Source organism: Vibrio sp., assembly GCF_047973365.1.
GTDB lineage: Bacteria > Pseudomonadota > Gammaproteobacteria > Enterobacterales > Vibrionaceae > Vibrio.
Map to the genome: position 1 here is coordinate 1 of NZ_JBKEBW010000060.1, position 41,147 is coordinate 41,147.

38 protein-coding genes, 1 tRNA gene and 1 pseudogene are annotated in these 41,147 nt (G+C 42.1%); 17 read left to right on the top strand and 23 right to left on the bottom strand.

Translation table 11 applies throughout. The annotated features are described in order from the left end of the window. Nucleotides 1-170 precede the first annotated feature (170 nt). The 4 genes from ACK5MF_RS08600 to ACK5MF_RS08615 form a co-directional block, all read right to left on the bottom strand. Nucleotides 171-1,796 (bottom strand): LamG-like jellyroll fold domain-containing protein, encoded by a 1,626-nt coding sequence (locus tag ACK5MF_RS08600; RefSeq protein ID WP_416921283.1) that lies wholly within the window; start codon nt 1,794-1,796, stop codon nt 171-173. A gap of 278 nt (nt 1,797-2,074) precedes the next feature. Then, nucleotides 2,075-2,446: a DUF3950 domain-containing protein gene (locus ACK5MF_RS08605; protein ID WP_416921285.1), complete on the bottom strand. Its 372-nt coding sequence runs from the start codon at nt 2,444-2,446 to the stop codon at nt 2,075-2,077. Between the two features lie 64 nt (nt 2,447-2,510). After that, nucleotides 2,511-3,689 (bottom strand): Arm DNA-binding domain-containing protein, encoded by a 1,179-nt coding sequence (locus ACK5MF_RS08610; RefSeq protein WP_416921286.1) that lies wholly within the window; start codon nt 3,687-3,689, stop codon nt 2,511-2,513. Nucleotides 3,690-3,698: 9 nt separating this feature from the next. Beyond that, complete coding sequence (locus ACK5MF_RS08615; protein ID WP_102941335.1) at nt 3,699-3,911, bottom strand: hypothetical protein; 213 nt, start codon at nt 3,909-3,911, stop codon at nt 3,699-3,701. Nucleotides 3,912-4,044: 133 nt separating this feature from the next. On the opposite strand from ACK5MF_RS08615, the gene ACK5MF_RS08620 reads away from it, so the two are divergent. Further along, nucleotides 4,045-4,269, top strand: coding sequence for a helix-turn-helix domain-containing protein (locus tag ACK5MF_RS08620; RefSeq protein ID WP_416921289.1), 225 nt, complete (start codon nt 4,045-4,047; stop codon nt 4,267-4,269). Between the two features lie 183 nt (nt 4,270-4,452). On the opposite strand, the gene ACK5MF_RS08625 is transcribed toward ACK5MF_RS08620, so the two are convergent. Further along, nucleotides 4,453-4,526, bottom strand: a tRNA-Gly gene (locus tag ACK5MF_RS08625). 195 nt (nt 4,527-4,721) lie between these two features. Next, a complete protein-coding gene (locus tag ACK5MF_RS08630; protein ID WP_416921291.1) occupies nt 4,722-5,261 on the bottom strand; it encodes a DUF3332 domain-containing protein in 540 nt (179 codons plus the stop codon). 283 nt (nt 5,262-5,544) lie between these two features. On the opposite strand from ACK5MF_RS08630, the gene ACK5MF_RS08635 reads away from it, so the two are divergent. Continuing rightward, nucleotides 5,545-5,733: a hypothetical protein gene (locus ACK5MF_RS08635; protein WP_416921293.1), complete on the top strand. Its 189-nt coding sequence runs from the start codon at nt 5,545-5,547 to the stop codon at nt 5,731-5,733. A 37-nt stretch (nt 5,734-5,770) separates the two neighbouring features. Here the strand turns inward: ACK5MF_RS08635 and ACK5MF_RS08640 are convergent, their stop codons facing one another. Then, nucleotides 5,771-6,247 (bottom strand): RNA-binding S4 domain-containing protein, encoded by a 477-nt coding sequence (locus tag ACK5MF_RS08640; RefSeq protein WP_416921294.1) that lies wholly within the window; start codon nt 6,245-6,247, stop codon nt 5,771-5,773. Nucleotides 6,248-6,415: 168 nt separating this feature from the next. On the opposite strand from ACK5MF_RS08640, the gene ACK5MF_RS08645 reads away from it, so the two are divergent. Together ACK5MF_RS08645 and ACK5MF_RS08650 are read left to right on the top strand one after the other, a co-directional pair. Further along, nucleotides 6,416-7,210 carry a substrate-binding periplasmic protein gene (locus tag ACK5MF_RS08645; RefSeq protein WP_416921296.1) on the top strand — a complete coding sequence of 265 codons (795 nt, stop codon included), beginning with the start codon at nt 6,416-6,418 and terminating at the stop codon, nt 7,208-7,210. A 116-nt stretch (nt 7,211-7,326) separates the two neighbouring features. Further along, nucleotides 7,327-7,920: a response regulator gene (locus ACK5MF_RS08650; protein ID WP_416921298.1), complete on the top strand. Its 594-nt coding sequence runs from the start codon at nt 7,327-7,329 to the stop codon at nt 7,918-7,920. On the opposite strand, the gene ACK5MF_RS08655 is transcribed toward ACK5MF_RS08650, so the two are convergent. The 12 genes from ACK5MF_RS08655 to ACK5MF_RS08710 form a co-directional block, all read right to left on the bottom strand. Beyond that, nucleotides 7,917-8,816, bottom strand: a complete 900-nt coding sequence (locus ACK5MF_RS08655) for a LysR family transcriptional regulator (RefSeq protein WP_416921300.1) — start codon at nt 8,814-8,816, stop codon at nt 7,917-7,919. The two genes, ACK5MF_RS08650 and ACK5MF_RS08655, sit on opposite strands and share 4 nt — an antisense overlap. Nucleotides 8,817-8,833: 17 nt before the next feature. Then, on the bottom strand, nt 8,834-10,480 hold the full coding sequence (locus ACK5MF_RS08660) for a response regulator (protein ID WP_416921302.1): 1,647 nt from the start codon (nt 10,478-10,480) through the stop codon (nt 8,834-8,836). Nucleotides 10,481-10,525: 45 nt separating this feature from the next. Continuing rightward, on the bottom strand, nt 10,526-11,875 hold the full coding sequence (locus ACK5MF_RS08665) for a diguanylate cyclase domain-containing protein (protein ID WP_416921304.1): 1,350 nt from the start codon (nt 11,873-11,875) through the stop codon (nt 10,526-10,528). Nucleotides 11,876-11,891: 16 nt separating this feature from the next. Then, a complete protein-coding gene (locus ACK5MF_RS08670; protein WP_416921306.1) occupies nt 11,892-12,500 on the bottom strand; it encodes a response regulator in 609 nt (202 codons plus the stop codon). 14 nt (nt 12,501-12,514) lie between these two features. Further along, nucleotides 12,515-13,672, bottom strand: a complete 1,158-nt coding sequence (locus tag ACK5MF_RS08675; RefSeq protein WP_416921308.1) for an EAL domain-containing protein — start codon at nt 13,670-13,672, stop codon at nt 12,515-12,517. Next, entirely contained in the window at nt 13,662-17,342 is a 3,681-nt protein-coding gene (locus ACK5MF_RS08680; RefSeq protein ID WP_416921311.1) for an ATP-binding protein, read from the bottom strand. Before ACK5MF_RS08680 ends, ACK5MF_RS08675 begins: the two co-directional genes overlap by 11 nt. Before the next feature lie 334 nt (nt 17,343-17,676). Continuing rightward, nucleotides 17,677-18,288: a glutathione S-transferase family protein gene (locus ACK5MF_RS08685; RefSeq protein WP_416921313.1), complete on the bottom strand. Its 612-nt coding sequence runs from the start codon at nt 18,286-18,288 to the stop codon at nt 17,677-17,679. 40 nt (nt 18,289-18,328) lie between these two features. After that, nucleotides 18,329-19,975: an ABC transporter ATP-binding protein gene (locus ACK5MF_RS08690; protein ID WP_416921315.1), complete on the bottom strand. Its 1,647-nt coding sequence runs from the start codon at nt 19,973-19,975 to the stop codon at nt 18,329-18,331. Beyond that, nucleotides 19,976-21,019, bottom strand: a complete 1,044-nt coding sequence (locus ACK5MF_RS08695; protein WP_416921317.1) for an ABC transporter permease — start codon at nt 21,017-21,019, stop codon at nt 19,976-19,978. After that, nucleotides 21,019-22,107, bottom strand: coding sequence for a microcin C ABC transporter permease YejB (locus ACK5MF_RS08700; protein WP_416921319.1), 1,089 nt, complete (start codon nt 22,105-22,107; stop codon nt 21,019-21,021). The genes ACK5MF_RS08695 and ACK5MF_RS08700 overlap by 1 nt, the downstream gene beginning before the upstream one ends. 9 nt (nt 22,108-22,116) lie before the next feature. Continuing rightward, nucleotides 22,117-23,934 (bottom strand): extracellular solute-binding protein, encoded by a 1,818-nt coding sequence (locus ACK5MF_RS08705; protein ID WP_416921321.1) that lies wholly within the window; start codon nt 23,932-23,934, stop codon nt 22,117-22,119. Nucleotides 23,935-24,115: 181 nt separating this feature from the next. Beyond that, complete coding sequence (locus ACK5MF_RS08710) at nt 24,116-25,048, bottom strand: exopolyphosphatase (protein WP_416921323.1); 933 nt, start codon at nt 25,046-25,048, stop codon at nt 24,116-24,118. A gap of 208 nt (nt 25,049-25,256) precedes the next feature. On the opposite strand from ACK5MF_RS08710, the gene ACK5MF_RS08715 reads away from it, so the two are divergent. Together ACK5MF_RS08715 and ACK5MF_RS08720 are read left to right on the top strand one after the other, a co-directional pair. After that, a complete protein-coding gene (locus tag ACK5MF_RS08715; RefSeq protein ID WP_416921325.1) occupies nt 25,257-25,517 on the top strand; it encodes a DUF333 domain-containing protein in 261 nt (86 codons plus the stop codon). A 420-nt stretch (nt 25,518-25,937) separates the two neighbouring features. Next, nucleotides 25,938-26,726 carry a siderophore-interacting protein gene (locus ACK5MF_RS08720; protein WP_416921327.1) on the top strand — a complete coding sequence of 263 codons (789 nt, stop codon included), beginning with the start codon at nt 25,938-25,940 and terminating at the stop codon, nt 26,724-26,726. 89 nt (nt 26,727-26,815) lie between these two features. Here ACK5MF_RS08720 and phnR read toward each other — a convergent pair whose 3' ends face one another. After that, nucleotides 26,816-27,520 (bottom strand): phosphonate utilization transcriptional regulator PhnR, encoded by a 705-nt coding sequence (gene phnR, locus ACK5MF_RS08725; protein WP_416921329.1) that lies wholly within the window; start codon nt 27,518-27,520, stop codon nt 26,816-26,818. Between the two features lie 52 nt (nt 27,521-27,572). After that, nucleotides 27,573-28,247 (bottom strand): pyrimidine 5'-nucleotidase, encoded by a 675-nt coding sequence (yjjG, locus tag ACK5MF_RS08730; protein WP_416921330.1) that lies wholly within the window; start codon nt 28,245-28,247, stop codon nt 27,573-27,575. A gap of 211 nt (nt 28,248-28,458) precedes the next feature. Between yjjG and ACK5MF_RS08735 the strand changes: the two genes are divergently transcribed. The 5 genes from ACK5MF_RS08735 (at nt 28,459) to eutC (ending at nt 33,997) form a co-directional block, all read left to right on the top strand. Continuing rightward, nucleotides 28,459-28,686, top strand: a complete 228-nt coding sequence (locus tag ACK5MF_RS08735; protein ID WP_416921332.1) for a hypothetical protein — start codon at nt 28,459-28,461, stop codon at nt 28,684-28,686. A gap of 4 nt (nt 28,687-28,690) precedes the next feature. After that, nucleotides 28,691-29,341: an isoprenoid biosynthesis glyoxalase ElbB gene (elbB, locus tag ACK5MF_RS08740; protein WP_416921334.1), complete on the top strand. Its 651-nt coding sequence runs from the start codon at nt 28,691-28,693 to the stop codon at nt 29,339-29,341. Nucleotides 29,342-29,670: 329 nt separating this feature from the next. Next, the gene (locus ACK5MF_RS08745; protein WP_416921336.1) at nt 29,671-31,419 is read left to right on the top strand and encodes a formate--tetrahydrofolate ligase; all 1,749 of its coding nucleotides are present in this window, start codon (nt 29,671-29,673) and stop codon (nt 31,417-31,419) included. A gap of 332 nt (nt 31,420-31,751) precedes the next feature. Further along, entirely contained in the window at nt 31,752-33,155 is a 1,404-nt protein-coding gene (locus tag ACK5MF_RS08750) for an ethanolamine ammonia-lyase subunit EutB (protein WP_416921338.1), read from the top strand. After that, on the top strand, nt 33,152-33,997 hold the full coding sequence (gene eutC / locus ACK5MF_RS08755) for an ethanolamine ammonia-lyase subunit EutC (protein ID WP_416921340.1): 846 nt from the start codon (nt 33,152-33,154) through the stop codon (nt 33,995-33,997). Before ACK5MF_RS08750 ends, eutC begins: the two co-directional genes overlap by 4 nt. Before the next feature lie 98 nt (nt 33,998-34,095). Here the strand turns inward: eutC and folE are convergent, their stop codons facing one another. Further along, nucleotides 34,096-34,752, bottom strand: coding sequence for a GTP cyclohydrolase I FolE (gene folE, locus ACK5MF_RS08760; protein WP_416921342.1), 657 nt, complete (start codon nt 34,750-34,752; stop codon nt 34,096-34,098). Between the two features lie 219 nt (nt 34,753-34,971). On the opposite strand from folE, the gene moeA reads away from it, so the two are divergent. From moeA to ACK5MF_RS08780, 4 genes are all read left to right on the top strand, one after another. Beyond that, nucleotides 34,972-36,207, top strand: coding sequence for a molybdopterin molybdotransferase MoeA (gene moeA / locus ACK5MF_RS08765; RefSeq protein ID WP_416921343.1), 1,236 nt, complete (start codon nt 34,972-34,974; stop codon nt 36,205-36,207). A gap of 8 nt (nt 36,208-36,215) precedes the next feature. Next, nucleotides 36,216-36,968 (top strand): molybdopterin-synthase adenylyltransferase MoeB, encoded by a 753-nt coding sequence (gene moeB / locus ACK5MF_RS08770; protein WP_416921345.1) that lies wholly within the window; start codon nt 36,216-36,218, stop codon nt 36,966-36,968. 35 nt (nt 36,969-37,003) lie between these two features. After that, nucleotides 37,004-37,849, top strand: a complete 846-nt coding sequence (locus ACK5MF_RS08775) for a sulfurtransferase (RefSeq protein ID WP_416921347.1) — start codon at nt 37,004-37,006, stop codon at nt 37,847-37,849. A 111-nt stretch (nt 37,850-37,960) separates the two neighbouring features. Further along, nucleotides 37,961-38,212: a DUF2999 family protein gene (locus tag ACK5MF_RS08780; RefSeq protein ID WP_416921349.1), complete on the top strand. Its 252-nt coding sequence runs from the start codon at nt 37,961-37,963 to the stop codon at nt 38,210-38,212. 56 nt (nt 38,213-38,268) lie between these two features. Here ACK5MF_RS08780 and ACK5MF_RS08785 read toward each other — a convergent pair whose 3' ends face one another. Further along, nucleotides 38,269-39,261: a sugar-binding transcriptional regulator gene (locus ACK5MF_RS08785; protein WP_416921351.1), complete on the bottom strand. Its 993-nt coding sequence runs from the start codon at nt 39,259-39,261 to the stop codon at nt 38,269-38,271. A 537-nt stretch (nt 39,262-39,798) separates the two neighbouring features. On the opposite strand from ACK5MF_RS08785, the gene tal reads away from it, so the two are divergent. After that, nucleotides 39,799-40,749, top strand: a complete 951-nt coding sequence (gene tal / locus ACK5MF_RS08790) for a transaldolase (RefSeq protein WP_416921353.1) — start codon at nt 39,799-39,801, stop codon at nt 40,747-40,749. 108 nt (nt 40,750-40,857) lie between these two features. After that, nucleotides 40,858-41,147: pseudogene (locus ACK5MF_RS08795) on the top strand (transketolase); the annotation flags it as partial.

The window sequence follows — 41,147 nt, forward strand, 5'->3', positions numbered from 1 at the left end:
CTGTACATATAACAGATGATGAACATGACATGCTTATCGGTACAGATAGGACACAAAAAGGCTGCTCTGTTCGTGTTGATGAAGATTTTACAGGTACAGTGGAGTACGACTCAAATAGCTGCAAGGTTTCTATTATCAAGTAAGCCACGTAAATACAGCCTACTCGCAAATTAAAATAACAAAAAGGAGCCTAACAGCTTCTTTTTTATTATTAGTTGCGTTGTTTTTTTTGATTTCCGCGCGCTACAGCATGGTGAGCTCAATATCACGCCGCTCTCAACGCCCATTTCCAAACCGTCATCCAGACCATCTCCGTCACTGTCGGCATTAAACGGATCGGTGCACATCGCCAGCTCCTGACGGTCGCTGAGTCCATCACCGTCACTGTCAACAAATGCATCTTCGACTGATAACAAACCTTCTGCCGAGAGTTTTGCATCAAACACACCAGTAGCGATATTCTCTACCCACAACCCTCGCGTTTTTGTAAAGTCATAATAAGCAATAAGGTCGTCTTGCCCTTTCAAGGGTGAACGAATGATATAAGACTGAATATCTTCTTGACTCAGCGCACGAGACCACAACTGCACATCATCCATTTCACCATCAATGAAATCCATCACTTCAGATTTCACTTTAATCGCACCGATTAAGAAGGCGTTTTTATTCACATTATTAAAGGTGACGCTTGACCGACTTTGAACGAAAACACCATTGACATAGGTATTGAATTTCTGCTGTTCGGCATCATAAACCAACGCCAGATTGACCCACTGCTGTACATTAATACCTGTATCTTGTGAGTTAATATAACGGTCCCCAACACCAGCATATATACGATTTCGCTCAGTTATACCTAAATATGCTCGGTGATTAATGCCATCATGGGCACCAAATCTCTGAGGCTCTCCGCTTACACGATCAAACTTGACCCATGTAGATAACGTAAAAGATTCATTGTTTCCTAAGCTAGGATGCAACTGAACAAATTCATCAATACCACTCAAATGCAATGTTCTTGCTAACGTGACTGTTTCAACATTAGCTTCGCTCTGCAATTGATGATTAAGATAAACATAGTTATCCCAAGCGGTTTTTCCATTCGCTAAAATCTGATAAGTGTCTTGTTTGTTAGGATTACTTCCAATTTGAACTTCTATACCATCCGGTATTCCATCACCATCCGTGTCAGGGTTGCAGGGGTCTAGTCCCATGGACAGTTCAACACCATCACTAAGACCATCGAAATCTGAGTCTTCTAATCCCTTGTCCAAACACGTATATTCAGCGAAATCATAGATGCCGTCGTCGTCAGTATCAGCAATAGAAAAAGAACGAGGTTCGGATTCAATCGGATTGGACGCACGATTATAGCCAACGATTTTCCAAGCCATTTGTTTTTGTAATAGATGAGAAATGTCGCCCAAATTAAGTTCCAATACAGAGCGGTTCATTCCGGAACGCAATTTGACCCATTCGCCATTCGTTAGAAGATAAAATTCAAAAAATGTGATCCCATCTGCACGCCAATGAAATGTGACATCACTTTGGTTAAGCGTCTGATTAATGTCTGGAGAAGTGAGTTCAATTGAAGCGTCGATAACTGACGAAAAGGAAGGTAACTTTGCGGCATGATTGCCTAACGAATCATACACAATACTGTAATAAGCATCATCTTGTGAGACCCGAATTAACTCGCCATTTTTATTATAATCGTAATTGATTGCAGGTTGTGCTACCACTTGAAAAGTAACCAACAATGAAACAACTATTGAAGTAAAGTATCGTCCTTTCACAGCATCACCTCGTCAATTGCAACGAGTTGAGTATTTCAGAAAAAAATACAAATGTGTAAGCACAACTCAGTTAATAACCGATAAACTGCTAAACGTTTACTTACAATCACTGAGTCTCACGTTGAGGACATTATTATTAGTCGCCACTCCCCGCTGTCATCAATCAATATTTTTTGACATTGGGGGAAGCAGTCATTATCATTTTTGGCGTAGCCAAATCAAGAGCATTGTTGACTGATCGACTTACTTTTATAATTCAAAACTCAACACGAATTAAATCACAAAACTTCTTTTATTACTTTGCTCACACTAGCCCTAGTCCACTTTTTCGCACCATTCAATGGTTCAACACCTTGCTCATTTAATCTTTTAGCAATTTGTTGATTAAACATCCCTTTCTCATGCATTTGAACAATCAAAACCTCCTTTGACTTTTTGTTCTCTGCATGAGTAATTTGACTATTTGAATCCTCTGCGGCAATTAACCTATCAACGTTCAACCTATTTCTACATGCACTCTTTACCCATGCAGAAAAGCTCTCTGTGCCCAACCTATGGTTATCGATTGCATTTAATAATTCACGCTCAAAGCGAATGTACTTCTTAATTGAGCAACGATTTCGATTAACTTGTTTCATAGACTTGGACATGTGCGCACACCTTATTATTTGTGCCAACTGTGCGCACAATTCAGTGTGCGCACAGTAAAAGAAATCATCGCTTTCCTTCATTCTGCAAAAACACTTCAAATGCACAACCATCTTTACGAGTCAAATTCGGAACAAACCGTGAATATATGCGAAACAACATTGTTGTCGTTGTATGCCCCATTTGATTTGCAATCCATTCAGGTGACTCACCCGATGCCAGTAGCAATGTGGCAAATGTATGTCGTGTCTGGTAAGGATTACGTTTCTTCAATCCCGATTTTGCCAACGTCGGATACCACATATTCCGTGACACTACTTGATAATTTAGTGGCAACCCTTTGCTATTCGTGAACACAAACGGGCTTTTGTAGCCTGATTTCAATTTATGCTCTCGTAGCGCATTGACAACCCGCTCAATGAGCGAAATCGTACGGTAAGAACCTTGAGTTTTCAGTCCTGACACTTCTCCACGATTTAAGCTTTGACTCACAGTGATGACCTTATTTGTTAAGTCGATATCTTTCCACATCAATCCATCAATCTCTCCCGTTCGCATTCCAGTAAAGAAACGAGTGATTAAGTAACACTGAAATTCATCCGGAGCACAGCTAATTACTTTTTCGATTTCCTGTATAGAAAACGGGGCAACATCCGTTCTGGGCACTTTTAAAGCTTTGATATTTTTCCATGGTGATTTAAACTCATACCGATCGGCGGTTTCATCAAGGATCATCCGGAGTGGTGTCATAATATGATTGATACGCGAAGGGCTTAGAAAACTTCCAGTTCGTCCCGGTACTTTGGCGAGGATGGTACGAAACTGTAAGATTTGTCCCTTATTGATGGCGCTGATCTTCTTACTCCCAAAAACTGGGTTCAGGTACTTATCGATTGTTCCTTCCACAACCATAAGATGCCCTTTTGACCACTCAATCTGCTTCTCCAATAACCAAGTTTTCGCGAATTCTTCGAATTTTGGTGAATTTGGCGAATCAAAATACTGCTTTGAAGCAAGCTCTCGCTGACTAATTTCAACAAAACGTTTGATGCTGCGACTATTAGGAAAATACTTCGAATAATCAAAGCTATCTAACAAGATTTCAGCTTCTATGTTCTTTAAAAGCCTCTCCAATCGATTTCGGTTAGGTTTGTTATCTAAAAGTTGAGTTTGTTCACGGCACCTAATGCCTTTATAGCGGAACTGTAAAACTAATTTCCCATTTCGACTATTTAAAACGCCCATATAATCTCCTTACAAACCAGCAATCAATGAGTGAGTAGAAATTCCTACGAGCATTTCCTCTTCAACACGTTCCCATATGAAAAGGATCTTACGCCCACCAAATGGTCGTATATAGTGAATCCCCTCAAACAGAACACTGTCTTTTAGTTGTTCTCGAATCACTCTAACATCGTACTTAATACGTTCTGCTAACTCCGCAGTTGTAAGATAGGTGTTATCCATCGTACAATCTCCTATTGATTAAATTTACCCACTAAGAAGCTTAATAATCTCCTACAGAACTAAATGTATCACAAAAATAACCTTTTGCAACCATTTTTAACCTACAGGAGAACATTTTAATCAGGAGAAGAACATGCTGAAGTGTCACCTATCAAAAATAATGGGCGAGAAGAGACTAAAAATTTCTGATGTATCGAGAGATACCGGAATAAATCGCGGAACGATAACTCGCATGTACAACGAAACAGCGACAAGAATTGAAATTGAGGTAATCGACGTATTGTGTGGGTATTTAAATGTTCAAGTTGGTGAGCTATTTGAGTATGTCGATAACACTGAAGACCAAATAGAAATTTAAGTGGGGATTATATAATCCCACTTAATCACATTTGTTATACACAACCACTTTGGGCACCGATTTGGACACCAAATGGGCACCGATGATTTAGATGACATAAATTCAAAAACGCTGGACGTGCAAAAAACGCAATAAAGCGTTTTAATTTCAATAGATTAGAACTTAATTGGGTGCTAGAAAACTTGGAGCGCGTAGCGAGAATCGAACTCGCAGCTTTAGCTTGGAAGGCTAAGGTATTACCATTATACGATACGCGCGCATCGATAGGACGTTGTTACTATGCCACAGAGTTGAAAAAAGAAAACCGTTTTTTTATAAAATCTCGTTCGTTTGCATAGTTAGTAAACAATTGAAGTTTAAGCGGTTAAATTTACATCTCTCATTTCCCCTTAAGTCACGTTGTAACACAAAAAAGCCCCCAAAAAGGAGGCTAAAATTCGAAATCTGTTTAATTAGATTCTTGAAGTTTGAACGTAATTCTTCAATTCTTCATTAGAAACAGTAGTAATGTACTCATCGTTTAAGTAAAACGCTACGCTGTCGTCCACTTTCTCACCACGTAAAACTTTATGAGAGCCGTCAAGATAAGAAATGTCCATTTGCATGGTATTCTCATCAATTTGCTGCATAGTAGTCGACTTAACATCGCTATTATTCGATAGTGGAACTGTAGTCATGGATGAATCTAAACTATCATTCACTTTTAAAATAGCGTCAGCTGGTGTATCAACCACTGCTGGAGACTTACCTGATAGAGGGTTTGTCCCTGTCCAGAATTCTACTGCGTTAAATATAAACAAGTCAGCAAAAGAAGCGATAGCGTAAACTGGCGAGAGAAGTAGGAACATACCTTCACGACCATAACGGTTATCAACGATTTCCAAGTTGAATTTACCAACCAAGCCTGTAGTTGCCATTTGTCCCATACAACCAGTTAAAGAACTCACACCTAATGCTGCTACCACTGCTACTTTAATTGCTTTACTTTTCATCAAGATCACCACTGAGTTGGATAAAACGTAAGTGTAGTCAATCATATGCACATTAGGAAATTTCTGAAGCAAGGATTGACAAAAACCTTACATAACTCAATGAATTCTATCTACATTTTCATTTATGAGAAAAATAATTCAGTTTTTGCAGCGTTATTAATTCATCTTCTTGATACTTAACCTACCAATTGCAAAGTCAGCATTATCCTTAATAACTATATGTGGTCTACAATTGTGGTGAGGAACGGTCTTATGTTCACTACCCCAATGCAGGAGGTGCTAAATGAACATTCGTGAAAGCATTGACGCACTAGAGCAACAGATCTATATCGCTTGCTCAGAAGGAGACTACGAAACGGTCAATATGCTTGAAGCCCAACTAGATAAATTGCGAGGCAAAGCAGAACACCCTTTCGATGAAGATCCCTACTCCTTAGAAGGTCGACCTTTTTTTGATGATGACTGGAGCTAACCATGGGGGAGCTTAGGCTCCCCCTAATCGATTCTCGTTAGAAGAATTTAATCGACCCCCTACCAGCAATTTTTTCTTCTGGCTGAACTTCTTCTTTCGTTTTACTCAGCTTGGGTTTTGTCTCTGACTTGGGTTTCTTAGCCTTTTCTGCTTCAGTTTTGTTCTTTTTCTGCTTGTTCTTTTGCGCTTCTTGAGGCTGTTGTTTTGCTGGTTTAGCTTTAACTTCTTCAACAACCTCTTCAGTAACTGGCGCATCACAAATCACCAGATAGAATTCCTGATTAAACTCGATCAGATCGCCATCGTATAGTTTTCTGCGTTTACGAATTTCCACTTCACCGTTAACAGCAACGTAGCCTTCAGTGATGGCGTATTTTGCTTCCCCACCACCACTTACAGCATCGGCAATTTTTAACACTTTGTAGAGTTCTATTGGCTGGCTAGCAACTTCGACACCAACTGCCTCAATTTCAATTTCTGCTTCGTTTTGCATATCGGAATCAAACTCGTTCATTACACATACCCAGTAAAATTTTGTGCAGTTTAACGTTTTACTTTTTTTTTATAAACCGAAAGTTGTTTACAAACTAAAAGCCCTTTATAAACTGAAAGTTGTTTATATGTCGAAACTGATTTATAAATCTAAAATGAAGGATGAATATATAGAAAAGGATGACTATAATTGCGAACCGTTGCAATAACAGTACTGACCACATTGGCAGCAATACCTTGCTGTTACGGAAATATCATTGCAGTTGAGATATTAACGGATGAATCCTATCCCCCCTATACTTATGCTGAAAATGATGAAGCTGTAGGCATTTATCCTGATATCGTTCATGCTATTGATCAAAAATTAGAAGATTTTGAGATATCAATTCGCCCGGTGCCTTGGAAACGCGGACTAAAACTCGTTGAATCAGGCCGCAGTTTTGCATTGATGCCTCCTTATTTTCATCCCGAAAGCAGAAATTTCATTTCCCCTTATTCGCATCCGATGCTGAATGAAGATGTGGTCGTATTTTGCGATAACGAAATCATAGATCAGAATCCAAGAACAATATGGCCAGAAGACTTTTATGGCTTAACTATTGGTATCAATTCCGGATTCAATATCGGCGGTAGCGATTTTTGGCAAGCTTCTGACGATGGCAAGCTTTTCATTTCTGAGGCCAAAGGTAATCAGTTGAATCTTATTAAACTACGTAGTCGAAGAATTGACTGCTACGTCAACGATAAGATCTCTATTCTTTGGCAAACAAAACGTCTACTCGACGAAGAAATTTTAGTGAAGCCTCTTACCTTCCGTTTAGCCACTCATATTAATACTGAATCAGGGTATATGGCTTATACCAACGTCAATGAAGCGAATTATCCGTATAAAGAAAAGTTTGTAAAACAGTTTGATGCTGCACTTATTGAACTTCAAGACTCAGGGCAAATAGAGAAAATTGTTCAGACTTACACTGGTGAATAGCCTCACAAATACCCTCTTTCCTACTTGGAAACGGCACTTTTCCACACCTTCTGTAAGAAAAGCCCTATAGTACTTCCATCTGCTAACGCAACTAGAATTGATCGGGGGTACACAACATGACAACCAATACTAAAACAGCTCTAATTATTGACAGTTTTCCAATGGTGCAGAAAGTAATACAGCACATGCTGGTTACAAACCATAATTTTGATAAGGTACTGCTAGCTAGCGATGCCTTTGCCGCGGCTTCGGCATTAAGACAAAATGATATCGACTTAATTATTCTAGATATCCAACTGGCTGGTTTTGATGGTTTAGATTTCCTACGTCGAATGAGAGCGAAACAATTCGCGGGTAAAATTCTGTTCGTATCGAGCAATGAGCACGGTATGTATTCAAATGCTGCCAAAAAAATGGGCGCGAACGGCTATGTATTAAAGACGGAAAGTACAGAGGTCGTTCAAGACGCTATCTCAAGTGTATTGCGTGGTTACAATGTATTTAAACACCATAGTGACAACGAATTTTCAGCATTATCTAAGCGAGAAACTATTGTATATAACTACTTAGTGAAAGGGTTTACTAACAAACGTATTTCAGAGCTGCTTTCAATTAGTACCAAAACCGTAAGTACTTATAAGAGCCGAATCTTGAACAAATGTAATGTTGATTCAATCATTGAGCTTGTACAACTAAAAGAGACGGCTTAAGAGACCGAGCACAGCTCAATTTTCTTTTTGATAATATCCGAAAGCAACATGTGCAAGGGATTGCTTTTATTACTCGATTTCATCACCGACACCAACGAATAGTTATCAACTTTTTGATATATCTCGGGAAGATCCCGAAAACAAAAACGCTCATTCGTGACATCAAAGAACTGACTAATAGAAAACCCATCAATTTTTTCAATTGAATTCAGCATGCAGACTAAGTTATCGACAAAAGCATAGATATTAAGATCATGTCCTGCTGATGTGGTAATTTCATGCAACAGAACTCGAACATCATTTCGTCCACGAGCTGCCATTCCAATAAATGGTAAATCTAACACTTCTTCATCGGTTAAGTTCGCCAATCGTGCAGGCAGAATCATGCCATGCTTTAATGTCTTAATACGTCGCTGGTAAATGGACTTACTCAAGATGGGATTAAAATAGTTTACACCGATATCAATAGTGCCATTGTCGATGTCTTGTGTGGTGTGATTATCGTATGTGAGTAGAGAAATGGTTGCTTGAGGAAAAGTCGCTTTCAACTCCATAAGAAGATCAGCTCCAAGCTGCATATGCATAACGGGAATAATGGCGATAGATATATCACCATCATAATTTGCACAATCAATCGTATTCTTTGCCAAGGCCGACTGGATAGTATTAATACCATCAATTAAGTTAGGGATAACGTCTTCAGTAAATGCGGTAGGTTCAAAGCCCTGGCTGTCTCTCACAAATAACGGGTCATCGAGCTGTTCGCGCAATTTGGAGAGATGTTTACTTACTGCACTTTCCGTTACCCCTAAAGAGCGGCCAACCAACTTCAAGTTTCGATGTTTGTATAACAAAACAAAGGTTTGCAGTAAATTGTAATCCAAATTGTTTGCCATAGCCTTTTTTTATTCCCCTACCTTACATTGGTAATACGGCGGTTAAATGCCTGTTTTGCAGCATCACTCTTTTTCTTGGCAACCAATTTATCACTCTTTTTAAGCATTGGCGAATTCATTAAAGTCTGCTCACATTCAAAGATTAAATCTCGTATTCTATTTGAATCAAGCTCTTTAGGGAAAGCGTGTTCCATTGCAGACAGTAATGCTAAGGTAGCATGATGACAATTTTCTCTTTGCTTAAAGTACTCAAATGCCACACTTGCACCTTCCAGGCTATTTTCATTACTCACCTGACTAATATGGGTCAACATTTTTTCAACTTCTTTGACCGCAAGCTGACATTCATGTTCTAACACGCGCCGTTGTGCCACCAACAACAAATTGTCCCAATCCATTGAATCCTCTTGCCACTTAGGTAAGCGATTTAGAATACGACTACATAAATCAGGCTGTTGGGCAAGTAATGTCAGTTTTGTATAATAGAGAACTGTAAGCTTCGAACTGGCTTCAACTTTATCTATACACATTGTCAGACGTGTTAAAAATTGTTTGTTATTGCCTGATAAATATTCAAGATGGATCTCGAATAGTTCATTAAACAACACGTATTCATTGTCATTTTCACCCTTGAGTTTATTCATTTCTTGTTTAACTGAGGTGATCACGCGAAGCACATCATCTTGCTTAGGGGTAATACTGAGCAATAGGTTCCGAACCACATTAATATGGTTAAGCGGAGACTCTTTGTGTGTTCGATATGCAGCGAGTCGATAAGAAGAAAACTGCTGGAACGCTTTCTTGTATTGGCGATGTATTTCGCTCAACTTGGCATAATAATACAGCCGTTCCATGCTGGTTGATTTCATGAGAGAGCGGTCAATTTCAATTAGAGCTTTACCGACTTCCCCTTTTATCAGGCAAAGTTTACTTTTGAGTTCATGTACCAAAGCACTTTTGTCTAATTGCTGTTTATCCCATTCATAATAAAGTTGGTCTGCCTCGTCATACTCTTTGTTTAAAATGCACGCATTTAATAGACCAGCCATCACCCAAGGTGATTTGCAGTGAGCGAACAAGTTAGCATAAGCCACTTTCCCCTGAGCAAAATAACCACAATTAATTAATGTCTCAGCATGCAAACGCTGAATGTAAGAGGCATATTTGGAATGCATTTTTTCCGCATCCGTGAAGGCACTGTGTATTTTATCTATTTCAGAGTCTTTAGGTAATTCATACAGCCCTTTCAGCGCACATTTGCGAACAAAAGCTCTAAGAATTCTGCTTTTAACCACCGTAGTGGTATAAGGCTTGATGATATATTCGTCTGGGTCAAGCTCGACTATCGCCTTTACTGTCTCTAACTGCTTCTCCCCAGTAAGCAAAATGAATGCACACCAAGGTGGTATGAGCCCTAAGTGACAAATTTCTTCATAAATTTGCTTACCATTTAAGTCATCACCAAAGTTGTAGTCACAAATGATCACATCCATCTGTTCTTCACTGAGCTTTTTGAACACAGCTTTGGAATCCTTGGCGGTAAAAACACGTAATAAAGAAAACCCCATGTCCCTGAGTAATCTTTTCATGTCAGTTAGAATGAGCGGTGAATCATCGGCAATCAATACCTTTGCATTAGCGATGACTTGAGTTCCAAATTGCATGCGTATGAAATTAACCCCCGACTATTTGTCCATTAAAGAACTGGTTTATTGTTGTTTATCTGTATACAGATTTTCATCAGCTCGACGAATAACAGATTCTATAGGTTCATTTTCCATCATTTCAGCCACACCAACCGAGACTCCAACATTTAATGCGTACGGAGAAAAAGTGGTTGCGCCAACAGTTTCTTTCAGACGAGCGGCTAAGCTTAATGCGTTTTCATTTTTACACCCTGGCAGAACAGCAAGAAATTCATCACCGCCAGAGCGGATTAAGTAATCGGTATCACGGAACACTTCTTTCATTGCGTTAGCAATCTGTTTAATAGCTTCATCACCCACATGATGACCATATGTATCGTTGATGGCTTTTAGTTTATTGCCATCAATCGCCAAGATACTTGCCCCTTTATCTTTAATCGCACTTTTAAAATCATTGCTTTCAAGTGCGTTGCGGTTTAATAACCCTGTCATTTGGTCTTGAACAATACTGCTTTGCGCTTCGCTAAGTTTAATTTTGTTCAGATTTAATTCTTTAAATCTGAACATAACAAAGCCACTCACTAACCAAATAACCAGAAAGAACATTACCGTACGGTAAACTATGGATTGTACCGGCACTTTGTATACGTATACGGTTGAGTTATCTGCCACAAAATTTATGGTATAAGCGAATCGACCACCCATAGTACTGTTGCCATAGATTAACTCGTAGAAAGCCACGCCATTGATCAGTTTCTTTTCCACATGCACATTGGAAGCACCATCAAAACGTGGCATAAAAATGTCGATGTTCACATCACCGACGATAACGTTCTGAAAATAGATCGGGCTTGATATGGTGATGAAAACGTCTCCGTCGCCATTACGGTAAGGATCTGAAATCAAAATTCGATCAGAAAGCCTTCTGTCTGGAGCTTCTAGAGCACAATTTCGACGACCTAAGCACTGCTCTATCTCAATATTGACACCTTTCTTGTCAACCGAGGTCAACGAGCTAGTGTAAGAGCGGTAATACATCACATCCCGCTCTGGTAGAATAGTCGGCATCTCATCGACTAACTGATGAAACTCGTTTTCGATAGCAATATCGATATTGGTCAGCTCATTGATATCATTGAAACGGTAGAAATCGCCGCTTTGATTGACCAATAGGTCTTTACTTCCCTCTTCAATGGCATCGAACTTACTCACTTCGCTCTCAAGGATCTTACCTGTGAAGAAAAGTACTTGGTTATATTGAGCCACTGTTTTAGTAAATTTTTCGAACTGCAATTCACGTTCATTGATATGTGAATCAATATAAAACAGCATAAATATCGTGTAAAAGATCAGGCTAACCATAAAACTGGTTAGCACGATTTCTTTGATATTTTTTCTCGTTTTTATCGTCATATGCTGTGACTTGGAATCAGATAATGTTCTTGTTGATGCTCATCAGTTCCACAATCGATTTCACATTGTATTTTTCTAAAATGCGAGATTTATACGTACTGATTGTCTTCGGACTCAGAGAGAGAATACTGGCGATTTCTTTGTTACATTTGCCATCCACCAAATAAGTGAACACCACTAACTCCTGCTTAGACAGTTGAACATTATTCGACCCGCTGTCTTTCATCAGTTTATAGAAACTATAACCATTTAAAATACACTCGACTGCGTCGTTGAGAATGTTTAAATCTTCCGATTTACACACATAGCCATCAGCACCCAGTTTATAAGCCGTCTCAGAATACAAACGACTATCGTTGGCTGAAATAAATAGTGATTTGCCGGTAAACCCGTGAGATTTGATACGACGAAGTAGTTCAAAACCATCCGATTTCACCAAATTAACATCTAGGATCAAGAAATCAATTTGCTCTTTTTGAATCAGTTTCTGCGCTTTAACTGGATCTTGTTCAACGATGACATTTTCGAATCGTTCGCCTTTTTCCAATAGTTGTTTGATTGCAGCACAAACTAGTGGGTGATCGTCGACAACAAGACAAGTTAGAGAAGTCTTTATATGAATCATTACAGTTAGCCTCGTTAAGCGATTAATTTATATTCAATTGGTTGGGGTCTTCCGGTGAAATAACCTTGACAAAGATCTATCCCCATACTCTGCAGATGCGTCCAAGTTTCATTGTCTTCGACTCCCTCTGCCACAAGACGCATATCTAGTTGTTTCGCCATCGAAACAACTAGAGAAAGAATCGCGTTTTTCCGTTTATCGCGATGACAAGACGTAATAAGCGCCCTGTCGATTTTCATTTCAGTAAAAGGCAAGTCCGCAAGTTTGACGAGCGAAGAATATCCTGCACCGAAATCGTCAATAGCCAACTCAACATCGTTAAGACGTAAGCGAGCAAAATTTTCAAACATAGTGGGATTGTGTTTGTACACTTCCATTTCTGTCATTTCGATAACCAAGTTTGCCGGTGAAAAATCGTAACGCTCACAACACTCCAATACCTGGAACGCAAAATTTGAGTCATCGAAATTGGCTAAAGCTGCATTTACTGAAATGGAGCCCGTAAGCTTTCCACTTCGGAAATCGTCCAGAGCCTGTTCCAATACGTAGAAAAACAAACGTACGTGCCATTGTTCTTTATCAATAATGGGTAAAAACGCTGATGGGCTAAGATATCCATACTGCGGATGATCCCATCGAATAAGGACTTCATTACCTCTTTGCGTATCGTTGGCAAATCGGTACTGTGGCTGATAGAAGTTAACTAAACGCTTAGCATTAAATGCCAAATCTAAATCTGAACGTAAGAACGCAATCACTTTATCGCTGACCTTAGGTGTTGGGCTCGCTAACCTCACCGCTTTAAGCACCGAAGCCAAATCTGTGTTCGAGATAGGTTTCGTCTGTGATGAAATCACACCCAATCCAAGCTGGCGACACATCATTTCTGCCAGTGAAATGATGCTTTTATCATGACCACTTAATAAGCACAGCTTACCTTCGTATCCTTGCTGGTTGAGTGCGTTTAAAAACGTTAAGCCATCTTCTTCCGGCATCGATAAATCACAGAACACAAGGTCGAAATCCTGTTGCTCACAGATCGCCAATCCATGCTTACTGCTCTGTGCTACACGAACTTCGGTAATACCGAATGTCTGTAGTTGAATTTTCAACGTAATACACTGGATTGGATCATCATCCACAATCAGGACACTATGAATTCTATGCGGCATGAGTTTCTATCCACGCTTTTGTTTGTTCAATACTGGTAGTGATATCCGTTATCAATTCTTCAAATAATTGTTCAACGTTGCTATCGACATTTTGCATGCCATTTTCTAGATCCAAAGCACGCTGATGGACCCTAGTTTCACCAACGGTCCCTGCACCACCTTTAATACGGTGAGCAATGTCTTTCATTTTCTTACGATCGCCTTTGCTACTCATTAGCAAAGCCAAATCGTTTGTCATTGTGTCGACATAGACTTGTGACAGAATTTGTGCATCAGCAGCATCATATTTGCTCAACCAGATCTCAGTTTCTAACTCACTTGATGATAAGTACTGAGCAAGCAGTTTATACAATCGATTAAGACCGTATGGCTTGTATAACATGGTGTCGAAACCGCTATTCATCGCCTTTTCATTAGCCACTCTTGAGTCTTCGGCAGTACAGCCAATCAAGGTGATATGACTCAACGTTGGTTGCATACCAATACGTTCTACCAACTCATAACCGTCCATTACCGGCATATGACAATCGGTGATGAGAACGTCATACTCCATCGGTTTTGCCTGCAGTAACTCAAGCGCAATAAGCCCGTTATCGACGATATCGACATCAATGCCTAGTTCTGAGAACTGTTGCTTAAACACCAGTTGGTTGATTGGATTATCTTCAGCAACCAGCACTTTACCTTTCAATGGCAAACTCATATCGTCTTCACCAGAAACCGGCATTTTTTCGTTATCGACAACGGCATCGAACAACAAATCAGGGAAGAAAGGCGTCGAGTTAATGTAAACGCAACAACCATTACGGGTTCTAAATACATCTAAGTTTTTCTTAATAATGATATTTTGTTGATATTCACATCTGCTGACGTCGAAATCTTGTTCGTCATAAATATCTATGTGTTCGTGAGTACATCTATCGTGAGCGTTATGAGTCCAAATACGTATCCAATCCGTAATCAAAGGGTCGTTGCCGTGATACGTCGCGCAAACCATTGTCTGCGAACTTTCATAGCTACCAACCAGCTCATGTGGGATAGTAAATGACACACAAGTGCCGAGGTTCGGTTCACTATCAATAGTAATTTCCCCGCCCATAACGGTGATGAGATTATGCACAATCGAAAGACCTAAACCTGTACCACCAAAACGACGAGCAATGGTAGAGTCCCCTTGAAAGAAAGGATTAAACACCCCTTTAATGACATCTTTACTCATACCTAAGCCAGTATCTCTGACAGCGACATGCACTTGCTTCTCGTCAAGCACGATATCAACTGCAATTTTTCCCGCATCGGTAAATTTAATAGCATTTGACAGTAAGTTATTGATAATTTGACTAAAACGTAGAACATCAATCTTGATAACTTTTACCGATGTCGGTTGCCAGTTCACTTCAAATTGAAGATCTTTTTTCTGGGCTGATGCACAGTGAACACGTAGTAGTTCACCTGCCTCACGTAGCAAGTGACAATCCGCCAAATCAAGTTCCAGCTGTTGAGCTTCAAGCTTAGAGAAATCCAGAATGTCGTTCACCAATAGGTGGAGATGGCGTGTTGAAGTAATGATATTGTTGATCATCATTAGCGTATCTTCGTCATCCGTACGGATTTTAAGCATTTCAAGTAAACCAGCCATGCCCGCAATGGGAGTACGGAGTTCATGACTCATGCTTGCCAAGAAACGTTCGCGGGCTTGTACCGCATGCTGCGCAGTTTCGTTAGCTGAACGCAAAGCCCTCTCTTGCTCTTTCTGAGCTGACACATCATTCACAACGGTTAATACATACTGTTCTGTTTCAATTGGACCACTAATACGTGTTCTGAAATAGTCTATGGTCTGTAGACCGATACTACAGGTCTGCACGTCGATCTCACGTTGAATGGTTTCACCCGCTTTAAGAACACATGACAGTTCTTCACCGTTTTCGATCACCATATGATCCGGGCGCGATTTTTGAGCCAGAGAGCAATTTTTACATCTTCCACTCTCAACACCACCGCAGTTGCTCAATAAAAGATTATGGCTCGCATCATGAATAAATATCTGATTTGGCAGACCGTTGATGATGTTCTGCAAAAAACGTAAATCATTTCGTGTTCTCTGTGCTTGTTTTTCATTTAGAGACACCTTTAACTGAATGTTTTTCTTCCAGAGATAAAAAATGAACACCAATAAAACAATAATGCTGGCAAGGATTGACAAGCCAAGCATGACGAGTTTTTTGTCGTAGCCGTAAACGATGTTGAACTGTGAATAACCATGTTGTAAGCGGCTAATTTCTTGAGGGTTGATAGTAGAAGCAACACCATTAATCAGATCACTGATCTGGCGTTCATCTTCTCTTACCGTGATAGCAATATCGATCTCTTTATAGGAGTGGCGTTTAATCACCAATTTATCGTCGTCATCATGTGCCATAAGATAATCAAGAATGTCTTCTCGCACATAGGCTTGGTGTAGCTTGCCGATTTTTAAATCTTCTAACAGCTGTTTAACACCAACATAAGTAATTGCATTTTCACCAAAAACACGATTCTTAATACTTTGATAAGCGTGCCTATCATCAAATAGAACCCCCTCTTTGGCATTCTTACTATTGTTAGCCCCTTTGTAAGCCACTGCGAAATATTTGATAGCGGTCAGTGGCTTCGATACGGTTGCCCAATCGTGATCATGTGAGTCCATTAACACGGTTGGAATAAAATCAATACTGCGGTTTTCAAGCATGCTTAAAGGTGTTTCGCCTTCCTTAAGAGCAACATATTGAAATCGGATTAAGGTACGAGTTTCAACCAATTTCAATAAATCAGGAAGAAAACCGGCGACTTCGCCACTGCTATCCCGATAAAACAGTGGGTATGAATCATCCCAAACAGTATAACGAATTGTTTGCTTTCCTCGTTCGGTTACCGCCTCTCGCGCAATATCGATTTGGTGATATAGATTGTCTGAATGAATATCCGTTAGCTTTTTATCTTGATTCAGCAGCAAATTAATATTTTGCAGTAACAACTGACTATCTTTTTTCACCGCGATACGAATATTTTCAGTACCAAACCAATCGGGAATTTCAATTCGTCCATTGGTTTGATTAGAAGAGTTTACGCAGGCTAGCAGTGAAACATAATTATCAAGAACCGCATCTGACTGGCCTAAATTCACTTGTTTGATAGCGTCAGCAAAGCTTTCTGCTTCATAAATATTAGGTAAGCCTCGTTGCGCGAGCTTTTTACAATAAATAGAACCTTTAACACATGTCCATTTCATTGACATAGGTGACACATGCATCAAGTTTTTATTTCGATACCAAATAGCAATTGAGCTTTTATATAAAGGGGAGCTATAGATATAATTCACATCGCTAATATCAGAAAGACCAATAGCTAAGTCCGCAGCGCCATTATCGATAGCATCGTGTAACAAAGAGATTGTTGGATACGCAACATATTCAACGGCGAGATCTAACCTCTTTGCCAAACTGTCAATATAGTCGGTTTCAATATCATAAGTAGGATCGTGATAGGTATAGTTATCAAGCGTGCGCGAAAGCAATGCCACTTTCACTTTATTTGGCATTGCCTTAAGACTGTCACTTTGTGCTGACATAGCATAGGAATTAAGCACCATGCTTATAACAGCAATAAACACGAAAAATAAACGGCTCACAATTTACTCTTACATAGAAATAGGTGGTAAGAATAAAAAAAATGAGGTTAATGTCAAATTTAAAACTACAGAGAAAATATCATAACCATATGATAAATATGCAATTAATTATACTTTGTAGGCATTGGATTACAGCAATATCAGATATAGTCCTCCTAGCTTGATACAAATAATAAGCAATGAAAGAATATATTCTTATACATGATTACTACTAAAGTAGGAAAGATAGGTTATTTACACTTAAGCCCCCTTATAAATATTCCGAATAGATAACACTCATTTTCATTCGGAACGTAAGTAAACTTAAGGGGGCTACATCATTCAATAATCCCGTTTATTGAAAGGCTGGACGTTGAGACAACTCATTGAACCAACGGGCAATATTTGGATACTGATTCAACACTTCAATTTGCAGTGCTTTTTCTGCAAATCCTACAAATATAAACGCTGTAATGTCAGCAATGGTTAAGGCTTCCCCCACAATGTAAGGTTTAGCCGCAAGTTGCTGCTCTAATTGTGGTAAAAAACTCTCAACACGACGCTTGCTTTCATAGCCCCACTCTTCCACACAAGTCTCACGGTCTTTGTAAATACCAGAAATGTTGCGGAATGCTTGGAATCCAGCAAACAAACCTTGGAATTCGACGATACGGTTCCACATTTCAACTTGAGCAGTTTCTAAGTGTGTTTCACCGAAAAGATTTTTTCTATTTGGTGTTGCTTCATGGAAATAACGACAGATAGCGACACTTTCGCAGATGGTGACACCACAATCGAGCTCAAGCATTGGAACTTTGCCGTTTACACTTTTTTGCTTGAATTCATCCGTTAAGTTTTCACCTTCACGAACGTTGACCTGGACTCGTTCAACCTCAACACCTAACTCCTTGAGAAAAATAGAAACTCGACGAGAACTTGGGGTTAAAGCAAATTCGTATAATTTCATTGTTGTTCCTTTGACTGACTTAAAAATTCAAATAACTGTATCAAAATGAAGATAGGTTCACCAACTCTCGCGTATAAGGGTGCGAGGGCTTGTTAAACAGTGCCTGAGTTTCACCTTGATCGACAATTTCGCCTTGTTTCATCACTATGGTGTAATGGCAAAGCGACTTTACTACGTTCAAGTCGTGACTAATAAACAAGTAGGTTAAGCCATACTTCTCTTGCAGGGATTTAAGCAAATCCAACACCTGAGCTTGTACGGTACGGTCGAGCGAAGATGTCGGCTCATCGAGCAGAATAAATTCCGGCTTTAATACCAGCGCCCTGGCAATGGCAATACGCTGTCTCTGCCCACCAGAAAACTCGTTTGGATAGCGATGACGAGTCTCAGGATCAAGGTCAACCTCTTTCATTACATCACATATAAGCTTATCGATGGTTTGTTCGTCATGTGCAAAATGCACTCTCAAACCTTCACCAATCACTTGTGCTACTGACATACGCGGATTCAACGCAGAGAATGGATCTTGAAATACCACCTGCATACGGGCGCGATACGGTAACATGCTTTTTCTGTCTAGCCCTTGCAGTTCCTCCCCCTGATAACGGATAGATCCTTGTGACGCCACTAGTTTTAAGATCGCCATACCGGTGGTGGACTTACCGGAACCACTTTCACCAACCAAACCAATCGAATGTCCTTTTTTTAAATCGAACTTCATATTGGTGACGGCTTTTACGTGAGAAACCGTTTTTCTCAGTAAGCCACCTTTGATTGGGAACCATACTTTTAACCCATCCGTTGCCAGCAAACTCGGACTGTTTTCAGCCACACTAACGGGTAATCCACGCGGATCCGATTCAATAAGCTGTTTGGTATAAGGGTGCTTAGGAGAAGAAAAGAGCGTCTTACACTCTTCAATTTCTACCAACTTACCATGCTGCATCACCGCCACTCGATCAGCAATGCGCCTGACAATACTCAAATCATGAGTAATAAACAGCATTGCCATACCAAGCTCTTGCTGCAGTGCCTTTAACAAATCCAGTATCTGTGCCTGTACCGACACATCAAGTGCTGTAGTGGGTTCATCTGCGATGAGAAGCTCAGGCTCATTTATCAACGCCATCGCGATCATGACTCTTTGTCGCTCACCTCCCGAAAGTTCATGCGGATAAGCATTGATTTTCTGCTGAGGGTGACGAATACCCACCTTTTCAAGCCAGCTTATCGCTAATTCTTCCGCTTTTTTCTGTCTTACTCCACGGTGAATCGCTAGTGTTTCCACCAGCTGCTTACCTATCTTATGTAGCGGATTAAGAGACACCATCGGCTCTTGGAAAATCATACCAATCCGCCCGCCACGAATACCCCGTAATTGGCGCTCAGAGCAGTTAAGCGTGTCCAACCCTGCAAACTGAATTTTGCCTTGCAGATAATGGGCTGAACCTTTAGGTAACAGTTTCAAAATTGCATTAGCGGTGACCGATTTCCCTGAACCACTTTCTCCCACCAGCGCCAATGTTTCACCTTTTTTGATAGTAAATGACACTTGTTCGGTAACTTGCTCAATGCTGTCACTACGTCCAAACCCAACAGAGAGGTTTTCAATCTTTAGCAGGCTTTCGATTTTTAACAGCTTTTCGGTTTTCAACCGGTTTTCGGCTTTTAACGAATGTTCGCTCATCTAAACTCTCCTTTGCATACTGGGGTCAAAGGCATCACGAACCGCTTCACCAATAAAAACAAGTAACGTCAACATCATAGAAAGCACGACAAACGCAGAAATACCGAGCCATGGCGCTTGTAAGTTCGCTTTGCCCTGCGCAAGCAACTCACCGAGTGATGGCGACCCCGCAGGCAAACCAAAGCCTAAGAAATCAAGCGAGGTTAAGGTGGTTACCGATCCAGAGAGAATAAACGGCATCATGGTCAGTGAAGCCACCATAGCGTTTGGTAGCATGTGGCGCAGCATAATACGAGAATCACTCACCCCCATCGCTTGCGCCGCGCGGACATAGTCAAAGTTTCTGCATCGCAAAAATTCCGCACGTACCACACCCACCAAACTCATCCAACTGAACAGCACCATAATGCCCAGTAACCACCAGAAATTCGGTTCCACAAAACTCGATAAAATGATGAGCAGAAACAGCGTTGGCAAACCAGACCATACTTCAATAAAGCGCTGTCCTAATAAATCTAACCAGCCGCCATAATAGCCCTGAGTTGCACCGACAATCACACCAATCAATGACGATACAATAGTGAGCACAAAGCCAAACAACACCGAAATTCGAAAACCGTAGATGATACGAGCCAGCACATCGCGCCCTTTATCATCCGTACCCAGCCAGTTCACCGAGTCCGGTGCCGATGGCACGGAACCTTGAATATTGAAGTTGATGGTGTCGTAACTAAAGCGGATCAATGGCCAAATGATGTAGCCTTTATCTTCAATTAATTCCACCACGTAAGGGTCAGTATAGTCCGCTTCAGTTTCAAACTCACCGCCAAATTTCGTCTCTGAGTAAGCGTTGGAAACTGGGAAAAGCCACTGACTATCGTAAGAGATAAACAGTGGCTTATCGTTGGCGATCATTTCCGCAAACAAGCTGACAATAAACAGCAAAGAAAACAGCCATAATGACCAAAAGCCACGGCGATTAGCTTTAAATCGCTGCCATCTCGCTGCGTTAAGTGGATTGGCGGTATTTTTAACTATCACCATCAGCGCGCCTCAAAATCAATGCGCGGATCAACCCATGTATAAGTTAAATCCGAAATAATGCCGAGCAATAACCCAAGCAGAGTCATGATATACAGTGAACTGAATACGATTGGGTAGTCTCGTTGAATCGTGGATTCAAAGCCCAATAAACCAATACCTTCAAGCGAAAACATTACTTCAATCAACATTGAACCGGTGAAAAAGATACTAATGAAAGCGCTGGGAAAGCCAGCAATGATGATCAACATAGCGTTACGAAATACATGCTTGTAAAGAATGCTCCCCTCATCGAGCCCCTTTGCTCGCGCCGTTACCACATACTGCTTGTTTATCTCATCGAGAAAGGAGTTTTTAGTCAGCATACTCAATGTGGCGAATCCACCGATCACCATAGCGCAAGTTGGCAATGCCAAATGCCAGAAATAATCGATGACTTGTTGATACCACGTCAGGCTATCGAAATTGTCCGAAACCAGTCCGCGTAACGGAAACCAACTAAAGTAATTGCCACTGGCGAACAAGATAATAAGAATAATAGCAAACAAAAATCCGGGGATGGCATAGCCCACGATGACCAACGCACTCGACCATATATCAAAGCGCGAACCGTGATGAATCGCTTTCATTATGCCCAATGGGATGGAAATCAGGTAAATGATTAACGTACTCCACAGCCCCAACGAGATGGAGACTGGAAGTCTGTCGACAATCAAATCAATCACATTTCCGCCACGGAACAGACTCTCACCGAAGTTAAATGTCACGTAGTTTTTCAACATATCGAAATAACGTACGTGCAGCGGCTTATCAAAGCCAAACTGGCGCTTTATCGCCTCAACCACTTCTGGGTCTAATCCACGTGATCCTTTATAGCCGCCCCTGCTGCCGTTATCCATCTTAGACAAATCCACTTCCTGACCACCGCCAGAAAAGCGTTCCATTACTCCTGATGCCTGCCCTTCAAGCTGTGCAATCGCTTGTTCTACAGGGCCACCCGGTGCGATTTGGATGATAAAGAAATTAATGGTGATGATTGCCCACAGCGTCGGTATAACCAACAGCAGACGACGGAAAATGTACGCGGCCATATAACCCTCTTAACGGCGTTTCTCAGGCAATTTTTCAGCTTTGTGTTGCGAAATCCACCAGGTATCTAAACCCAAATCGTATTTCGGCATCACGGATGGGCGCTCAAATTTATCCCACATAGCAACGCGATACAGGCTGGAATGCCATTGTGGAATGATGTAGAAGTTCCACTGCAGGATACGGTCAAGAACACGCCCCAAACTAAGCAGCTTTTTCGGTTGCTGCTGATTTTTTGCAATTTGTAGCGTCAAATCGTCAATAACCGGATCCATCACCCCTGCAGTGTTGTAGCTTGAATCAATATAATTTGAATTCCAGACGATCATCAAATCCGCACTTGGGTATGGATTAGCCAAGTAAGACGACGAAACCATATCAAAATCGCGGTCACGTAGTCGCTTGGTATATTGAGTGCTATCTACAGTGCGGATCTTCATGTCGATACCCATCAATTTCAGATTTTTTTGTACAGGTATCGCAATACGCTCGCTAGTTGGGTTATAAATCAACAGTTCAAACGTCATTGGTTCGCCAGTCGCAACGTTCACCATGACTTTGTCTTTCAGTTCCCAACCTGCACTTTTCAGCAGCGCGAAGGCGGTTCTCATTTGGCTGCGGATACGACCACTGCCATCTGTCACTGGCGGTTGATACTCTTCGGTGAATACGCGAGGTGGAATCGCTTGTTTAATCGGGTTAAGAATGGCTAGCTCTTCTTCGCTAGGCAAACCTTTCGCTTCATAGTCGGTATTTTGGAAATAACTGCGAGTGCGAGAATATTGGCTGTAGAACATGTTCTTGTTCATCCACTCAAAATCCATCGCGTAATTCAGTGCTTCGCGCACTCGCACATCCTGAAATACCGGGCGCTGTGTGTTGAAAACAAAACCTTGCGTACTGGCTGGTGCATTATGCTTAATTTCTTCTTTCTTGATAAAGCCATTATCGAAATTAACGCCAGTGTAAGATGTCGCCCAAAATTTCGCTTGGCTCTCCTGACGTAAATCAAACTCACCTGCCTTGAACGCTTCAAGCATTACCGTATCATCTCGGTAATAGTCGTACTGGACTTGCTTGAAGTTGTTGCGCCCAACATTGACTGGCAGATCTTTTGCCCAGTAGTTGTCATCCAACTGATAAGTCACACTCTGACCCATTTTGTAATCGGATATCTTATAGGGACCACTGCCAATTGGCGGCTCACTTAATGGTTCGGCGAAGTTTTTGTCCTTCCAAAAATGTTCTGGCAAAACGCGAGTACCTTGAGCAAAACCGAACAGTTTTTCTCGGTTCGGTTCGGACATTTCAATACGCACTGTCAAAGGAGCAATTGCCTTAACCGATTTGATCTCTTTGTAGTAGACGCGATATTGAGGAACACCTTCGGTCATAAACTTATTAAAGGTAAATTCAACATCATCGGCGGTAATAGGTTGGCCATCTTGAAAACGAGCTTTGGGGTTGATGTCTAGCTCTAGCCAAGTGTAGTCATCAGAATAGCGGACTTTTTCTGTGATGAGTGGATAGTAGGAATCAATTTCGTCAGCGGGTGAATACATCAGTGGGTCATACAACTCTCCGCTATCCATCGCCGGAACACCACGTGAGGCATAGCGGTTAAAGTTATCGTATGTACCTATCTGGCCATAGGTGACTTTTCCGTATTTGGGAGCATCAGGATTAACATAATCAAAATGAGCAAAACCTTGCGGGTATTTCGCTTCCCCAAAACCAACCAAACGGGTGGTTTCAACGACACCAGCTATAGAAAAATGGCTAAGTGTGGCTAACACAACACCCAAAGCGACTGGTTTGATATTCCCCATTCTGCAAATCCTTTTACTTATCTCAATAAAACATTCAACGACTGGCAATGATTTTTCAGTATTTATTAATAATTCAGTTAGTTGGATAAGTATAGAGAAAAAAAGCGCGAGAGAAACCGCCAAATCGATAACAATGTACAATAACGGTCAATTTCAGCAGTTTCTGATTTATGGTTGAACCTTAACCATCAACAGTAATTTTCCTAATCAACTCTTGTTCAACTTGTGAGGCAAGATTAACCGCAATCTGACACGTACCAGCCGCGTGATGACCACCACCACCATACTCTAGCATTAACTCACCGACATTGGTTTTCGAGCTTCTGTCAAAAATCGACTTACCTGTTGCAAATACAATGTTCTGTTTTTGGAATCCCCACATTTTGTGAATCGAGATATTGCACTGTGGGTACAAAGCATAAATGATGAAACGATTACCCGCGTAAATAACCTCTTCTCCCGTCAAATCCAAAACCACCAGATTTTTATACACGGTGCCACACTTCATGACCTGTTCTTTGAACATGTTTTCGTGCTCACGATAGAGCTCGATACGCTCCTTCACATCGGGCAAATCTAAAATCTGCTCAATAGAGTGATTACCGCAGTAGTCAATGAGATCCATCATCAGGTTATAGTTAGAAATTCTGAAATCACGAAAACGCCCTAGCCCAGTACGCGCATCCATCAAAAAGTTAAGTAAATTCCAACCTGTTGAGTCTAAAACTTCATCGCGGCTAAATTGTGCTGAATCACCTTTATCCACCGCCGCCATCATTTCTAACCAAGCTTCAGGAAATACATCTAGCCCCCCATAGTAATCCCATACCACTCGTGCCGCCGATGGCGCATCGGGGTCAATGATGTGATTAAGCCGTGGCTCTGTATTGCGAATCGTTTCAGAAAGATGGTGATCGAAACTGAGAAATGCAGCCTCTACGTAAGGTAAATTAGTTGTAATGTCATGTTCAGATATATCTATTTTCCCATCTTGCATATCTTTGGGATGAACAAACTTAATGTCATCGATCAAGTGAAGTTTTTTGAGCAAAACCGCACATACTAGCCCATCAAAGTCACTGCGAGTAACGAGCCGATACTTTTTCTCCGTCATTAGCTAATCCCCTAAAATTTTTAAGTGAACCCTTCTTCCCTCGAGCTTTCACTACTATTGACGCTCAACACAAGAAGTACTATGCCTTAATTTTAGACAGCATCGATTTTTTAACAAACTTAAGACAATGGTTTTAAAAAAAATATTCTACAATTTCCACATAGCCCAATGAATTTTAAGTGAACTCAATAAGCCCATGGAGATACCAATGAAAAAACACAGTCTTGCGATTTCAGCGTTAATAGGTGCCGCGCTACTTACTGGCTGCTCTAGCGAACCCGATGAATACGATGTGCAAGAATACGAAGCAACGACAAGTCCGGCCTCACTCTACTGTGTACAACAAGGTGGCACACTTACCATGGTCACTGAAGACAAAAAACGTGTGACATACTGTGTTCTCTCCGAAGATGAGAAATATGAACAGTGGGAATACTACGAAAATCGACAAGATAAAGACAAACAGTAACGCGTACAACGATGAATAAAGGCAGCTCGTTCTGCCTTTGTTATAAGTAAGATATCATACCATTCTGGAAAACTTTCTGATCAGTGAATGGGTGTCGATAAGCAAACCCTCCGAGCCATGGATGGCTCGGCGGAGCCCCATGGACGGGCATTCTTATAAAAAAATAAGGGCGTGTTTGTGTTCGACGCGCATTCGCTGTTCCACCTATGTTCAATCTGATCATATTTTTACCTAGGATGGTATCAATTCATCCGCAAAACGGTTCATCCACAAAGCTGTGCTTTTTATTTTGCCAATATACGCCACCTCTGGATGTAAATTTTCGTAAATGACAACTATTATCATTGAAGGGTTGATTTTTTGCGGCTAAAGTAGCGTCGAAATCATTAATATATTGTTACAAGTACGAAAGAAGTTACTATGCAGAAAAATCAAAATAAAAGAAGCGCTTATTCATTAACGGTGATCAACACCGAACAAGTTTCACCCAGCATTCAAAGAATTACCTTGCAAGGCGATGCGATTGCCCACTTCGGTAAACAGAGCGAAGGCGATTACATTAAACTGCTTTTCTCACCAGAAGGCTCAACTCATATCGCGGATATAGAAGAAGGTGCAAGACCATTAATGCGCACCTATACGATTCGTCAATTTGATGAACAGAACAACAGCATTGTGGTGGATTTCGTTCGCCACATTACTCAAGATCCGACCTCGGGTTTTGCAGCGCGTTGGTCAGTAAATGCAAAAGCTGGCGATACCATTTCGATTGCAGGGCCAGGTCAAGGCCAATCGATTAATACAAATTCAGATTGGGTCTTTCTCGCAGCAGATATGACTTCACTGCCTGCTCTGGCAGTGACTCTTGCAAACCTAAACGAAAAGTCACGCGGTTACGCTGTGATTGAAGTAAACGAACATGAAGATGTGCAAACACTTCAAGCGCCAGAAGGTGTAAAAGTCATTTGGGCTATTGCGGAATACGGTGACAAACTTGTTGCGCAGGTTAAAGCACAAGCTTGGCTTGACGGTCAATGTGCTGTTTGGTGTGCGTGTGAGTTTGACTCAATGAAAGCGCTACGCCAATACTTCCGTAACGACAAAGAAATAGACAGAGATTTCATCTATATCAGCAGTTACTGGAAAAACGGTGTTAGTGAAGACGGTCATAAAGTGATTAAGCGACAAGACGCCGAAGCACAAAACTGATAGCCATTCAAATACCGATAAAGAAAAATCGACCAAAAGGCCTGCTAACTAAACTGTAGGCTGCTTTATTATCTGGAGATCTGCTTTGGTTATTTGGAAAAATAAGCTACCGATTCAATACTGATCGCATCGTGTCGCCAGTATTCTATATCGCAACAAATCGCCTCACCTTTGGCGTTTAAATTAATCCTTTCAACAACCATAGTTGGGGTGCCATCTGTGGCTCGAAGTGCTTGAGCGGTTTCATTCAGCAATGAGCTTGTCGATATACGGTAACGCACAGATTGGTATTGGGTCGCGTAATGCTCTTTATAGATGTCCGTTAACGATTGTGACAAATCGTGTGACAAGAGATCTGGGAAAAGGTCAGGTCGAATATAGTGAGTGACAAACACCACAGGTCTTGAATCGAGGTAGCGAACTCGGTCAACACGATAGATATCAGTGAACGGCTTTAAAGCCAGCAGAGAGGTTGCTTGCTTATTGGCTATCATCGCTTTCGCTGAAATCAGCTCAGTGTTTGCAATACGGTTTTGCGCACTCGCCATCTTATTGAAGCTAACACTTTGTGTTGGGTCATAGCGCAAAGGCGCTGGCGAAATAAACCAGCCCCGCCGGTCTTCACGAAACACGCGCCCTTCAGCTTCAAGCAAAGATAACGCTTCACGCAAAGTGACTCGTGTCGTATCAAAAGATTCAGCCAGTTTTCGCTCCGAAGGTAGCTTCTGCTTCGGAGATAACATACCAGCATCAATTTGTTCGACGATGGCATCTTTAATTTTCACGTATTGCACAGTATCCCTTACATCTAATCCTATGTTTACACCTGATATTTTAGGGTGAAAGTTACGCTAACAAAATACTACGCAACTCATGCAAGGATTGCACTTCATAATGTGCCTTAATACCTTCTGGACGTTCATGTTGATGAGCATTCAACCAACAAGTTTCAATACCGAAGTTTAAGCCACCAAGAATATCGGAATGAGGGTTATCACCCACCATCAATACCCGGTCTTTACTCGGGTTGCCCATTCTTTCCATCGCATGAAGGAAAATACCTGCATCCGGTTTAGCAACACCCACTTGTTCAGAAATCACCACTTGATCAAAGTACTGAGTCATACCCGTTCTTTCTAAACGAATTGCCTGAAGCTCAGTAAAGCCATTAGTAATAATGCCAAGCTTCGCTTTGCCATTTAGTGCATCCATCAGCTCTTTTGCACCCGGCAATAAAGTGCAGATATCCGCCATCGCTTCCAAGAAAGCACTGTTTAGCTCAGTTGTAGTAGTTCCCAGCTTCTCTGCCCAAGCTTTAAAACGGATGTGCTTCAGTTCTTCGGCTGTGATGGTGCCGTTTTGATAATCGACCCAAAGCGGTTTATTTACTTGCTGATATTGGTGAAAGTCTTGTTCAGTAAAATTCACGCCTTTGCGTTCAAACATCAATTGCATCCCTTTTAACGCATCAAAATGGAACAAGGTTTCGTCAGCATCAAATAAAATCCAGTCGTACTTCATCTCGATAATCCTAAAACTTAAAACATGCACATTATGCACAGATCCCGTCCGCAAAACACGCTTCTCTCCCATGTCATTTCTCGCCTTAGCTTAACAACAATAAGAATCCATAAACAAAAAAAGACAAAATTACTGATTTAGCACAATAAACATCAAGCACTTACAACCTATAAAAACCAGTATCACTGCTTGAATATCAACTGGATGTGCTATGAAACACTTTTTGCCCTCTTCTGTTATGCTGATACCGTTTGTGGTAAAACATTACCCAGAAAGTGACGCTCTATCTGGATCAGAAACTGAAATCGAACAAAATTCGAGCTGTGATCTATGCAACGCTCCAATCTCAGATCCTCAGCTAGACTTAACTACCGATAACCAATTGCAAGCGAAGAAAGGTCGCAAGGCTAAAAAAACCACTGCGAAACACAAGGAATAAGTCGATGAAAAAAGTAGCCGTGATTTTAAGTGGCTGTGGCGTATTCGATGGCTCAGAAATTCATGAAGCTGTCTTAGCACTCCATGCCATTGAGAAGCAAGGCGCAAGCTGGCACTGCTTTGCGCCAAATATCGAACAGTTACATGTGATCAATCACCTGACTGGTGAAGAGATGACAGAAACACGCAATGTATTAGTAGAAGCGGCTCGACTTGTTCGTGGCAAAATTGATGATGTAGAGAAACTCAAGGCTGACGAGTACGACGCACTGCTTATCCCTGGAGGTTTCGGTGCGGCAAAAAACTTAACCGATTTTGCAATTAAAGGTACCGAGTGCACCATCAACGCTCATGTGGCTTCGGCATGTCAAGCCTTCGCTCAAGCAGGCAAACCCGCCGCTTATCTCTGTATCGCGCCAACCATCATACCAATGATATATGAGCACGGTGTTCAGGGAACGATCGGCAATGATAAAGATACCGCTGTCGCGTTTAATCACATGGGTGGTGACCATATTAACTGCCCTGTTGATGACTTTGTATACGACCACGTACATAACGTGTTATCAACACCTGCCTATATGTTGGCAGAGAGTATTTCACAAGCGGCATTGGGCATCGAACGCTTGGTTGAAAAACTAATACAGTTGGCTTAGTCACAACTGCCCTATGTTAGTATTGAAATAAAGCACTGATATAAATAGTCTGACGCTTTACAATAAAACACAAGATGATCGTTAGCTCACCTTGTGTTTTCATTGGCGTGGCGATTTCTTATCTATCACCAAGATCTAACCTTCACCATGTAGTAGCTAATAAATCGTTGAGTAAATATTATCCGCAACTTGACCCAAATCAGCATAAATTAGAAAATCACTGCAATCGAACAATCCTCTCACAAAAATGCTTTACATCGATTTATTTCTAGATAACATGCCAACGCAAACGTTTGCTCAACTACACACAAACACCTTCTGAGGATTTTATGCTATCAGACATCGACATTTGCCGTTCTACTCAATTGACTCACATTGATGCCGTAGCTGAAAAAGCAGGATTATTGGTTGAAGAATATGAAAGCCATGGACATTACAAAGCAAAAGTCTCGTTAAAATGCTTAGAACGCTTACACGAAAAGCCTATTGGTAAGTTTGTGTTAGTGACAGCCATTACTCCAACCCCACTTGGTGAAGGCAAGACCGTGACCACTATCGGTCTGGCGCAAGGATTAGCAAAATTAAACCAATTCGTATTCGCCTGTATTCGCCAACCTTCCATGGGTCCAATATTTGGTGTAAAAGGTGGAGCTGCCGGTGGTGGCTATTCTCAAGTGGCGCCGATGGAAGAGCTAAACTTGCACTTAACTGGTGACATTCACGCAGTTACTGCAGCACATAACCTTGCTTCTGCTGCGATTGATGCACGTATCTACCATGAACAGCGTAACGACTACGAAGATTTTGAACGCAGAACCGGGCTAAAAGCGCTACGTATCGATCCACATCAGGTGGTTTGGAAACGTGTGGTCGACCATAACGATCGCGCATTGCGAATGGTGACCGTTGGTCAGAACGAAGCGGGTAAAACCATTAACGGCTATGAGCGCAGCGATGGATTCGATATTTCTGCGGCGTCTGAACTAATGGCAATCCTAGCTTTGGCTTCTGATCTTAAAGATTTGCGTCAACGTATCGGCAAAATTGTGATTGGCTACAGTTTTGATGGTAACCCTGTGACTACAGAGGATTTGCAAGTCGCTGGTGCAATGACGGTCAGTATGAAAGAAGCAATTAAGCCAACGTTAATGCAGACTTTAGAAGGCGTTCCGACCCTTATTCACGCGGGACCTTTTGCCAATATTGCTCATGGTAATTCATCGATCATCGCCGATGACATCGCGACACGTTTAGCCGAATACACAGTCACAGAAGGCGGTTTTGGTTCTGACATGGGTTTTGAAAAGGCATGTAACATCAAAGCAAAAGCATCGGGTAAAACACCCGATTGCGCTGTTATCGTGGCAACCTTGCGCGGTCTGAAAGCAAACTCAGGTCAATTCGATTTCCGTCCGGGTCAAGCTATCCCCGACTCATTGTTTGCACCAGATCGAGATGCTTTAGTCGCAGGTTTTGAGAACTTAAAGTGGCACATTAACAACGTTAACAAATACGGCATTCCTGTGGTTGTCGCGATTAACCGTTTCCCACAAGATACTAACGAAGAGCTACAGCAGCTTATTGAACTTATCGAGGCTTTACCTAACGATGTTGAAGTGTCGATTTCAGAGGGTTTTGTTAAAGGTGGTGAAGGCACGAAAGAACTTGCAGAAAAAGTCATTAAACAGTGCGAAAAAAACTCTTTGTTTGAGCCTTTGTACCAAGCTGAAGATGCGCTGATGACCAAAATTGCCAGTGTCGTCACCAAAGGCTATGGAGCAGGTTCATTTATGCTGAGTTATAAAGCTCAAATGCAATTAAAGCAATTGAGCGAACAAGGCTTTGAAAACCTGTCCGTCTGTTTCGCAAAAACGCCACTCTCCATTACCACAAATTCTTCAATTAAAGGCGCACCAAGCGGATTTGAAGTGATGATTCGCGAACTCAAACTCTGTGCTGGCGCTGGCTTTGTGTATGCGCTGTGCGACAACGTGATGACCATGCCCGGCCTACCAGACAAGCCCGCCTTTATGTCATTAGACATCGACGAACACGGCCATATTATCGGCTTGAGTTAAGCTCTCTCCCATTTTAAAAGGCAGCATTTCAAGGCTGCCTTTTTCTTTACTGATATGACGATGCTCCAATATTCTCTGTTTTTGCACTAGTTCGGTGCGAAAAATCCCCAATATTCAGCAACCTGACCATCTGTCATATCAAATACTTTGACAATAATACCCCTAATACTCTGTTTTAATTTGGTTTTTAAAGTTAACGACCAACATCAATAAATGCGGAACGAAATTAGCTAGAGATTTAACTCATTGATGTCTTATGAGATTTATTAAATCAAAAAAATAAAAACACAAACATCATAAATACGGCGTTCACACCCAGTTTGAGAGGTCTTATGGGTTCAAACTATCGATATCAATTAGGTAGCCAAACTTACCAATTCGCATCACTAAAAGAAGTGATGGCAAAAGCATCTCCCCTGCGATCTGGCGATCAATTAGCAGGCGTTGCGGCTTCCTCTGCGGAAGAAAGGGTAATTGCACAAATGGTGTTAGCCGACTTGCCCTTGAAAACCTTCCTGCAAGACTTACTGATACCGTATGAACAAGACGAGATCACGCGGCTTATTATTGATGAACACGATGCACAGGCATTTCTGGAAATCGCTCATCTCACCGTTGGTGATTTTCGAAACTGGCTGTTGCAGGAATCGACAACCTCGGTAGAGATTTCTCGTGTCAGTAAAGGCATCACGCCAGAAATGGCAGCGGCTGTTAGCAAAATAATGCGCAACCAAGACCTCATACTGGTTGCAAAAAAATGCCAAGTAATCACGGCATTTCGTAACACTGTTGGCTTACCGGGCCGTCTTTCTACTCGTTTACAACCGAACCACCCAACCGATGATGTCAGCGGCATAGCGGCATCAATGTTCGATGGTTTAATGTACGGTAATGGTGATGCCGTTATTGGTATCAACCCAGCCACAGACAGTGTTAGCCAAGCCACAAAGCTAATGAAGCTCATGGATGAAGTCATCCAACACTACGATATTCCAACCCAAAGCTGTGTGCTAACCCATGTGACCAACACCATTGAATGTATCGAGCAAGGTGCACCCGTAGACTTAGTTTTTCAGTCAATCGGTGGTACAGAAGCCACCAACCAAGGTTTCGGCGTCAATATCAATGTGCTTGCAGAAGCCTACGACGCAGCGTTGAGTCTGAAACGTGGCACGGTCGGCAATAACGTCATGTATTTTGAAACCGGTCAAGGCAGCGCGCTCTCTGCCAATGGCCATCACAGTGTCGATCAACAGACCTGTGAAGTCCGCGCCTACGCCCTCGCCCGCAAATTTAAGCCGTTGCTGGTGAACACTGTGGTGGGATTTATTGGTCCTGAATACCTGTTTGATGGAAAACAGATCACTCGGGCAGGACTTGAAGATCACTTCTGCGGCAAGCTGCTGGGATTACCGATGGGCTGTGATATTTGCTACACCAACCACGCCTACGCAGATCAAAATGACATGGATAACCTACTGACACTGCTCGGAGTGGCAGAATGCTCGTTCATCATGGGCATTCCGGGTTCTGATGACATTATGCTGAACTATCAAACCACCTCTTTCCATGATGCTTTGTATGCGCGTCAAGTGCTGGGTTTGAAACCCGCGCCAGAATTTGAAAATTGGTTAAAACGTATGGAGATTTTCAGTCAAGATAATCAGTCACAGTTAGCAAACAGGCTTTCTCCACATTTCCAAACACCACTAGGTTTAGTTAAGGAGTCGCGATGAGTAATGTCGTCGAACTGAATCAACTGGTACATCAAGATCCATGGAATAAACTCCGCCAATTCACCCAAGCCCGTATTGGTATTGGACGTGTCGGAACGAGTATCCCAACAGAAGAGTTGCTGCGTTTTCAGCTTTCACACGCACAAGCGATCGATGCCGTGCATGTTCCGCTCGACGAAAAAAGACTAATTGCAGATCTGAGTGCTAAAACTCCATTATCAAAATACTTACCAACTTTCTCTTTGCATAGCCAAGCCGCTGACAGGCTGACGTATTTGCAAAGACCTGATTTAGGTCGTAAGTTGGATGAAGTATCCATTGATACGCTCAAAAAACACAGTGACCAAACACCAGCACCTTACGACTTAGCGATTGTGATTGCTGATGGTCTGTCATCCTATGCTATAAACCACCACGCTGCATCATTCTTGGATGCCTTGATCCCGCTCCTGACTCAGGATAACAAACACGAATGGAATATCGCGCCTTTATGCATCGTTCACCAAGGACGAGTCGCTGTAGGTGACGATGTTGGTGAATCGATCAATGCCAAAGAAGTATTGGTGCTGGTCGGTGAAAGACCTGGACTCAGTTCACCGGACAGCTTAGGACTCTATCTGACATGGAATCCACACCGCGGAAAAGAAGATTCACTGAGGAACTGCATTTCAAATGTCCGCCCTGAAGGTTTGCCATATCAAGCGGCAGCCCATAAATGTTTTTATTTGTTGTCGGAATCTCGTCAACTCAAATTGACCGGCGTGGGATTGAAAGATCGCTCTGACGACTCCTTGCTTGAACAAAAAGCACGAGGAGCAACATTTTCCTTGACCGAGTTCTAGTTACAAAAAAGCGTCAATAGGAAACCACATAAGATTTTATATTGACGCTTTCATCGTGAATCGTTCGTTTAAAAACGGAAAGACAATATGAAAAGAGATTAACGCAAACCGTGAAGAAATTCAGCGCGCGTTGCTGGGTTTGATTTGAAAATACCCCCCAATGCCGTTGTTGTCGTTACGCTGGTCGCATCCATCACACCACGGGATTTCACGCAGTAGTGCGTAGCGTCGATAGTAACCGCCACATCGTCTGACTCTAGTAGAGCTTGCAAGGCAACCAGAATTTGCTGGGTCATACGCTCTTGAACTTGAGGACGCTGAGCAAAGAAGCGAACTATACGGTTGATTTTTGACAGACCAATGATTTTGCCGCGAGGGATATAAGCAACTGCGGCTTTTCCATCGATGGTGACTAAGTGATGCTCACAAGTGCTAGTTACAGTGATGTCTTTCACTTTCACCATTTCACTGACTTTCATCTTGTTTTCAATCACAGTGATTTTTGGAAAATTGCTGTAATCCAGTCCAGAGAAAATCTCATCCACATACATTTTTGCAATCCGATGCGGCGTTTCTTCAAGGCTATCATCGGTCAGATCAAGACCAAGTAAATTGAGGATTTCACGCATGTGACTCTCAATCTTTTCCTTTTTCTCTTCACGACTCACCGTGTTTGATTGCATTGGCGTTTCCAAACCACGGCGCTCTAGCGCATCTTTTACTAACTTTGCTGATTCGCTAAGACCTGATGACATTCACATTCCTCTTACTTTACCCCTTTCGGATGGCTGACAAGGATACTCGGATTTTTACATAATTACACCCCTATTTTACAAAGGGAAATCTTGCCCCTATCGGTCAAAACGCCTTATGCAGCCATCCTGAAAAAGAGCATAAGCCCTAAAAAAGGCCATAGGCAAATAGCTCTACTATGTTAGAGTATCCGCAAATAAAAAAGACAATAGGAATAAAGAATGGGCTGCTGTGATGCTCCGGGCTTAATGCCTCTTGAAGAAGCTTTAGAAAAAATGCTGTCTGGCATTAAACCAATCCAATCAACACTTCAACTCCCACTCGCAGAAGCCATCGGCTTTGTCCTTGCCGAAGACATTCTATCCCCCATCAACGTTCCACCCTTTGATAACTCTGCCATGGATGGATACGCGGTTAGAATTAACGAATTAGCACAAAACCAACCTCTACCTGTTGCGGGAAAATCTTTCGCCGGTCAGCCTTTTGAAGGTCAATGGGCACCTATGACTTGCGTACGTATTATGACAGGCGCGCAAATTCCTCATGGTTGCGATGCAGTGATCATGCAAGAGCAAGCGACTATCACCGAACAAGGTGTGGTTTTCTGCCAGACCCAGGTAAAACCGAACAGCAATATTCGACCTGTCGGTGATGATATTCATCAAGGTGACATCGTTCTGACAAAAGGTTATCGCCTGACCGCTCGCGATATTCCGATGATTGCTACTTTGGGTGTCAGTCACGTAACGGTTTTTAGAAAGCCGAAAATTGCTTTCTTCTCAACTGGTGATGAGTTGAAGCCATTAGGAACATCGCTAAAAGCCGGCGAAATCTACGACAGTAACCGTTACGGTATTAAGCCTTTAATCATCAATTTTGGCTGTGAAGCTATTGATTTGGGCATCATCCCTGACTGTCCTAAAACCCTGAAAGAGACGTTTGAAAAAGCACAAAGTCTCGCGGATGTAGTTGTTACCTCTGGTGGCGTCAGCGTTGGTGAAGCCGATTTCACTAAAGATATTCTTGATGAAGTGGGTCAAATTGGCTTTTGGAAACTGGCGATAAAACCGGGTAAACCTTTTGCTTTTGGTTCTCTTGGCAATGCTTGGTTCTGTGGTCTTCCGGGTAACCCTGTCTCAGCGGTGTTGACCATGTATGTACTGGTTCAGCCGATGGTCGCTAAGCTTGCTGGAAACACGCAGTGGAAAGCGCCGGAGTCAATTCCTGCGATTACTCGTACCGCCTTTAAAAAAGCACCGGGCAGAACCGATTATCAACGTGGTATTTACTCAATCGAAAACGGTCAGTTCGTTGTTGAAACCACCGGCAATCAAAGCTCCGGTGCGTTTCGCTCTATGAGCTTAGCTAACTGTTTTGTGGTTCTTGAGCGTGAACGCGGCAGCGTAGAAGTCGGTGAAACTGTTAGCATTCAACTGTTTAACTCAACGTTATATTAGGTTCGAGTATGGAAATCCTCAGCGATGCAGAAATGCTGCGTTACAACCGTCAGATCATTCTTAAAGCGTTTGATTTTGAAGGGCAAGAAGCCCTGAAACAATCATCCATTTTGCTTTTGGGTGCAGGCGGTTTAGGGTGTGCATCGAGCCAATACCTCGCAACGGCTGGCATCGGCAAGCTCACTTTGATTGATGACGACACAGTTGAGCTTTCTAATCTGCAGCGTCAGGTACTCCACCATGACGCCGACATTGGCAAACTCAAAGTAGATTCCGCCGCTCAAGCGTTACAGGAACTCAGTCCTGAACTGAATATCATCACTATCGCCAAAAGGCTGGATGATGAAGCACTGCTAAGCCTGATTCAATCCCATGATTTAGTTCTGGATGCCAGCGATAACGTTGATACTCGAAATCAGCTTAATCGCCTGTGCTACCAATCTAAAACCCCGTTGGTGTCAGGTGCCGCCATTCGCATGGAAGGACAAGTAAGCGTGTTTACTTATCAGGATAAAAACGAGCCTTGCTATCAGTGTTTAAGTGCGCTGTTCGGCAGTAATGCACTTTCTTGTGTAGAGGCGGGGGTGATGGCACCGGTAGTGGGCATTATTGGCGCAGTTCAGGCAATGGAAGCCATTAAAGTCATTGCACGTTTGGGTAAGCCGATTCAAGGCAAAATTCTGATGCTCGATGCCATGACCATGTCATGGCGTGAAATGAAGTTGATGAAACAACCTCATTGTCCGACCTGTGGAAATTAACAACTATGGCAAAAAACATTAAAAAGGATTTATCAATGTCACCACTAGTTACACCGCAATGGCTTGCGGAGCGTTTGGATGATCCTCGTTTAGTTATTCTAGACAGCAGCCTTGAATTCCAGATCCCATCTGAGTCTGAAAAAGATTGGGTTAATAAAATTCCCAACACTCGTCGATTCGATTACGACAAAGACTTCTGTGATATCGACTCTCCACTACCACACATGATGCCAGGCGCAGAACGTTTCAACCATTTAGCCCAAGCAATTGGAATCAATAACGATTCCATCATCGTTGTTTATGACAATAGTGGTACTTTTGCCTCCCCTAGAGCTTGGTGGATGTTTAAAGCTTTTGGTCATTCGCAGGTATATATACTCAATGGCGGATTAACCGAATGGAAAGCAAATGATTACAACGTCACTCAAGAGTATCTTACTGATGTTGAGAAAGGAGACTTTAACGGCGTCTTGCAAGCAAACTTTTTCGTTGATGCCGAATACGTAAAAGCGAAAATCAAAGATGAAACCAGCTTAACGGTAGATGCTCGTTCACGTGCTCGCTTCCTCTCTCAGGTCGCAGAGCCTCGCGTTGGATTGCGCAGCGGACATATTCCAAATTCGTGCTGCCTGCCATTTGTAGATTTAATGGATGGACATAAACTAAAATCGACCAATGAACTATCAGCTATTTTGAATAGTTCACTTCCAAAACAAGCAGACGAATACCTATTTAGTTGTGGCTCAGGAGTAACAGCATGCATTGTGTTATTGGCCGCATGGGTCTGCGGTTACGAAAACCTCTCTGTTTATGATGGTTCATGGACAGAATGGGGAGCATCATCCGAACTGCCGATTGAAACAGCAAATAATGGCAGTTAACGGGACAACTTAAAGCTCAACTTAAAAGATGAAACATTGGTAGCAATTGATATACTCTGCGCCCAATGGTGATTTAAGAAACCTCATGGTTAGTTATTTAAAGGTAATGAAATGAACCCAATTATTGCTCTGTTGAAAGAGAACAATGTAGACAACGACAAAATCCAACAGCTATTCCAAGCATTGACTCAAAACCCGCTTGCAGCAATGGCGATTGTCGGCCAACTCGGTTTACCTCAAGAGCAACTTCAACTTTTGATGGGGCAAGTAATGCAAAATCCGACATTGATTAAAGAAGCGGTTGAAGAACTCGGTTTGGATTTTTCCAAAGTAGAAGAAGCGAAAGCGAAGCTGCAACAATAGAAATATACAAGATACCGCCGCTCTGTTTTGAGCGACGGTATTTTATCAACACAGCGTTAAACGACAATACCACTCATTTGCTCATCAAGGTTCAAAACGGTCAATGCATTGCTCACACTGGTCGCAATCACATCAATAGCGCCGGTACGTAAAGCCCCCAACAGTGCCAAAGGCTTACTGTTCTCGGCGGCTATCGCCACCACTTCTGAGACCAAGCGAAATTCATCAATGCTCAAACCGATGACGCGATCGTTCATCACTGTATTGGCAATTTCGCCCTGCACATTGAAGAAGTCATGTCCGGCAAAATCCCCCACTACGCCTTGCTGCAAACGAGATTGCACGACCTCTTCAGCGGTAAACCAACCCAGATCGACCATATAGCTGTTCTCGCTCATATCGCCGATGCCAATCAGCGCCATATCGGCTTTACGTGCTAAATCGAGCGTTTGCTTAACGGTCGCGTTTTGCATGAACGCCAACTTTTGGTCTCGGTTCTCTGCGTATGCGGGTGCGTACAAGGTTTCTGATGAACCACCGTATTTTTTTGCGAGCTGTCGACAGATATGGTCAGCATTGAACATACCACCACGAGGGTGAATACCACCGATACCACAGACAAACTTACAATCGCGAGGTGTAATTACGCCTACATGATGGGCAACAGCAGAAACGTTACGCCCCTGCCCAACACTAACCACCATACCGTTTTTTAGTGTGTTAGTTAAATAATGAGAGACTAGCCCTGCTACCTGCTGGCGCTGCTGTTCTTCATTGGGTTGATCCAAGGCGATAAGTGCTCGCTTAACACCAAAGCGCTCAATTAAACGTTGCTCTATCTTGGCGCTGAACACCGGATGGTATTTTACTGTGATTTCAACAATACCTTCATCTCGTGCTTGTTTGAGCAAACGACCGACTTTGGCGCGAGAGAGTGCGAACTTCTTAGAAATCTCTTCCTGAGTCGCTCCATCTTGATAATAAGCGACCGAAACTTCGGTTAATAAATCAGTATTTTCTAAAGAAATTTCTGGGGTTGGATTGTTCATCATCGACTCTTATCTGTGAAATTGTGCTCATCATAATCGAGAGTGAGCATCTGCTCATTGATATAGCATATGTTACACCCACTCTCACTTGCAACATTTGCTCAGTTAAATTACATATTCTCACGAGGAATTTGAGAGATTGCGCAGACTTGTTACGTATCATAAGGTGTACGCAATCGTTTTATCCATTAATGCCAATGAACATAAGTAAATTAATCTTGATTTAGGTCACCAGAAACAAGAAATCACAATTGACATTCAGCGCAGATAAGATAAATATGGATACATCATTTACTCATTGATCAAACATATGCTCACAGCAAATGTTCGGATAATGAAAAACATTATGTTTATGTGAATTGAACAGCGTTGTTGAACTTATATGTAGCGTTAAAGTAGCTACAATGTTTTCTTAACCTGTTTAACCTGTTTGCAATGCCACACCACAGCCTTGCTATGTGACCTTCTTCTACTCAGTGAAAGCATATTAAATGGCAGGCAAAGCCCAACGAGAAACGAGAAATAGGACGATCGAAAATGAGCAATAAATTAGAGCAACTTCGTAAACTGACTACCGTTGTAGCTGACACCGGTGAAATTGAAGCAATCAAAAAATACCAACCAGAAGACGCAACAACTAACCCTTCTCTCATTCTTAAAGCGGCTCAAATTGCCGAGTACGCGCCACTGATCGATCAAGCGATCGAATACGCGAAAACTCAAAGCAACGACAAAGCGCAACAAGTTCAAGATACTTGTGACATGCTTGCAGTGAACATCGGTAAAGAAATCCTAAAAACCATCCCAGGTCGTATCTCAACTGAAGTTGACGCTCGTCTTTCTTACGATACTGAAGGCAGCATTGCTAAAGCTCGTCAGCTTATTAAGATGTACAACGACGCTGGCATTTCTAATGATCGTATCCTGATTAAACTGGCTTCTACTTGGCAAGGTATCCGTGCTGCTGAGGTTCTAGAAAAAGAAGGCATCAACTGTAACCTGACTCTTCTCTTCTCATTTGCTCAAGCTCGCGCGTGTGCAGAAGCAGGCGTATTCCTAATTTCTCCATTCGTTGGCCGTATCATGGACTGGTACAAAGCGAAAGAAGGTCGTGATTTTGCAGCGCAAGAAGACCCAGGCGTTCTTTCTGTTTCTACCATTTACAACTACTACAAAGAGCACGGCTACAAAACGGTTGTAATGGGTGCTAGCTTCCGTAACATCGGTGAAATCCTTGAGCTAGCGGGCTGTGACCGTCTAACTATCGCTCCATCACTTCTTGCTGAACTAGAAGCCGCAGAAGGTGAAGTTGTAGCGAAACTTATTGACTCTAAAGGCAACAAAGCACGTCCAGCAGCGATGACTCACTCTGAATTTCTATGGGATCATAACCAGGATGCAATGGCTGTAGAAAAGCTAGCAGAAGGTATCCGCAATTTCGCTATCGACCAGGGCAAACTTGAGGCGATGATCGAAGCTAAGCTTTAATCAAAAAAGAGAAGCGAGGTTAACTCGCTTCTCTTTTTTGTACTTGTTTCAAATTGAGCTGAGTTCGCTCTGCTCGCAGTAATACTAAAACTTAACTGAGTAACGACTATGAATCGCAAACAATTGGCTAATGCAATCCGTGCTCTGAGCATGGACGGTGTTCAAAAAGCTAACTCTGGCCACCCGGGTGCCCCAATGGGTATGGCGGATATCGCTGAAGTACTTTGGCGTTCACACCTAAACCACAACCCACAAAACCCGAATTGGGCTGACCGCGACCGTTTTATTCTGTCTAACGGTCATGGTTCGATGCTGATTTACTCACTGCTGCACCTTTCCGGTTACGAGCTATCAATGGAAGATTTAAAGAACTTCCGTCAGCTTCACTCAAAAACGCC

Coding starts and splice junctions, on each gene's coding strand:
- ACK5MF_RS08605 (WP_416921285.1), bottom strand. CDS start 2,446: ATGTCCAAGTCTATGAAACAAGTTAATCGAAATCGTTGCTCAATTAAG.
- ACK5MF_RS08610 (WP_416921286.1), bottom strand. CDS start 3,689: ATGGGCGTTTTAAATAGTCGAAATGGGAAATTAGTTTTACAGTTCCGC.
- ACK5MF_RS08615 (WP_102941335.1), bottom strand. CDS start 3,911: ATGGATAACACCTATCTTACAACTGCGGAGTTAGCAGAACGTATTAAG.
- ACK5MF_RS08620 (WP_416921289.1), top strand. CDS start 4,045: ATGCTGAAGTGTCACCTATCAAAAATAATGGGCGAGAAGAGACTAAAA.
- ACK5MF_RS08630 (WP_416921291.1), bottom strand. CDS start 5,261: ATGAAAAGTAAAGCAATTAAAGTAGCAGTGGTAGCAGCATTAGGTGTG.
- ACK5MF_RS08635 (WP_416921293.1), top strand. CDS start 5,545: ATGAACATTCGTGAAAGCATTGACGCACTAGAGCAACAGATCTATATC.
- ACK5MF_RS08640 (WP_416921294.1), bottom strand. CDS start 6,247: ATGAACGAGTTTGATTCCGATATGCAAAACGAAGCAGAAATTGAAATT.
- ACK5MF_RS08650 (WP_416921298.1), top strand. CDS start 7,327: ATGACAACCAATACTAAAACAGCTCTAATTATTGACAGTTTTCCAATG.
- ACK5MF_RS08655 (WP_416921300.1), bottom strand. CDS start 8,816: ATGGCAAACAATTTGGATTACAATTTACTGCAAACCTTTGTTTTGTTA.
- ACK5MF_RS08660 (WP_416921302.1), bottom strand. CDS start 10,480: ATGCAATTTGGAACTCAAGTCATCGCTAATGCAAAGGTATTGATTGCC.
- ACK5MF_RS08665 (WP_416921304.1), bottom strand. CDS start 11,875: ATGACGATAAAAACGAGAAAAAATATCAAAGAAATCGTGCTAACCAGT.
- ACK5MF_RS08670 (WP_416921306.1), bottom strand. CDS start 12,500: ATGATTCATATAAAGACTTCTCTAACTTGTCTTGTTGTCGACGATCAC.
- ACK5MF_RS08675 (WP_416921308.1), bottom strand. CDS start 13,672: ATGCCGCATAGAATTCATAGTGTCCTGATTGTGGATGATGATCCAATC.
- ACK5MF_RS08685 (WP_416921313.1), bottom strand. CDS start 18,288: ATGAAATTATACGAATTTGCTTTAACCCCAAGTTCTCGTCGAGTTTCT.
- ACK5MF_RS08690 (WP_416921315.1), bottom strand. CDS start 19,975: ATGAGCGAACATTCGTTAAAAGCCGAAAACCGGTTGAAAACCGAAAAG.
- ACK5MF_RS08695 (WP_416921317.1), bottom strand. CDS start 21,019: ATGGTGATAGTTAAAAATACCGCCAATCCACTTAACGCAGCGAGATGG.
- ACK5MF_RS08700 (WP_416921319.1), bottom strand. CDS start 22,107: ATGGCCGCGTACATTTTCCGTCGTCTGCTGTTGGTTATACCGACGCTG.
- ACK5MF_RS08705 (WP_416921321.1), bottom strand. CDS start 23,934: ATGGGGAATATCAAACCAGTCGCTTTGGGTGTTGTGTTAGCCACACTT.
- ACK5MF_RS08710 (WP_416921323.1), bottom strand. CDS start 25,048: ATGACGGAGAAAAAGTATCGGCTCGTTACTCGCAGTGACTTTGATGGG.
- ACK5MF_RS08715 (WP_416921325.1), top strand. CDS start 25,257: ATGAAAAAACACAGTCTTGCGATTTCAGCGTTAATAGGTGCCGCGCTA.
- ACK5MF_RS08720 (WP_416921327.1), top strand. CDS start 25,938: ATGCAGAAAAATCAAAATAAAAGAAGCGCTTATTCATTAACGGTGATC.
- yjjG (WP_416921330.1), bottom strand. CDS start 28,247: ATGAAGTACGACTGGATTTTATTTGATGCTGACGAAACCTTGTTCCAT.
- ACK5MF_RS08735 (WP_416921332.1), top strand. CDS start 28,459: ATGAAACACTTTTTGCCCTCTTCTGTTATGCTGATACCGTTTGTGGTA.
- elbB (WP_416921334.1), top strand. CDS start 28,691: ATGAAAAAAGTAGCCGTGATTTTAAGTGGCTGTGGCGTATTCGATGGC.
- ACK5MF_RS08745 (WP_416921336.1), top strand. CDS start 29,671: ATGCTATCAGACATCGACATTTGCCGTTCTACTCAATTGACTCACATT.
- ACK5MF_RS08750 (WP_416921338.1), top strand. CDS start 31,752: ATGGGTTCAAACTATCGATATCAATTAGGTAGCCAAACTTACCAATTC.
- eutC (WP_416921340.1), top strand. CDS start 33,152: ATGAGTAATGTCGTCGAACTGAATCAACTGGTACATCAAGATCCATGG.
- folE (WP_416921342.1), bottom strand. CDS start 34,752: ATGTCATCAGGTCTTAGCGAATCAGCAAAGTTAGTAAAAGATGCGCTA.
- moeA (WP_416921343.1), top strand. CDS start 34,972: ATGGGCTGCTGTGATGCTCCGGGCTTAATGCCTCTTGAAGAAGCTTTA.
- moeB (WP_416921345.1), top strand. CDS start 36,216: ATGGAAATCCTCAGCGATGCAGAAATGCTGCGTTACAACCGTCAGATC.
- ACK5MF_RS08775 (WP_416921347.1), top strand. CDS start 37,004: ATGTCACCACTAGTTACACCGCAATGGCTTGCGGAGCGTTTGGATGAT.
- ACK5MF_RS08780 (WP_416921349.1), top strand. CDS start 37,961: ATGAACCCAATTATTGCTCTGTTGAAAGAGAACAATGTAGACAACGAC.
- ACK5MF_RS08785 (WP_416921351.1), bottom strand. CDS start 39,261: ATGAACAATCCAACCCCAGAAATTTCTTTAGAAAATACTGATTTATTA.
- tal (WP_416921353.1), top strand. CDS start 39,799: ATGAGCAATAAATTAGAGCAACTTCGTAAACTGACTACCGTTGTAGCT.